The organism is Streptococcus sp. 1621, assembly GCF_013276615.1.
Lineage (GTDB): Bacteria > Bacillota > Bacilli > Lactobacillales > Streptococcaceae > Streptococcus.
The window spans coordinates 57,672-113,283 of the sequence record NZ_VMLJ01000028.1 but is presented as its reverse complement, the minus strand read 5'-3'; the positions used below and the strand labels follow the sequence as shown (position 1 = coordinate 113,283).

The window sequence follows — 55,612 nt, the reverse complement described above, 5'->3', positions numbered from 1 at the left end:
GCAAATTTGAACAGCAAAACGCTAAATTTTTATTTGAAAAAAGACAGTAAAAAATCACTTCCTGTGCTATACTGTAATTGAATTTTTTTAGTTTTAGCGTTAGAACTGTTTCCTCAGTCCTATCGCCTTTTCTTTTTGATAAGTCTGTTTGGTGGAGAGTAGTTTGTAAATGATTCTGAGAATCTTATGAGCACAAGCAATAATCGCCTTCATCTTGCTTCCTCTTTGGGAAATTCGATTGTAAAAAGAAGAAAAAGCTGGATCCTTAGAATGTGCTACAATTAATCCCGACATGGTCAGAGCCTGTTTGATATATCGATTTCCTTGCGTAATGTGTGAGGATTTTTTAATGCCAGCACTCTCATAAGATCCTGGGCATAGTCCAGCCCAGGATGCTAAGTGTGCATCGGATGGAAAGGCTGTAACAGTTAGTCCAATCTCAGCTAGAATAGTGGCAGCACAGTTTTCATTCACACCAGGAATGGTTTGAAGTATCCTATTTTCCTCAGGGAAACTCCTTTTCGATGTAGTGTTGAATCTCATCGGTCAATTTTTCAATGAGTTCCTGATACATCTGATATTCCTCTAAGCTCTGGTCTAAGAGGAAGCGATCTTCTAGTGACAACTTTCCTTCCATCGCTTCAACAAGTTCTTCTGGACTTGCTTTCACTCGCTTTTGGATACAAGGGATAACAGATTCTACAGTAATGCTTTCTCCGTTAATAAATAATTTTAAAAGTGATCGCCCTGTCTTAGAAAAAATATCAGAAAGATAACTTGTTAGCTTGATATTAGCCCGTTGTAAGAGATTGTGAATTTCATTTTTGACTTGAGTTTGACGCTGCTTGTAAGAACGCATGCGACGTGTCAGTAAACGAAGCTGTACTACTTCAGGAGCAGGGATATAGGAAGGTTCAATTAGTCCGCAACGGCCGAGTTGAGCAATCCATTCGGCATCTTTCATGTCTGTTTTTCGACCAGGCACATTCTTGATATGTTGAGGATTAGCAAGTACCAAGACGAGATTAGAATCTGAAAAGATATTAAAGAGAGGGAGCCAATATTGCCCAGTACTTTCAAAAAAGACATGTGTGACATGGTTTTCCACCAACCAATCTAAGGCATTGTGAAGAGCTACAGTAGTTGTCCCAAATTTCTTCTGAATTTTCTTTGGCTTATTAGTATCTAGTGGATCATCTAGAATACAACAAACAATGGATTTTTGGTGGACATCAATACCACAACACGTTTCAATCATGACTTCCATTATAAAAACCTCCTGTTAACTATTTGAACAATAGAACAAGAGGCTACTAGTAAGATATTTTTATGCTCAAGGCATATTCGAGTTATCTCATGACTCTTGTTCATCCAGTTTTTTTAACAGGCTAGGAAAAGCCCTATTAGACACCACGGATTTGTATTGTTTATCTTCATTATAAGCTAAACTTCTTTTTCTGTCATGAGTTAGCAGGCTCTGCCTGCTTAGAGTTTTTTTAGTCCTTATTTGTGATGGTCTTTCAATAGCGCCTCAAACTCAGCCACAGTCATACCCAACTGCTGACTGGCAACCTCAGATAGCAGCAGACCTTGGCGAACGAGATTTACTAGACCTACTTTTAATCCCTCTTCAATGCCTTCCGCTCTAGCTGTTTCCAAGGCATAGTCCTGCGCTAACAAGGCCTGTTCTTCTCGCATACGTAGTTGGCTAAACATCTTCCTGTCCTCCTCGGACCAGCTCTTGTAGTCTAGCAGTTGGTCTGCTTGGCTGATGGCTCGCTCGGGTTGCTGGGTAAAGGGCTTATTCCCGAAAAACTCCAACCATGGTTTACGAACCTTGTCTTTGCTGGTTTCTCTGTATTTTTTTAGTTCCAAGAATGCCATCTTGACTAGATGGTTTTCTTGTCCATTGTTTGTGATGGTTAAGACCTCACCTGTCGTGTCCTCTCGCATGCTGAAACTGTGGAAGGCCAAATCATCTGAAAAGTAATTGCTGTCCACGATTGCGATAGCGTATACTGGTGCGATATGTTTGTAACTCTGGTGGGTATCATCTTCTCGTTGGCGAATTTTTTCTAGGTTTTGATTAACCTGACTACATAGGTAAGCCCATAGGCGATTGATGAAAAAATTCTGATGATGAACCTGAATCTCAATAATAACTTGCGTACCATTATCCAACTCCGCCAAGACATCTATGCTAGTGTAGAAATCTTGGGCTGAATAAGGCAGGGAAGGTAGTACATGAATATTGCTCCCCTCCAAAATGGTTACATTTTTGGCAGGCAAGTCCAACATATCGCGGATAAACTGACAAGTGATTTCTGGGTTGCTAAAGATTTTCTTAGCAACCAAATCATTGGTCGGGCTAATGCCCGGATGTCTTAAAGTCATCCATTTCCTCCTTCTATTATACCATATTTTTAAATCTAATTTTGCTAGATTCGATGGTTCTATCTATTTATTCGAAAAGGAAATGAATTGTGAAGATATTTTATCTCGTTTCAACTAAAATATGAGCTTGATCAATCAGTTGTCCATCAACAGTCAGATTTAGATAGAAATCTAAAGTCTTATCGGCAGCAAAATACAGGGTTGGTAGGCACAAATCTTTTTTTCTTTCCCCTGCTTGGAATTGAAGGACTTGAATCTCATCCTGATAGGCGACACCATGCACACCTGTCCCCGGTTGAATCGAAATCTTAGCCTCTAAAGAGGAGCCACTTTCGCTACGTTCAATCCTAAAATGAAGAGCCTCTCCCTTTGTCACAGTTAAACTTTTTTCTGCAAATGCTAGTTCCTGAACAACTTCTTTTTTTGATAATCCAGGAGTTTTATAGAGGGAAATCTTGGTCAATACAGGTAAATCCTGTGACTCTGTAATCATCACGCGCACCTTCTGTGCCTCTACTAGTGGACCTCGCAAGAGGCGCTTATGACCAACTGTGAAGCCCCTGGCAAACTCTTGCCAGACGCCGTCCACCTCTACTTGCACATGAAAAGCAGCGATTCGTTGCCCTAACTTCAAATCTTCTCTTAACTCAATTACATCAAAAGTTTTAGGTGACCCTAACTCAAGTTCTAACTGGATTGGCAAGCCTACGTCGCTTGCCCAAGAGCTGGTCCTAAGGCCATCTGTCAAATGGTGACAGGCAAAGTCTGTGGAAAGAGCTGGACCAGATACCTCAGATCCCAGAGCCAAATCTTCTTTATAGAGCTCATTGCGATAGGCCGCAAATTCATAGAGACGTTCAATATCCTTTGCATCAAAGAGCCCATCTTGATTCGGCGGAATATTAAGCAAGAGTGGAGTTCCCCGACCCACCGAGTGAAAGTAGATTTCGACCAACTCCTCAAGTGACTTAGGATCCTGCTCTTCATGGTAAAACCAGCCCGGTCGAATGGAAACATCTGCCTCACCAATTGAAAAAATCGTGCCCGAGGGATCTCCGTGCTGAAGATAGTCCAGCTCTGCTTCTGTTCCTAGTTTATTAGGATTCACCTTTTGCCACAGGGGATCACCTGCATACCCTCGTTCATTGCCAATCCAGCGTATACTGGTATCTTCTGTTGAAAAAATTAAGCAATCTCCCTGCAGTTCACGAATGGTTTCAAACCATTTTTCAAATTCATAATTGACCTTTTGAGCGCCCTCTCCTCTAGCTCCATCCATCCAGACCTCAGCAAATTTTCCTGCATTACCATAAGCAGGATTTGATAAGATTTCCTGCAGCTGAGCCAGATAATAGGCATTATAGTCTGCTTCTCGGTCCACATGATAGAGGGGACTATGAGCATCCCACGGCGATAGGTAGACCCCCATATCCATATCAAACTCTGTGGCAGCTTGGGATACTTCAAGGAGCAAGTCCCCCTCTCCATTCCTCCAAGGGCTGGCCTTGACCGAATAATCTGTGTGAGCTGTCGGATAAAGGACAAAGCCATCATGGTGCTTGACCACCAAAATCAACTTTTTGAAGCCCGTTTCCTTGAGCACGCGAACCCACTCACGTGCGTCTAACCTTGTCGGGTTAAAGCGTGCAGGATTCTCCTGACCTGTCCCCCATTCCTGGTCATAAAAGGTATTGGGACCAAAATGGATAAAGGCTGCTAGTTCATCCTCTAAATAAGCTAGCTGGGTCGAACTAGGCAAGGGCCCATGCGGTTTTATTTCTCTTACCATACTACTTCCTATCTACATTTTTCTTAACTTTTTTGGCATGCACTTGCAATTCTGTTAACGCTAGTGGATTTACCAAGTTTTCAAATCGAAGACGAAGGGCATAGGTTTCTACCTTGTCAAATTCAAAACGAAGCTCTTCAGCCTTGTCGCTTGAAACTTTTCGGATAGCTGATACAGGTCGCCAATTCTCCTCTTGTTTGAGCAGGGAATCCTTATCCAAATGATTGGGAGTCCGAGGCAAGCTAGGCTCATTCCCTACATAATAATCAATAAAAGTAGGCTCCATCGCCACGTATTCTTGATTCTCAACATAATACAAGGTCACATTATCCACAAATCGCGGTTTTAAAATCCCTGCATCTCCAAAAAGAATGCCCACGCTAGCTTGATCTGACTTAGCAATCCAAGTATTGGCTGTCGATTTCTTCCGAGAAATGACCTTGTCATTGAGGTAAGAGACTGGGTGATTCAGCTCTGAGTGGGAAGCAAAGACCAGAGGCAGATTGGACCCTGTCCATTGATTGGAAATGACTTCCCCATCTACACTGGCATCTGTCACATGAATAGTGACTGTTGCCGGCCACTCACAGCCCGCTACTTGTCCTGTGAGCACACATTCTCCTACCTGATCATAGATTTGAGGATTGAGTTCATCCCAAGTCACCTTGGCCGTATCTCTTCTGCCATCTGATAAGACTAGTTTAACTCGGTCTGGTAAGTGTGGAGCTTCCTTGACAAGCGTCCAGACCCTTTCAGGCTCAATAGCACAAATCCCTTGAACACAAACCTGAGCAGAAGCCTTTAAATCCAAACCCTCTAGCTGACCAGATACCATAAATTCATGAAATTTTTCCAAATCTTCTTTAGGAATTTCCTCCCAGACAACCTTGACTCGTTTTGCATCGCCTGACTCATAGTCCACCAAGACCGAGGACGGAAGCTGTGGATAAGTCCCCTTAGCTGTATACAAGCGAAGTGGTCGTACAGAAACTGCCTGCCCTAGTGAGCTATTTTCTGAGACCTGCAAATGAGTTTGATAGGTCTTTCCTTGATAAATGGCGCGAATAGCCAAGTCCCCTGCAGACAAGCAATGAAGCACTCCCTGCTTGATAATGGCGTGGGCACTGCCACTCATCTCCCAAATCACTTCACTATTCCCCACCTTGTTCACAGGGTTATCCACAGTTTGTGGATAAAGTCCAATGGCTGGGGAATCCCCTTCTTGTAATTCTGCCTGCTTGTTCACTCGAATCTCAAACAAGCGCTTATTTTTCACTGGTTGGGTAGCCAAAGCCTCTCCCACTAAGAGATCAAAACTTGCTGGCTCTAGCCCTCTGGCACTGGCCTTTACTCTGACTAGACCTGCCTGCTCCAAGCTCTGAACTAAGAGGACACCTCTGCCATGAAAGGCTTTCCGCTTAAACCGACCATTTTTCTGAGCCTTGTAACGTTCATGACTGGCCTGCCTGCCATTATCCACACCTACAATGCGAGCAGGGCCTTCAATTTCAAAATGAAGCTGATTGGAAGCAGTCGGAACCCAATTTCCATTCTTGTCCAATACATCAAAATAGAGATAGAGGAGGTCTTGCCCATCTGGCTCCAGTTGTGATTTCTCGGCATGTAACCCAATCTTAGCAGGCTTACCTGCAGTCACCACCCTATCTTCTGCCACAAGCTGACCTTGACGGTCATAAGCTACAGCACGCAATTCTCCCGGTTGATAAGCCAAACGCCATTCAAGATAGAGTTGGCCAGAACCTTCTCCCTCTTGGTATTTTCTACCGCCTGAAGTCCATTTTTCCTGAAAAGTCTTTCTGCCTTGGGATTTCCCATTGAGAAATAGCTCTACTGAACCAGCATTTGAATAGACTCGAACAGGGATATCCCCATACTTATCCACAACTTGTTGATAACTCTTGTGGATTTCCCAATTCCAGTGAGGTAAGATATGAACCATAGGCTGCTGATCTAGGTCCACCCACTGACTTTGGTAAAGATAATAGTCATTTTTAGGAATCCCTGCCGTATCCACGATCCCAAAATAGGAACTCTTTACAGGCGTGTCATTTTGATTGTGCCAAGGAGTCGGCTCACCTATATAGTCCACTCCTGTCCAGATAAACTGACCCGCATAGTCTAGCCGATTTCTATCTGCTATCCAAGAAGCCGTCGCCGTCTTCCCCCAAGGAACCCGATCATTGCCATAGTCTGACTGTTCAAAATTCCGCACGTGGCGATTATCCCCAACCCATTCCTTAGCTGGGCGAAAATAGCTATCACGCGTTCGGGTAGCCGATGAGGTTTCAGACCCGTAAAGTCGCCACTTGGGATGTCTTTTACGAATCCTATCAATATTATCTTCCGAGTAATTCAAGCCTACCACATCCAGCAAATCAGCAATCTTTTCATGACCTCCAGAACCATCTCCAAAGCGGAACTGGTCCATTCCCATGGTCACAAAACGGCTATCATCAATCTCATTGACCCTTTCCAGCAAGCGTTTAATAGTTTTCAATGAATGGGCATCGCCATTTGCTTCGCTGACTTCATTTCCCAAGGACCACATAAAAATCGCTGGATTGTTCTTGCCACGCTCAATCATAGTGCGCAAGTCGTAATCTGACCAGAAATCGCCTGCTTTCGCTTCTGGATGAGTCGCTTCTTCCTCAAAAAAGCGACCATAGTCATATTCTTTCTTGCCTCCATACCAGGTATCAAATGCTTCTTCTTGAATAAGTAGCCCCATTTTAGCAGCCACATCTAGCAAGATACTACTAGCTGGATTATGGGTGATTCGAATCGCATTGACGCCCATTTCCTTCATCTGGCGCAATCGTCTCTCGGCAGCTGACCTGTTTTCCACAGCTCCCAGAGATCCATAGTCATGGTGCAGACAAACTCCATGAATCTTCAACCAGCGACCATTTAGAAAGAAGCCCTTATCCGCTTGCCAATCTATATAGCGGTAACCAAAGCTCTCCTCTTCTTCATCAACCAAAATGCCATTTTTATAAAGGCGAGTCTTCAACTGATAGAGATGAGGATGGTCAATATCCCAAAGCAAAGGTTGGAAAATTGATATGGCTTGTTGGAAAGAATATTTGTCCCCAGACTCAATCACTAGAGAGTCTGTCGCCTGCCAGTCTGACAGCTGTTGTCCATCATACCAGATACTCTGTTCTAAATATACCGACACAGACTGAGGCCCATCATTTGAAACTTTACTTTCAAGCTGAGTTTCCACCCATCCATCTCTTTGCTCCTTGAGCTTGGGACTTTCTATCTTAATCCCATATAAATCCAGATGCACCAAATCTCTAATCAATAATTTTACTTCTCGGTAAACACCACTGCCCGAATACCAACGACTGCTAGGTTGCTTATTTTCCACAAAAACCGCAAGCTGGTTGGCTGTCCCATCGTTTCTTAGATAAGAGGTGATATCATAAGAAAAGGGTGTATAGCCATTGGGATAATAGCCCAGCACTTGCCCGTTAATATAGACTTGGGCATTCATGTAAACCCCGTCAAACAACAAACGCACCGATACAAGACTGGCATCTTCTTCCAAGTAAAACTGCGTCCGGTACCAAGCCTGACCCCCATTTAACTGACCACCCTCATTTTGCGCTGGCGAATAATGGTCAAAATCATTGTAAATACTCCAGTCATGTGGCACTTGAATGGCCTGCCAATTTCCCCTCTGAAAATCCGGTGCCAAGGCCTCTTCCTTCCCCATCTCTTGGCTAAAAAACCAGTGATTTCGTAAAACTTCTTCTCTTCTCATACAAGCATTCCTCTTTAAACGACTCGATTTACTTGACTATAGCACAAAACAAAAGCGCTTTCAAGACTTCCTCTATCACTCCCTAAATACTCAGAAAAGATTCTATAATTTGTGGAAAAGTCTGAAAATCACTCCATATTCAAGCAAACTAATAAAGTCAAACCTTACAAGAGCGCAAAAAAACACCTCTCTGAATGTTCATTCCAGAGAGATGTCCCTTTTGTCTTAACTATTGTAAATCGATTGTCTAAAGTCATCTGAATCTTTGAGATAAGCTTTATAAATCGCTTTTTTCAGTTTTTGAACGGGTGTTTCGATAAATTTAAACTTTTTAGCCGTTGTGTTTCCTGCTTTTATCTGGGCTAGTTCAGCTAAAACAGCTTTATTCATAAGCTCTTGTAATTTTTCTTTACTATCAATCACTTCTTCTTTTCCGTTGTAATTTATAGTAATTGGTTTTAACTTACCTAATTTCTCAACACGCTCAGTTATTTGCTCTTTTTTGAAAGCTGCGTAAGATTTTCCTAAAATGTTATCGAAAATATATTTATCAGATAGCGGTTTGCCTTCTTCTTCAGCTTGGTTTTTGTATTGATTTGACACATAAGGAACAAATCCTTCATAATAGCCCAAAGCTCCCATAAGTTCAAAAGCTTGTTTTCTAAAGGTGATATCCCCACTCATACCAGAGTCATTTTGACTAACACCATAAATGGTATCAAACATATCCACTAAATAATACCCATTAGCTTTTACATCACCTGTTGCATAAAATCCATTTATGATATAACGATTAACTAAAATATTATTGTCAATCAGACTATTGATATCCGATAGATCTCTCGCTTCATCTAGTGTAATTTCTGAGATTTTTTCACTGTTATGCGTAGCTTTAACCGCTGGATTTTTATATGTTACTGTCGCTCTAGTTCCTGTCGACGCAATTGGTGTTATTTTTTTGAAATATTTAGTTTTATCTTCTGCTGTAAGTTGTTTTGTTGCTTCCGCTTCTAAATAATCTAAACTATATAACACATCAAAACTTCCATGCATATAAGATTTCAAATCTGCAGCTGTTTTGAATCTATCTGGTGTTTTGTTGTAAAAGCCATTTTTCTTACTTTCATCGTAAACGAAGTTTAAGTTGAAATATGTATCTGTCTCTGGTGTGTATGAATTCTCGAAGATTCCTCTAGCATAAAACTCTGCCGCTGTACCATCTCGACGACCATGATTATTAAACAGTACTGTTCTGTCTAATAAATGCGTCATTTCGTGAGAGTAAGTCGCTGAACCTCTATCATCCAGAACTCTATCTATGAAGTAACGGACACCCACTCCATTCGCTTCTGCACCTACATTTTGCGATGGTGAATATAGCCCTAATGGCGTCATAAAGTCCTTAACCCCTTTATCTGCTGTAGGACCTGACTCTTTAGACCATGTTGTCGCTATTCCAGCAAACTCATTAGGCGTATATTTTTTCATCGTATCTACAATCACTCTACTTGTAACTAATTTAGAACGATTTTCTTCTTTTGTTATTCTGTATAAAGTGTCAACATAATTAGCCTGTCTTGTCGCAGTTAATTCTATCAATTCTTTAACCTTATTAAGCTCTTCGGTATACTTAGCTTTATTTGTTTTCTTTAAAGAAGTATCCATATACGTTCCGATGTTTCCGTAGGTTACCGTCGCTATGTTAGTTATAGCATACACGCTTGGTTCTTTAATATTTACCAAACCTAATAATGTAGCTACATTTTGTTGTCTTCTACTTTCAATTTGAAGATTTTCAGCTCCATATTTCTCAGGAGGAGTAGTTAATTTTGTATATAAGTCTACTTTTTCATCAGTTTTTTCTTTCGAAGCTTTTTCAACTACGATAGCTTTAGTCGCTTTCTTCAACCACGTATCACCATCCATATTAGTGAATGTAGTTCTGTTGTAATCTAGGAAATCTAATAATGTTGGTTTATCTGTAATTTTACCAAAGTATTTCTCAAATGTTTTTGGACTATTGGTTAATCTTAATTCATCATAACTCATAGACCCAAGGTGTGTTAACCAATCTAAAGCAGTAACCTCTTTCTTACCAAATGAGCTTGGATTATAAGCTAGAATATCACGGATATTGGTATCTCCAAAATCAATATTATAAAAACGATTGATATAGGATAATCCTAGTAATATTTTCTCTTTATTAGCTTCAATATCACCTTTTACTTTTTCTCTATTTTGTTGATTGTCACCTAAAATACTCAAGGTATGCGCCGCAACTTTTTTCAAACTAGCTTCTAAATCGGTTTTAGTCGCATCGAGTATTTCTTTAATCGATAATTTTTCAAGATATTCTTTTCGTAGAATTTCTCTTACTTCATCATCCCTTATCTGCGGCTGCGTTTTTTTCAACTCACTGCGTTTTTTATAAAAATCGCGGTCTATTTCTAAAGCCGGCGGAGTTAGTTGTGCTTTAAAGTTTTCATCTGTTAAGAAGTCTACAGACTTCATTTCTCTACTAGCTTCCGTCACATCCACTGCATTTTCTAACTCGCTATTTTCTGGCAATAGATGTGGTTTGTCTTCTTTAGTACCAACCAAGATTACTTTTTGTCGCATAGCTTTAGTTGTTTCAGTCTTCTCTACTGGATTTGATAACTCTCCTGTCTCCGGATTAACTTCATAAGTTTTAGTGACGGTTGTTTCCCCTTGCTCACCTGCATCTTCAACTACTTCTTTTCCTTTCGGAAGTTCAGGAACGTCTTTTTTCACCTCTGTAATTTCTATAGGTGATACTATCTTTTCTACATTTCCAACTTTTACTATTTTGTCTTTAGCTGGAGTGTTTTCTGTTGTAGTTTCTTCTGAAATAGCTCCTGTTTCTTGATTTACTGTGTATTTTGTAGTTGATACTGTACGCCCTTTTTCACCCGGTGTTTCTACTTTTTCCTTATAACTTAGCGTCTCATCTGCTACATATCGTGTTTCAAACGGAGTATCCTTTATTTCAACCTTAGACTTAGTTCCTACTGCCGTTATTTTCGCCTGCATTGACTTAGCGACTTTTGTCGTTACAGTCGGCTCAGTTAAGTCTCCTGTTTGTTCATTTACTTTGTAAACTTTTATTGTTGTCGTTTCTTCGTCCTGACCCTGATTTCTGACTTCTTTGACACCTTTATCAAGTGACTCATCCGCAACAAACTGTTCACCTCTTTTGACTGTTGATCTTGTTTCTTCTACATTCCCAACCTTAACAACTCTATCTACTGGATGTTTTTCTATCTTTGTTGAAGTGTTTTCTACTATTTTCCCAGTACTTTCATCAAAACTGTAAGAAGTAGTTGTCACTTCCTTACCATTTTCGCCTACTACTTCTACTCGTTGCTCTTTGTAATTTAAGGCTGGTGAAGCTTTATATGTTGTTTTATATTCCAATACTTTTTCTTTAGTTACTGGACTTGGGACAGTTGGTTTCTTCTGAGAATCTGACTGATCTTGAGGAGCTAAGGGGTCAGGCTGAGCAGTTGGTCCTGGTTCGTTTCCTTGACTTGGGTTGACCTCTGGAGATGGAGGCGTTTGTTCTGGTTGTTTTTGGGGTTCTTGTGGGGCAGACTCACCAACATCTTTTACCCCCTCAACTGAATTCTCCAGCTGGTTCTCCTCACCCTTTTGTTCCGCAGGAGATTGATCTTCTTCGCGTCCTGATTCCACGACTGGGCTTGCTGGATCAGAATCTTTGGTCTCAGCAGTTTCTTTAGAGGGTTGCTTAGACTCAGTACCTTGTTGGGCAAGAGTTTGATTTTCCTCACCCCCTGATTCCACGGCTGGGGTTGCTGGATCTGGTTGCTTCGGCTCGGCTTCGGGTTTGTCAGGTGTTTGTTTCTCGCCTGGTGTTGCTTCTGTACCCGGCGTTTCTTCTGCTCCTGGTCTTGGTTGTCCTATTCCATCAGCTGGTTTTGTCTCTGTTTCATTCTCTACTATTGGAGTTTTTTCAGGTTGAACTGGTCTACCTTCCTCAGATTTTGGTGCAACTTCTTCCTTAGTCCCAACTGCAATCACCTTGTCCACCGGCTCTTTTGTAATTATATTTTCTATAACTTTACTAGATTTTTCCCCATTAACGATAGTGACTTCCGTATAGATGGTGCGTTCACCAACAACACCTTCTTGAACAACTTTAGTTTGCCCTTTAGCTAAGGTTGCATCTTCTTGTTCTATCGTTTGGAAAGCAACCTCCTCTGTAGTGACTAGCAATTCTGGTTTCTCTACTGTGGCATTTAACACACCTTCCTCAGGACTTGTTTTATAATCACTATTATCTTCTGCTTTCGGTTGTTCTACTTGGGGATTTCCTGCAACTTCTTCCTTAGTACCTATAGATCCAATTTCAGCAGGAGCTTGTTTGCTTGCAGGAGCTTCAACAATTTTCTCAACTGCGTAGGATGGTTGAGGAGATTGCACAAGATCTTCAGTCGAGCTAAAATGAGATGCAGTCTGTGGTACAATCTTCTTAGATTGAGGTTCTGAACTGTCCTCCTTTTGAGATAATGCTGGCGACTCTACTTTATCAACAGAAAGTTCCTTGCTACCACTATCTCTTACCAAATAATATCCCGTAAATTCATATCCTTGGACTGTTTCAGGACTTGGTAAAAACTGACCTTCTACTCTCTTAACAAGGGCTGGTTGCAATTCTACCAGATTTTCAAAAGCAGAGATGGATGCTCCCCATCCACCAACAGCAAAGACGCTCACAAGGAAGTAAGACGCTCCCTTTTTTCTCTTGATTAAAGTGAAAGAAAACAATAATAATCCTGCTCCCAAGATAAACATCCCATCATTAGAAAAAAGACCTGTTTCTGGTAATCTTGTAGCCAATTTTCGATAGACAAAATAGTATTCTTTTCCCTCTTTTACCTCAATCTTATTTTCTTCAAACCATTGCAACTCAGATTTCAGCTTTTCAGATAAATCCTGCTCATCCAAATAATGACTTGAAATTAGTTTTGAACTCATTTCTGTAGCCTGTACAGGCTGAGCACCCATACCAGCAAAAAATAAACTCGTTCCTAGCAAGACCGAGCAAGCTCCTATTGCATATTTCCTCAAAGAAAAACGCTGCTTTCTCTCGAATTGATATTCTTTCATCCCATCTCCCATCATTCATTATTACTGTATATTTAGTATATCAGAAATAGTCTGTATTCACAAATCTTTCTAGTTATTCTCTTATCATTCCTAATTAAAGTAGACAATATACAATAATTTTTAGTTAAATGTATATCAATGTTTTTTGTTTTTATTAACAAACGCAATACAAAAAGAGCCTGTTGCCAAGCTCTTTAGTCTATTATTTCTTCTCAGCGCGAAGGGCTGACAAGATTTGTGTACGGATATCATCCACACCATTTGGCGTATTTGGTAAAAAGATGGTTTGATTTCCTTTAGAGGCAAAGGTATTCAAGGTATCCAAATACTGGTTGGTCAAGAGGATGGACATGATTTGCTCTTCTGTCATGCCAACATTGGCTTCCTTGAGTTCAGTGATAGATTCTGCCAATCCATCCACAATGGCCTTACGTTGTTGGGCAATCCCCACACCATGAAGGCGGTCTTTTTCTGCTTCGGCTTCAGCTGCAGTGACGATTTTAATCTTGTCTGCTTCCGCCAATTCTTGCGCTGCGACCCGCTTACGTTGTGCCGCATTGATTTCATTCATGGATTGCTTAACTTCTGCATCTGGTTCGACCTTGGTAATCAAGGTTTTCACGATAATGTAGCCATAAGTTGTCATTTCTTCTGCTACTTGGTGTTGAACTTCAAGGGCAATCTCATCTTTTTTCTCAAACAATTCATCCAAGGTTAATTTTGGAACAGAAGAGCGAAGAGCGTCTTCGATATAAGATTTAATCTGAGATTCTGGACGCATAAGTTTATAGTAGGCATCTGTCACGCTCTGCTCATTGACACGGTACTGAGTCGCCACATTCATCATAACGAACACATTGTCCTTGGTCTTAGTCTCAACTACAATATCGCTTTGCAACAAGCGCAACTGAATCCGCGCTGCAATCGAGTCAATCCCAAAAGGCAAGCGAATGTGAATACCGCTATTGGCAACCTTTTGGTATTTCCCAAAGCGTTCAATAATCGCCACCGACTGCTGACGAACCACATAAACCGTACTCAGTGTGACTATCACCAATAGGAGCACACAAACAATCAGAAAAATCATGAAAAATATTGCCATAATGGAACCTCCACAAGTATTTTTCTAGTATTATAGCACATTTAAAGAAGGCTGTACCGTTTTTACTGCGATTTTTCCTGAAATGTCAATAATTAGAGATGAATTGTCCTATTGTCGTCTAATTTCTATCAATTTAAGTTACATATATTAGAAACCTTGCTCAGAATATTTCTAGCTCCGTTATTTATCCAAGTACTATCTGAACTTTTCAAGCTATGGCTAACTAAACAAAACAAATAACAGCTAACCCTTTAATAGGATAACAAAAACATCATTACAGTGAACCGCACTCCAATAGTTCAAGCATTAAGCAATGTTGATGATCTAAATTTATTGTGGTATACTATTTTTGTCATCGGTTACCGATTACGTTCCTATGGGTTCGTGAGAGGAGGTGAAACTAATGAGCCTTATCATAGAGCTCGCTCTTACTATTATAGCGGATGTTATAGCTGGAATTATCTTGTATTTCGTCTGCAGATGGCTAGATAGTAAGGAGTAGACCGACTGACTAGCCTATCAACACCCGTTAAATCGCTAAGATACGTCAAAAAAGCCCTTAACTACGGCAATAGTTAAGGGCTTTGGTGTTCTAATGAACCTTATCAATTAACTATATTCTAGCATATAATCTACAATAGTTCAAGCATTAAGTGAGGTTGATGATCTAAATTTAGTGTGGTATAATACTTTTGTCATCGGTTACCGATTACGTTCCTATGGGTTCGTGAGAGGAGGTGAAACTAATGAGCCTTATCATAGAGCTCGCTCTTACTATTATAGCGGATGTTATAGCTGGAATTATCTTGTATTTCGTCTGCAGATGGCTAGATAGTAAAGAGTAAACCGAGTGACTAGCCTATAAACACCCGTTAAATCGCTAAGATACGTCAAAAAAGCCCTTAACTATCGCACTAGTTAGGGGCTTTGGTGTTCTAATGAACCTTATCAATTAACTATATTCTAGCATATAATCTACAATAGTTCAAGCATTAAGTGACCTTGATGATCTAAATTTAGTGTGGTATACTATTTTGGTCATCGGTTACCGATTACGTTCCTATGGGGTCGTGAGAGGAGGTGAAACTAATGAGCCTTATGCCTGAGCTTGCTCTTACTATTATAGCGGATGTTATAGCAGGAATTATCTTGTATTTCGTCTGCAAATGGCTAGATGGTAAGAAGTAGACCGACTGACTAGCCTATCAACACCCGTTAAATCGCTAAGATACGTCAAAAAAGCCCTTAACTATGGCAGTAGTTAGGGGCTTTGGTGTTCTAATGAACCTTATACACTAACTACATTCTAGCATATAAGCCCAGATATTTCAAGAGTTTTATTTATTATTTAAAGTTCCTTAGTTCTGAAAGGTATTTGATTTTTCATCAATTCATTTAAAAATACTATACAAATTTCTTTACATTTTCCATAAGTGTGATATAATGGACTCAATAAGATAACTTGTGAAGGATAAACGCTGGGTCCCAGAATGGGGTAGACTGAAAGGTTGAGCATTCCTATGTGCCTGGGGTTATCTTTTTATTTTGATTTTTTAAGGCTCTCTACAAAGTTTAGAGGGTCTTTTTCTATTCCTGTAGAATATACCAAAACACCCCTTAACTATGGCAGTAGTTAGGGGGTAGTATTCTAATGAACCTTATCCGATAAAATCATTCTAACATATAAGCCCAGATATTTCAAGAGCTTTATTTATTGTTTAAAATTCTGAAAGGTCTATAATGAAGTTAGCCATCTAGTATCAAAAAACCGACTAGCTCCTATGAACTAATCGGTTTCTCATCAATGCGCCAACATTTCTTGGGCGATTTCTTGTCCAGATAGGTTATCTGGGTAATAGGTTGGCCAGTTATCCATTTCTTCAAAGAGGGCTTCTTGGCTTGTGCCTCCAAAGAAAATATGGAAATGTTCTGCCTTAACTGGGGCGATATTGTGGTCACTAAACTGAACATACTTGAACTGTCCAGCATCCGCATCCGTGGCTTCAAAGAGGAAGCGCACACCACGATTGCCTTTCTTATAAGTCAAGATTTTCTTGCCGACATACTTGTAAGTGTATTTCTTACTTTGTCCACCTTGAACAAATTCCATAGTATTATCAGTAATGTTGATCTTAGTGACATCTGTCTGATAGCCTTTTGTATAGTAAGCCTTGTATTCAGCCTGAGTCATCTTACCAGTCAACTTAGCCTTGTAGTCAAAGACTTGGTCAAACGTACCATCTTCAAGGAAAGGATAAACTGATTGCCAGTTACCTGCATAGTCACTCAAGGTGCGATCCTTGACAGCTGCATCCTCGAAGTAACCATTTTGAACTGTTTTGGTATCCTCTGCCTTTTCAGGCTCGATTGCTGGGCCTTCTTGGTCTGTTGTTTGTTTCAAAGCTTTGAGGTTTTTCTCCATGATAGAGATATAATTTTCTCCCGCCTTGGTGTCCTCTTCTGTCAGACTTTCTAAAGGATTGAGGACATCTGTTTTGACACCTGCTTCTTTTGAAAGTGTGTTAGCAAGAGCTTGTGAAGCATTTTCTTCAAAGTAGATATAGGCAATTTTATTTTTCTTGACGTACTCTGTCAACTCTGCCAAACGAGCAGCTGATGGTTCTGCATCTGGAGAAAGACCTGAGATTGCGACTTGTTTGAGTCCATAGTCCAAAGCAAGATAGTTAAAGGCAGCGTGCTGAGTCACAAAGCTCTTTTGTTTGGCTTGAGACAAGCCTTCTGCATAAGCCTTATCCAAGGCTTGCAATTTTTCGATATAGGCAGCTGCGTTCTTTTCAAAGGTCTCTTTTTTATCAGGATAATCTGCTGACAAGCTATCACGGATGTGCTCTACAAGTTTAATGGCACGGACTGGTGATAACCAAACATGGGGGTCAAACTCATGGTGATGGCCTTCTTCTCCATGGTCATGGTCTCCCTCTTCTTCCTCACCACCTGGCAAGAGCAACATATCGCCTGTCGCCTTGATGGTTTTCACTTTTTTCTTATCCAAAGTATCTAGCAATTTAGGAACCCATGTTTCCATATTTTCATTTTCATAAACGAAGGTATCTGCGTCTTGGATTTTGGCAACTGCCTTGGCAGAGGGTTCATATTCATGGGGTTCTGTCCCAGCACCGATGAGGAGTTCCACATTAGCAGTATCTCCTGCGACTTGCTTGGTAAATTCATAGACAGGGTAAAAGGTTGTCACGATATTGAGTTTGCCATCTGCCTGTTTTTGATGGGAACAAGCCACTAAAAACAAGGCACATAGACTGGCTAGTAATAAGCTAATTTTTTTCATCTTAGTCTCCTATTTGATAAAACGTCTTACTAAACTAATGAGCAAGAAAACAGTTACAAAAATAATGGTAATACTTGCACTGGCAGGTGTTTCTGCATAGTAGGAAATGTAAAGTCCTGCTACCATTCCCAAAAATCCAATAGCACTGGCAAGCAGCATAACCGATTTAAAGTTTTTCCCCAGACGCAGGGCAATACTAGCTGGCAAGACCATGATGGTCGATACCAAAAGAGCTCCTGCAGCAGGAATCATAAGGGCAATGGCCACCCCTGTTACCATGTTAAAAAGAATAGACATGGTACGAACTGGCAAGCCATCCACAAAGGCCGTATCCTCATCAAAGGTCAAGATATACATTGGACGAAGGAAGAGGAAGGTCAAAATCAAAACAACCGCCGCAATGACAAAGAGGGAAATAACCTGTTCTTCGCTGATAGTCACGATTGAACCAAAAAGATACTGGTCCAAACTCATAGAACTAGAGCTTTTTCCCTTGCTCATGACAATCAGAGAAACAGCCAGACCTGTTGACATGAGAATAGCTGTCCCGATTTCCATAAAGCTCTTGTAAACCGTACGGAGATACTCCAAAAAAACCGCCGCAATCAAGACAATAGCAATAGTTGAAATAGTCGGAGAAATCCCTAGTACCAGACCAAAGGCTACACCTGAAAGCGAGACGTGGCTAAGAGTATCACTCATCAAACTCTGACGGCGCAAGATGAGGAAGGTTCCAAGAACTGGCGAGAAAAGACTCATGGCAATAACCGCCAGAAAGGCACGTTGCATAAAGTCATAAGATAACAAACTAAGCATGGCCCACCTCCTGATCATTCTCATGAACGTTGAAACAACGCCATGGCGAGTCTTGGTTACGAACTAGATGAATATTGCGATCCGCATAGTCCTTAACTTCTTCAGGATCATGAGTAATCATCAAAACAGCCTTGCCATGATGATGGGCGCTGTGATGCATGAGTTCGTAAAATTCGTTTTTACTTCCTGCATCCATCCCCGTTGTCGGCTCATCTAGGATAAACACATCTGGATCAGAAGCAAACATACGCGCGATTACCGCTCGCTGCTTTTGTCCTCCAGATAGAGAACCCAAGCGTTTGTCTCTGTGTTCCCACATGCCAACTGAGTCCAGACTAGCCTTGATATGCTCCTCATCATGAGCATTCAAGCGACGGAACCAGCCTTTTCGCGGATAGCGACCTGATTTGACAAATTCATAAACCGTACTTGGAAAACCTGCATTAAAACTGGCAATCTGTTGAGGAAGGTAAGCTATTCTCAATTTCTTACCCTGCGTATTTGTCTTTGAAATGGTCACCTTGCCAATGCGTGGCTGAAGGATTCCAAGACTTGCCTTGATTAGTGTCGTCTTAGCTGCCCCATTTTCCCCTGTCAAGGTAACAAATTCCCCACTATCAACACTATAATTGATATGTTCAAGAACGGGCTCCTTATCATAATAGAAGGATAAATCCTCTACCGTAATATATCTCATTATTTGATTTCTCCTACTAAAGCAGTCAAAAACCGCTGGATCACTTTTTGTTCATTTGGAGTAAACTGAGTCGCCACTTCTTCATAGGTTAAAAGTGTATGCTCATGGTGATGATGGTGCTCCTCAGCAATTGGACGAGCCAAATCAGTCAACTGATAAAAAATCACACGCGCATCCTTAGGATCTTTAGACGTTTCCAACATTCCTTCCTTGACCAAAGATTTAATGGCCTTGGTAACTGCCGCCTGACTGACATTGAGACGACGAGCCAATTCTGAATTGGTTAAAGATTCCTCCGACAAAAGCATGAGAATGTGCTCCTGGGTATTGGTCAGGGCCACCTCACTAGTGCAATGACCTATTAGGATTTCATGTTGGTTTTCCGCCTGTAAAATCACCTCATTCAAAAAGCCATCGATATCCTTCGCTAGCTGTCTCATATCTGACTCCTTTCCTTTTAGACTTCTCTTTTTTAAGAGAAAAATACTATTCTTTGACATTTTATTTACCAGTTAATTATATCACAAGCAAAAAAAGAGTCAAGAAAAAACGTGAAAATAGGCTTCATTCTTGAACTCTTCTATATTATGATCTATTGAAAGTCCTTGATATCTCCATCGTATGTCGCCCAATCTTTGCTGAAAAAGCGCTCATTCAAGTGGTAAGTCGGAGCTGGTGTGGGATTGGATAGGAAAGGATCAACTGCCTTGTCAAAAGCCAACCAACCCAACCAACCAAGGTGAATGGTATCCTTCATAAAGAAAGGCTCCCCGCCGTCATTAGAAAAATCTGCTATATTGGTAAACCCTTGACTCTCTAACTGGTAGCGAATCTTCTGCACCGTTTGTTGGTACATATCCTCTCGTAGACCAGCATAATCCATCCATTTTTTGTTAACAGGTGGAATGATAAAAATCGGGTTTACCTTGGATTTAGAAAACTGTGTTAACACCAACTGCAAGTCATTATACTCTGGCGATTTGAGGTAGGTAAAGTTTTTCTGAGAATCCTTTAATTTCTTCAAATCCTTCTTGATCTGCGTATTATAGAAATAATTTTCCATTCCCAGATCATTATTAGAAGTATTCTTTTCAGCATCTGCTTTAACAATATCTCCTATGACTTGATAAGAAAACTGGTCTGGCAAGGTCTTTAAATACTTAACTACATGCTTATCATAATTGACATAGCCTCTAACTGAAAACTGACCAAAAAAGGAAGCTTGGCGTTCATTAAACCGAGCCAATAATTCAATCATTTCATTGTCTGCTGTCGACAATTCTTCTTTACTTGCCAACTTCTGAACCAAATCCTTCATAGCTACGTTGGGAAACTGCTGTAGTAAGCGAGTCGCCGCATATTGGCTAGCCTGATCTCCAGATTGATGTTCCAGAAAACTGGTCAACTGGTCTCCATTAAAATACTGCTGGAAGGCTGCTGGCTCATAGCCATTTTTACTGAACCACTGAGGTGAGATAACATACACAACTTGTTTATTCTCTAGCTGTGGCAACATCTGTTGCATTCCAAAATACTGGTTAAGCGATGCAGCTCCCCTCTGTCCTAAAAGATAAGGACGGTAGGAGCGATTGTATTTCTCAGCTAATACCGCAGGATGAGCACCGTCAAAACGAAGCCATTCACTAGAGCCAAAGAAGGGAACAAAACGCATATTTGGATCAGATAGTGCTCTGACTTTTTGACTTCGCTCCTTAAAACTATCGATAGTAGTAGCCACCGCTGAACGCTTTTCAGCTCCTAGATTATGACGCATCTCAGTAGGATAAAAGAAAATGAGCAGAAAAACCAACAAACCAGCTATCAAGACCGGTCCGAAGATCATCCATAAGCGTTTAAGCATTTTGTAGCTCCACAATACCAGCTATGATTTTATTAGCTGTATTCCAGTCGTCGCGACCAAACTCTGTTACAGGGACTCGAATGTCAAAACGGTTTTCAATCTCTACAATCAACTCAACCGTTCCCATACTATCCAAGACACCTGCATCAAAAAGATCTTCATCCATCATGTCAGAAACATCTTCCATAAACAACTCATCAATAATTTCGATAACTTCTGATTTGATATCCATATTTTATTTCCTTTTATTTTTTAAACCATAAATCATTCAAGAATCCAGAAAAGATTAAGAATGACAGCATGACGACATGGAAGGTGACAACCATGCCAAGCAACTGAATCCAGCGATTCTCAGGTAGAGCAGGCTTCCCTGCTTTTTTCCGCTCCTTATTGAGCGTTTTTTTCTTGCGAACCCAAGCGTCATTGATGACCAAGCCTAATCCATGAAAGAGTCCATAGGCGATATAGTACCAAGTCACTCCATGCCAAAATCCCATAATCAGCATATTTACAATGTAGGCCACACTTGAGGTTACATTGCGATTTTTAAAGACCTTCTTTCTGGTCAATACCATCACCATCCGCATAAAGACAAAGTCACGGAACCAGAAAGATAGACTCATGTGCCAACGATTCCAAAACTCCTTTAAATCCCTTGATAAAAAAGGTTTGTTAAAGTTGATAGGGCTACGAATTCCCATCAAATTTGAAATGGCTAAAGCAAACATAGAATAACCTGCAAAGTCAAAGAAGAGCTCCAGACCAAAGGTATACATAACTGCCAAGGCATAGAGGTTAAAGAAGCCACCTGACTGTAGGGCTAGATTCTTCAGAGGAGGGAGTAAGGTCTCTCCTAAAACATGAGCCAGGATAAACTTATACAAAAAGCCCCACATGATATAGCGAACAGATTCATCCAGCATATCCATCAACTCATCTCGCTCAGGAATGGTCTGATAATTTTCATTGAAACGTTTAAAGCGATCAATTGGACCACTTGAAAAGGTCGGCATGAAGAGAAGGAAACGGAGGAATTCCCAGAGGGTAAAATCCTTAATCACTCCATCTCTCAGCTCGATGATAATCCCAACCGAACGAAAGGTCAGATAAGAAATTCCCAAAAATCCAAGCAAAGACTGCGTTCCATTGATAGCCGGCTGCACCTTGACAAAGATAATCGGAAGTAGGGATAGAAAGCTAACTAGGTAGAAGACCCACTTGCCATCCTTGCTTTTTCGATAATGCTTGTAGAAAAGCAGGAGCAATATTTCCCAGCAAAGGTAAATACCCAAGGCAGCTAGTTGATTGGTCTTTCCACCCACCAACATGGTGACGATAAAGAAGAGACTAACCAGCACTTCATACCAGGCAAAGCGTTTCTTGAAAAAGAGACCGATAAAGATGGGCAAGGTTGCAGCAATCACATAGACAAAATACTGAGGATTGCCGTATGGCTCTAAATGAGGAAGCTGTTGAAAGAACTCCATCATCTCTTATTCACCTCGTTAATCAATCCTTTGATGTCAATTTTTCCATTTGGAGTCAGTGGCAAACTGTCTCGATAAAGGAATTTAGACGGCATCATGTAGGACATCATGATGTCTGTTAAATCTTCCTTGATAGCCTTGGTAATATCAATATCTCGCTCAAACTGCTCACGAACACCGTCTTTCAAGATGACATAAGCCAATAGATTTTGCACCTTGTGGTCCTTATTATAGCGCGGTACTGCGACAGCAGACTCGATAAAGCGAGACTTATTGAGGTTTTGAGAGACATCTTCTAACTCAATGCGGTAACCGTTAAACTTAATCTGGAAGTCCATGCGTCCGCCGTAGAGAAGCAAGCCTTCATCTGTCATAGTTCCCACATCGCCTGTATGATAGGCTGGCAGACCTTCAAACTCAAAGAAGGCTTCTGCTGTTTTTTCAGGATTGTTCATATAACCTTTTGAAACAGCTGGTCCAGAAACAATGATTTCTCCCTGTTCACCATTTGGCAATTTATTTCCTTCCTCGTCAATGATAAAGGTTGGAGAATCAGCCTTGGTATAGCCGATTGGTAGACGTTTGAGAGTCGCTAACATCTCGCCTGTCACAGCAACGGCTGACAGAGCCACTGTAGCTTCTGTTGGACCGTAGGCATTGATGATACGGGCATTTGGGAAACGCTCACGTAGTTTTTGAGCCGTTTTAACCGTCAATTCTTCACCATCAAAGTAGAAATGCGTGATGCCAGGCATTTTCTCACTATTGAAGTCTTCTGACAGCATGGCCATATCCGCAAAAGAAGGGGTTGATGTCCAGATAGCGATTGGCAATGAAAAGATGGTAGCAAAGAGTTGCTTAAAGTCCTGAGTAATAGCTGAAGGAAGAGCGAAGAGCGTACCACCCAGTGCCAAGGTCGGCGCCCAGTACATGACAGACAGGTCAAAAGAATAAGGTGGCTGAGCCAGCATTTGCGGACGACTTGGCGTCGCAAATTCCTTATCCGTAATCATCCAGTTGGTAAAGCTGAGGAGGTTATCATGGGAAATCTGCACTCCCTTTGGCTTACCAGTCGTACCAGAAGTAAAGATGATATAGTAATTATCATCGCCCTTGACTGGATGCGTGATTTCATAGTTATTCCCTTGAGCAAAGGCTTCTTGAACCTGAGCTAGATTCATCATCGGTGTAGAAACCTGCTCTAATGGAAAGTCTGAAATGGCAATAATCAAACTTGGCTCCGCTACTTCTAAAATAGCTGAAACTCGCTCCAAGGCCGAATGGCTATCAATTGGAATGTAGGCGTGACCTGACTTAGTCAAGGCTACAAAAGTTGCCAACATTTCATATTCTTGACCACCAAAAACGACCACAGGAGACTTCTCTGGCAAATTCAACTGGTCAATAACTGCAGCCAAACTATCCGAATCAGCCTTTAAATCGCCATAAGTGTGTTCCTGCCCCAAAACATTATAAACAGGATAGCTAGGCTGGGTCTGAGCAAAATGCTCAATGGTTTCAATCATATCTGCTATTGGTTTATTTGACACAATAGGGATTCTCCTTCAAGTTAAAATTCATTATAGATAAAGCTTCCTTGACCCTGACCAAGATAGCTAAAGAAGTAAAGCAGCCCTAGAAAGATAAGAAAATACAAGGCTGTCCGACCAAGAAAGAGGTACAATTCTTTTCTCTGTTTCATCAAGAAAAACCATTCATTTCTGTAATTTTTGCTAAATAAGATAGACTCTTACTATAGTATTTTTCTACTATTGTACCACTTTATAGACTAGTTTTTCAATTGTTTACCGTACATTTTCACTAGATTTCAGTTTATTTTAAGAATTATGCGGTTTTTCTATGTATATTTCAAATAGAGTGATCCTGGGCAAAAACTCCATTTCAGGAGACAATGAAGGGAATCTTTCCATAATAAAACGCACAATATCAAGTTTTTCAACACCTGATACTATGCGCTTTTCTAATTTTTCAAGACTTTTTAACCAGTCTCTTATTTAAAATAATCTCGTCTGATATAAATTAAAATAGCTTCTATCATCAGACAAATGGCTGATAGCCAAAAACTGATGCTAATACCAAAACTCTCAGTAATATAGCTCATTAGCAAAACAAACACTGAAAATGCTAGTGTCGAAATCACTTCAAGAACGGAATAGACATTAACCAAATGATTTTCCTCTACTGTTTCCTGAAGAAATACAGTTTCAGGAACTTCTTTTAGTTGCGATAACATACCAACTAAAGCTGACAATAATAAAAACATCTGTGCGTTTGGAAAATATAGAATAGTCAGTGTCACTATTGCCATAGCTACAAGAGGAAAAAGAATACTTTCCCATTTAGCAGCAAGGAACTTTTCAGATAGCCTAAAAGCAATTAAGCCACTAATTATAATACCAATAGAGTATGCTGTATTAGAATATCCCCAGTAACTTTCCGTTTTATTTAATAACTCAGTTACAAAAACAAGCATAATGGAAGAAACCCAAATCGTATTTGAAAAAATTTCCAATAAATTTGCTGATACAAAAAGTCTTAATCTAGGATCTCTAGTAACTAAATTCCAACCTTTGAACAAAATTTCAAGATTAGTTTCTGACTCTAACACCTCCACTTCAGCCTTAGGAAGAAATAACATCAGAAAGCTAGAAATGATATACAAGATTAAAATGATAAACGTGGTAGGTAAGAGACCAATTGTTGCAAATAAGAGTCCACCTAATCCCCAACCCACCAATTGAACAGCTTCACCACTCATTGATAAGGCTGAATTAGCCTTACCCAAATCGGTCGCATAGCGTGGCCACAATAGCATAGGAAACAGGTGCTGCAAAACCATCTAATATGGAAATTACAACAACAAACAGATAGGTCACCAAAGGCGCTACTGATTGCATTAGTATAAACATCCCTACCAGTATTGATAATAATATAGTCTTTCCAAATTGGGATAAAGATAAAACCCTATTTAGCGCTAACCTTTTAGTAACCAAAGGAACTAAAAGACTCGCAACAAAAGAGGATATCCCTATTAAAATGGGAACTAGTGATGTGGCAATTACTGATTTTGAAATAATGTATATGTTAGCAATGATTGTTACTCTAAAGAAAATATCTGCTAAATTTGCAAACAATTGAGAGACTAACAACTTGACAAATGAATTAGACATGTAGCTCTCCTATAACATAAAAATATTTAACTGATAAATGGTATAGTAGACTTTGTTTGATAACTATTTGACACAAGATTAGGTGGTCAGAAATTGAATTTTTAACATTCCAACTTAGCCATCGTTTTTAGGTTTCACATCTTTAAATCAGCTAAAACAATCCATAATATAGCATATATATTATATCTGGCAAGATGCCAAACAAGTCTATTTATTTTATTCTATATTTTCCCAAATCAATTACTTGATTATAAACCGTTTCTGAATCAATATGATGAGCAACTTCAATCAAAATGATAGGCAACTGCAAAAGTAACTGGCGCACTTGATATGCATTGTCCTTGTCTAAGGATGATGTAACCTCATCCGCCAACACAATGTCTTTTTGTCGAAGCAGACAGCGAACTAATTCAAGTCGTAAACGTTGTCCACCTGAAATGTTTTCTCCATTGTTTATCAGTTGATAATCCAAGATATTGGTGATTTCATTCGTTAAGCCAACTTGTTCTAGGCAACAGAGTAATTCTTTATCTGAAATCTCCTGTCCTAATGTTAAATTTTCTCGGATTGTCCCATGTCTGAAAAATGGATTCTGAGAGATATAAGCGACATTCCCTTGATAATGAGTAAATTCTCGACCTGATTTATCACGTACGATAATTCTACCACTATTCGGACTTATCTTTCCTGCTACCAACTGTAGGAGAGTTGACTTTCCGGTACCACTAGCTCCCTTTATTAAAACTTTACTTGGCTTAGTTAATCTAAGTGACAAATCATAAAAGAGCACTTGCTCTCCAACCTGTTTTGAAACGCCCTCCAAAACTAGCTCAGCTAAAGATTCGACTGTCAGATATGATGTTTCTAAACAAGATTCTTCCAATAATGAAAATATTTTTTCTTTCACTGTTTGCGATCGCTGTATATCAGATATGCTATACATAATTCTTTGAATAGGTCCGCTAAGATTCATTGTAGCTATATACATAGAGACCAAACTAGCTGTTGTTAACTCTATACCACTCTTTTGTAATAAAAGACCAAGTGCAAGAGGTAGTACCTGACTAAGGAATTCTAAAGGACCATTGAAAAAATAAACGACATTGCTAGTCCATTCATTTTTCCAACGAGCATTCTCGTAACACTCGTTGTTTTTTCTCATCTTAGCAAAGTTTTCTTTACTAGCGCCATAAAAATATATCGTATCTGCTCCCTTAAAAAAATCTCCTACAGATAGATGAAAAGCTTTTTGCATTTCCGAAAAATTTGCACCACTTTTCATTAAACGATTATTCATTACCCATTGAGGTAATGGTCGAAGAAAAGAGAACACGATAAAAACAAGACCAAGCCAAAAATTTTGCACCAAAATAAAAACAATCGTTGTACAAAGTATAAAAACTCTTCCAACTATCATATCCAGGGGTAAAAAGAAGCGATTATAGAGCAGTTCCATATCTTGTGTAACAATTGAAACTTTTTCATCATCTACAACATTTTCTTTCAAAAATAGTTTCTTGATAAGCTGATCTTTTAAACGAATTTGCAGATGACGCTGCAGATTATTACTGACAAAATTTGCTAGCAACATCGTGCTATAAAAAAACAGGTGTAAACACAGGCCATATAAAACAAAGTATGAAATTGTACCAATTGTAAGTTGCTCTTCACGAATATTCAATAGCTTATCCAATAACAATGGCTTTATTAGAGCCATTCCGCTATTCAAAAGCACTCCTATTAAAAAATAGATAAAAATATTAGTTTTAATGTATTTTAGAAATTTCATAAATAAGCCTATCTAAAAGAAAGCGAATAGATATAAAAGCCTCAGTCTAAAAGTTATAAACAAATTAACTCCAACTGAGACTATACAATAATTTAATTAACCTATATATGATGCTGTTTATTAAGAGTGATTATTTTTACTATTGAAAAATAATTCTCCTGTTTCACTTTTCTTTCTTAAAATATATGGAGATAGAACTTGCATATTAAATACCTCAAAATTCATAATTATGGTGACAACTTCGAAAAATCCTATCGCTCAAATACAATGAACTGATAAAACAACCGTAATTGAAATTTCTAAAGACAATTCTACCAAAATATTATTTCGAGATACTTCCTTTCCCATATCTGCACACTACCCTTTATCTGCTAAAATTTTTTCTAAATGTCCCTCATAATTCTTTGCCAAATGGTTACTTCCCGCTAATTTCATTGCTCCAATACACTTCCTCATTTCAATAATTGCTTTACAATCCGTCTCTTTTTTATAGCGATATAGATATTGGGCATACTGGAATACCAACCGTTCATAAATTTCAGTTTCAGTGAAAAAGCATTGGTTTAGTCGTTTTTCAAAATACAAAGCATCAAGAAATTTTCCTCTTTCAATACATGTGATATATCCGTTCAATAGCATAGATGAAATCAATCGTCTATTATTAGGAATTTCTTTATAAAAATCAGAACGTCTGGACATCTCTCTAGCCAAAACCATAAAGACATCGTGTTTTAGGACATCTAAAGTATTTGAAAAAATCAATAATTCATAGTATCCCCAGTATTCAACACTAAAGAGATAGTCAGTTAGATAAGATAAATCATCACCAGAATAATAAGCTTCTCCAGATAAATCTTGTAAACGAATTTTTAATAAAATAATGTTAAGCTTATGAAATTTCTCTTGTTTAGAATCTGACTCCATCTGAGAATAAAGTAGTTTTTTCAACCCATCAACATCATGATTTGATACAAAATGCCTAATCTTTGATAAGAGTTCATTCAGTTCATCACGATGAAAATCATGAACAGCATACATAAATTCATCAATAGGCATGTTAATTTCATCCAAAATAGCCATAAATTTTGAAATGGTTAAATCAGTCTCTCCCTTTTCAAAACGTGAGAGCTGTGATGTTGATATACCAGCTTTTTCGACATCTTTTAAGCGAAACCCTCTAGATTCTCGAAACTTTTTAAAAATTTCTCCAAATTTTTTCATAATATCTCTCCAACAAGCATATATGGGAACAGTTTTTGATTTTTAATATTTTAGCATAAAATAGAAGAAAATAAAAGTGAGGTATTTCACATGAAAAAGCAAAAACTATTGTCTTTATTCTTCCTACTTTTTGAAGGAATTATTATTATCGTTGTTGGCTAGTACTAAGAAATTAGTTACTAAAATACTTACATCTTCAATCGAAAAAAGAGACTGGAGAAAAAGTCTTAAAAATCAGAAAAACGCATAATATCAGGTATTGAAAACTTGATACTATGCGTTTTATTGTGAGAAGATTTACTTCATTTTTTCCTGAAATTGAGTTTTCGCCCAAGCTCTAGCAATAATAGTTATTTTCTAAACTAGAAAAGGGAAAATACAAGAACAGCCAATGCTGCACCGATAACAGGTCCCACAACAGGAATCCAAGCGTAAGACCAGTCTCCGTCTCCCTTGTTTGAAATTGGCAAGATGCTATGCATGATACGAGGTCCAAGGTCACGTGCAGGGTTCAAGGCATAACCTGTTGTCCCACCTAGTGATAGACCGATACCAACAATCAAAGTCCCCACTGCGAAGGTTCCGATTCCTGCTTGAAGGTCATAAAGTCCCAAAGCAAAGATTGTTAATACCAATACAAAAGTTCCTAGGATTTCACTAATCAAGTTTGATACAGTATCTTTGATAGCTGGTCCTGTGCTGAAAGTAGCCAAAATGTTTCCTGCATTTTCTTCTGCCTCATAATGCGGTTTGAATTGCAACCAAACCAAAATCTGACCGAGCATAGCTCCTGCGAACTGAGCTAGGATGTAAGGGAAAACGGAAGCCCAAGGCAAACCACCTTTCAAGGCCACACCGATGGTCACAGCTGGGTTTAAATGAGCTGGACTGAGCTTGCCAGATACAAAGACCGCAACGGCAACTGCAATCCCCCAACCCATAGTAATCACAATCCAACCTGAGCTGTTGCTCTTGGTTTTTGGAAGAACCACACCTGCAACAACACCATTTCCTAGAAGAATCAGGATTAAAGTCCCCAAAAATTCTCCAAATAATTCATTCATCATTTTTCTGTCTCCATTAAAAAGAAGGGGCGGGCGGCAAGGATTGCTGCCCTCCACCTCTTTTATTTTTTCTTAATTTTTTAATTCTGCTAAATCGTTGTTAGCGAGAGCCGCTTCGACATCCGCACGGTAAGCTGCTTTTTCCTCTTCTGTCCAGTCATAGAATCGTCCCATTTCATCCAAAACTGGCTCAACGATGCTATCCAAACTATCACGCATAAAGAGCATATGGTTGGTACGACGAAGAAGGAAGTCAACTGGGCTCATAGCCAACTCGTTGCGCATTGCATAGTGAAGTGATAAAGTATCTGCCAAGCTAAGTCCTGGCGCTTGTTCCAAACTATGAGCAAGAGCAAAGACTTTCGGTGCATTTGAACCATAGAGATTTGCTAGGTAATGGGCTTCCTTGCTATCCAAACCGCGTGACACTCCAAGTTGCGCAAAGGCTTCGATTTCTGAATCCACATTTGCTGGGTTCAATTCTCCACCTGAAACAGGGTATGTCTTAGAGTTGATGAGTTTAAAGCTACGGTCAAATTCTGCTTTGAGGATATCAACCACGCGCTCCATAGCCCCTTCAGCCATCTTACGGTAATCTGTGATTTTACCACCAGCAAGAGTCAAAAGACCATTATCATCACGGTCCAAGCTAGAACCACGAGAAACTGCAGATGGGTCCAAATGTTTCTCAGATGTGCTGCTTTCAAGCTTGCTGACAGCAGATTCAACATCTTCACGCGTTTTTTCTTTAGAGAGATAAGATTCAACAGTCGCAATCAAGTTGTTAAAGCTTTCATCACTGATGGTTCCGTTATTTCCTCCATTGTAGTCAGAAGCGCTATTGCCTGCGATCAATGGGCGAAGACCTGCCCAGCTACTTTCGATATCATCAATGGTAATGTTAGCTTCTGGGAAGCGGTTGTTGACAATACCAAGTAGATAATCTACATCTTCCTGAGTCACTTTTGGATGTTCCAAATCACCTGTGTAATCTGTATCCGTTGTACCAAAGTAAGTCTTGTTTTCACGTGGGAGAACAAAGACCATACGACCATCACCCAAACCTGTGTCAAAGTAAACTGGCTGTGAAACCTTGATCTTGCTTGAATCCACGACTAGGTGAACCCCCTTAGTTGGGCGCATTTGTGAGAATTGTGTTCCCTTATTAGACAAATTACGCACCTTGTCGCTCCAAGGACCTGTTGTGTTAATCACCAGACGCGCCTTGATTTCAAAGACTTGGTCTGTCAAGAGATCACGAGCTACAACACCTGTAATCTTGCCACTTTCGTCAAAGAGGAAACCTTCTGCCTTCACGTGGTTAGCAATGAGGGCACCGTCTTGGTTAGCACGTTTGATATTTTCAATCACGAGACGCGCATCGTTGTTACGGAAGTCAAGATAAACTCCACCTCCTACCAAGCCTTCTTTCTTCAAGTTTGGCTGGCGTTCCAAGACTTGATCCTTGCTCAAAACCTTGTTTGCAGCTGGCGTGTTGTTAACTCCTGCCAAGAGGTCGTACAAGTCCATGGCTACTTTAAGACGGAAGAGGCTGAAGGTTGCTCCATCTTCATCGTAAACTGGTAAGAGCATTGGGTCCGGTTTTGGAATGTGTGGGGCAATTTGTTGAACCACTGCACGTTCAGAAACTGTATCTGAGACCACTTCTACGTCAAATTGCTTAAGGTAACGAAGTCCTCCGTGAACCAATTTAGTTGAACGGCTAGATGTCCCTTCTGCGAAGTCCTGCATTTCAATCAAACCAGTCTCAAGACCACTGGCTGCCGCCTGCAAGGCTACACCAGCCCCTGTGATTCCTCCCCCAATAATCAAGAGGTCCAGGGTGCGTTCCTGCATTTTTTTAATTGATAATTCACGTGTTTTCTTTGAAAATTCCATATTTACACACTTTCTAACTGAGTCGCTTTATTCTGCCAGTATTAGTCGTCTACTTCCGCAAAGACTTGCGTTGCTTTCACAGCCTTCTTCCAGCCCTTGTAGAGTTGTTCCTTGCGCGATTCGTTCATCGATGGCTCAAAAAGTTCTCCTGTCTCGTTCAAGAGTTTCAACTCATCCAAGTCTTTCCAGTAACCTACTGACAAACCTGCTAGGAAGGCCGCACCTAGAGCTGTTGTTTCCAAGTTTTTGGCACGTGCGATATCGATTCCCAAAATGTCAGCTTGGAACTGCATGAGGAAGTTGTTCATAGCTGCACCACCATCCACCTTCAAGACTTGGATAGCTGTCTGAGCATCCACTTGCATGGTGTCGATGATGTCACGCACTTGATAAGCGATAGATTGAAGAGTTGCCTTGATAAAGTCTTCCTTACTTGTTCCACGAGTCAAACCAAAGACAGAGCCGCGAGCATTTTGGTTCCAGTATGGTGCTCCTAGTCCTGTAAAGGCTGGAACTACATAAACTTCATCATCATTGTGAGAATCACGAGCGTATTTTTCAGATTCTGGTGAGTTCTCTACCATGCGAAGACCGTCACGAAGCCACTGAATGGCACTTCCTGCGATGAAGATAGAACCTTCCAAGGCATAGTAAACCTTGCCATTGATACCGTAACCAATGGTTGTCAAGAGGTTGTTCTCAGACAACTGCATCTCTTCACCAGTATTCATGATGATGAAAGAACCTGTTCCATAAGTATTCTTGACCATACCAGGCTCAAAGGCCAACTGTCCAAAGAGGGCTGCCTGTTGGTCACCAGCCATACCTGAGATTGGGACTTCTCCACCGTAGAAATGGAATGGGGCTGTCTTACCGTAGATTTCAGAGTTAGAACGAACTTCCGGAAGCATAGCCTTAGGAATGTTGAGAATTTCCAAAATCTCATCATCCCATTTAAGTTCTTTAATGTTATAAAGCATGGTACGAGCTGCGTTTGAGTAGTCCGTCACGTGAGCCGCACCGTCAGTCAATTTCCAAACCAACCACGTATCGATGGTACCAAAGAGCAATTCCCCTTTTTCTGCTCGCTCTTGAGCGCCTTCTACATGGTCCAAAATCCAACGAACCTTGGTCGCTGAGAAGTAAGCATCGATAATCAAACCAGTTTTTTCATGGAATTTTTCCACATAACCTTGGCTTTTTAGTTGTTCAGCCAAAGGTGCTGTCTGGCGTGACTGCCAAACGATAGCATTGTAGATAGGAAGTCCTGTTTTCTTATCCCAGACGACAGTTGTTTCACGTTGGTTGGTAATCCCGATTGCTTCGATTTGATTTGGCTTGACACCGCTTTCGATGAAAGCACCCGCAATAACTGACTGGACTGAGTTCCAAATTTCATTGGCATTGTGCTCAACCCAACCTGCCTGAGGGAAAATCTGAGTAAACTCTTTTTGGCTAGAGCTGACCTTTTCTCCTTTTTTATTAAAAATGATGGCACGAGAACTTGTAGTTCCCTGGTCAATAGCCATAATGTATTTTTCTTGTGACATGTGCTGTCCTCCTCATAAAGATCTTGAGGTGTTTCCTCTTTACACTTACTAGTATACAAAATAAAGCGCTTTCTTGTTTATCAACTTTTTTTAATTTTTTAAAAAATGTGAGGAGATTGTGTGAATTTCACAAAAAAGGCCTGGGTTAACCAAGCCTTTTAGGTAAATAATAACTGACGAATCCCTGCCAAATCTTCCATATCCAAATCATTTTTTAAATAATAGACTGGTGTTTGTTCCTTCTTATGAATCGGGTTATTGGTAACCAGCAAATCATAATGCCGAGTTCGGTCATAGGCTTCAATGGTAATAAAACGATTGTATTCCAAATACCGTTTTAAAATAGCAGCCATCCTTGAAAAGACAAGAAAACCAGATGTCAAATCAAGACCAATCCGCATATGCTGGCCACCATTTTCAGCCATATATTCGATTAACTGGAGCCATTCCCAGAGAATCTTCTTATCTAAGTCTGTCCCCTGATGAAAAGCAGGTAGAGCATGAAAAATCTCCTCTGCCGTTCCCCTAAAATCATGTTCCATCAGCAAATAAGGATGACGATTCTCTAACTGGTACTTGTAGCGGTCCTGTAAAATATAGCCCTTATAGAGATAGACTTGAGCACAAAGCTGACTGAGTTCATAGGTAATATGATCCTCTGTATAATCACCCAGCAACTCCTCCTTCTTCATTTCTTGAATCAATTGCGTCAGTAAACCTACCAACTGCCCTCCAAAACCAAGGATATACTCCATAGTATGAAGAGGAAGAATGCGATGAGATAGGAGGAAAGAGAAGAAAATCATCATCTCCCCATCCTCAGTTCCTAGAGGAAGGTGTTGCCCAGCAAAAAAGGAAGGTGCCTTTCTCAGCAAACGAAGGTAGAAAATATTGTCAAAATACCCTCGCATTTTCTCTTCTATGACTTGAAACTGACAGGCATTGACCCGAAGACGTTGTTGACTGATGTGAGCCCAGAGAACCAAGTCCAATTTCTGCCCCGAAGACAAACTCGCACCGCAGATTTCTTCTAAACAAGCAATCTCCTGCTTTCTCTCTTGTTTCTGCATGTGACCTTCCCACTCCTGACTCGACCAAACCTTGCGGAAAAGACAGAAATAGAAATAGCGAATCTGATGCTCTGGGCCTCGCCACCGTCCATTTTGGATGGATAAGTCAAATTCTGACAAAATCTGATTTAGACTAGCTAAGTGGCGACCAAGCGTAGCCTCACTAATCATCAATTCTTGAGCCAGCTGATGGGCTAAAAACTGTTGGTGGTAGAGAAGATAAACAAGAATCTGGTATTTAACCGCATTCTCCAAAAACAAACTCCGAATATCTCTCCCCTTGGTAGCTGCACCAATCGACAAACGCAGATTTTCATCTTGTAAGTGGATTGTCAGCTCTAAATCACTGTCCAAAGCCTTGTCATTGAGCAGGGTGACATATTTGGTTAGGGTTGCTTTTGAAAATCCTGTTTCCTCCATTACAGCCTTGACGGTCGTCTGAGACTCTTGTAATAGAAAGGAAAGGATTGAAAATTGGCCAGATTCGGCCTTTTCCATCAAATCTCCTAAATACATTTGTTACCCCTTTCATTTTCTATCTTAAGCATAGCATAAATCTTACAAATGCTGAAATAATCTGTTTCTCTTTTTATTTTCATGCTGATTTCTTGGTCCATTATCCTGAAAATCAGTAAACACACGGCTCCCCCTTTGGGCATTTTTATGCTAAAATAGTAGCTATGGATAAAATTATTAAAACTATATCAGAAAGCGGAGCCTTTCGTGCTTTTGTCCTTGATAGCACAGAAACCGTCCGCACTGCTCAAGAAAAACACAAAACCCAAGCTAGCTCAACTGTAGCGCTTGGTCGAACTCTTATCGCTAGCCAGATTCTCGCAGCCAATGAAAAAGGAAATACCAAACTAACAGTTAAGGTACTGGGATCTAGCTCTCTAGGGGCTATTATCACCGTCGCTGATACCAAGGGGAACGTCAAAGGTTACGTTCAAAATCCTGGTGTTGACATCAAAAAGACTGCAACTGGTGAAGTCCTAGTCGGACCTTTTGTTGGAAATGGTCAATTTCTCGTTATCACAGACTACGGCATTGGAAATCCTTATACTTCCTTGACCCCACTCATCTCTGGAGAGATTGGAGAAGACCTTGCTTTCTACCTGACTGAAAGCCAACAAACCCCTTCAGCAGTCGGTCTCAATGTCCTTTTGGACGAGGAAGATGAGGTCAAGGTTGCAGGTGGTTTCCTAGTTCAAGTCTTGCCGGGAGCCAAGGAAGAAGAGATTGCTCGCTTTGAAAAACGCATCCAAGAAATGCCAGCTATCTCGACCCTTCTCGAAAGTGAAGACCATATCGAAGCCCTCCTCAAGGCTATCTACGGTGACGAGGCCTACAAGCGTCTTTCTGAAGAAGAAATTCGTTTCCAATGTGACTGTAGCCATGAACGCTTTATGAACGCTCTTGCTAGCCTTCCAAGCTCAGACTTACAGGAAATGAAAGAGGAAGACCACGGAGCAGAAATCACTTGTCAATTCTGCCAAACTACTTACAACTTTGATGAAAACGACCTGGAGGAACTCATTCGTGACAAATCTTAATACACCTTTTATGATTGGTAATGTTGAGATTCCCAATCGTACCGTTTTAGCACCCATGGCTGGCGTGACAAACTCAGCCTTTCGTACTATTGCAAAAGAGCTCGGAGCTGGACTCGTTGTCATGGAAATGGTCTCTGACAAGGGAATCCAATACAACAACGAAAAAACCCTGCACATGCTTCATATCGATGAAGGCGAAAACCCTGTTTCTATCCAACTTTTTGGTAGTGATGAAGACAGCCTAGCACGCGCAGCAGAATTCATCCAAGAAAACACCAAAACCGATATCGTCGATATCAACATGGGCTGCCCAGTTAATAAAATCGTGAAGAACGAAGCTGGCGCTATGTGGCTCAAGGATCCAGATAAGATTTACTCTATCATCAACAAGGTCCAATCTGTCCTTGATATTCCACTTACTGTCAAAATGCGTACCGGCTGGGCTGACCCATCTCTCGCAGTAGAAAATGCCCTCGCTGCTGAAGCAGCAGGTGTTTCTGCCCTTGCTATGCATGGCCGTACCCGTGAGCAAATGTATACAGGTCACGCAGACCTTGAGACTCTCCATAAAGTTGCTCAAGCTTTGACCAAGATTCCATTCATCGCCAACGGTGACATTCGTACGGTCCAAGAAGCCAAACAACGCATCGAAGAAGTCGGTGCTGACGCAGTCATGATTGGCCGAGCTGCTATGGGAAATCCTTACCTCTTCAACCAAATCAACCACTACTTTGAAACAGGAGAGATCCTCCCTGATTTGACCTTTGAAGACAAGATGAAAATCGCCTACGAACATTTGAAACGCTTAATTAACCTCAAAGGAGAAAACGTCGCAGTTCGTGAATTCCGCGGCCTCGCTCCTCACTACCTCCGTGGAACATCTGGTGCTGCCAAACTCCGTGGAGCCATTTCACAAGCTAGCACTCTAGCAGAGATTGAGGCTCTTTTGCAATTGGATAAAGCTTAATAGACCAAAACCCGTAACTCTCTTAAAGTTTACGGGTTTTTCTTGGATTTATATAAGCAATCAATGTCTATATGAAATTAGTCATTCTCCGTCTTTTTTCCTTTTAATAGATAAACACCTACTAGAGATATTAGACCTAAGAATTCCATAAGCAACGTTGACATTGTTCCAGTTGATGGGAGTGCTTGCTTATCTTTTTTATCTGAATTTGAACGATTTTCACTCATTTGATTTGCTTTATCAGCAAGAAGAACCATTTCCTTATCATCAGATTGAGTTTTTCCTTCCCTATTTTCCTCTGGCTCAGTAGCCATTTGTTTTTTAGGAAGTGTTTTAATCGCAAACAAGCTGAAATGACTCGTTTTGAAAACGACTTGCCCATTTTCAACTGTTGATGGGAGCAACTCCAACTCTCCATTTTCTTTCACATGGTAAACTTGAATCTCAGACTCAATATTACCAATTGCAAGACGAACTACTCTCTCTCCATTGACATGGGTTTCTTTTCCATCTTTTAAAAGGGAAATATCAAATATGCGCACTGCTCCTTGCCCTGTTTGACGGATAACATTATCAATCATTTCTTTTGTTGTTACCTCTTTAAGATTGACAGAGTCTGCTTCTGTAGCAGTTTCAAACATAACAGTAATCTTGGTATTTCCATTTTGAGTTGTAAATACCTTTTGAACAGTAGATGTCGGTTGAGATGAGAGAGTAGGAGAAAGACTGTTAGATCTTGTAGGAGATGAAGAATTTGTCTCGTTTCCTGATGGTTTACTTGGGGTAGATGGTTCTACTTCTTGCTCTTTTTCTGGAGATTTTGGTTTAGTGGAAGCACTAGAACTTCCTGAAGAGCTAGTGGAACCGGAGTGACTTCCTGTGGTTGAACCTGATGGGTTCTGCTCTTTTTCAGCAGGTTTGCTTGGAGCAGGTCGCTCTGGTTTTTCTGGAGATTTTGGTTTAGTGGAAGCACTAGAACTTCCTGAAGAGCTGGTGGAACCGGAGTGACTTCCTGCAGTGCTTCCTGATGGATTCTGCTCCTTTTCCGCAGGTTTGCTTGGAGTAGGTTCCTCTGGTTTTTCTGGAGATTTTGGTTTAGTGGAAGCACTAGAACTTCCTGAAGAGCTGGTGGAACCGGAGTGACTTCCTGCAGTGCTTCCTGACGGGGTCTGCTCTTTTTCAGCAGGTTTGCTTGGAGCAGGTTCTTCTGGTTTTTCTGGAGTTTCTGGTTTAGTGGAGGATCCTGAATTTGACGAAGAAGATAAGCCCTTTTTAAAGTTAGACAAAGCTTCATCTAGTTTTGATTGACTTTCTGTAACCAGATTCTGTAGTTGGGCTTTTTGGGTTGATTCATCTAATTTATGCAAATACGTTTTTTCAATATCTTTTAGCTTTTTAATTAGCTCTACAGTATTGATATGTTGCTCTTTTTCTAAATTTTTCTTGATATCATCCAATAAACCTGTTAGATGTTTAGTGACCGCTTCCTTTGCCTTATTTCGCTCTAAGCTGATTTCTCTATTTTGATGAGTAGCTATCAGTTCATCAATTGCCTGTTTAGATTTTTCTATCAGAGCTTTCAATTCTTCTTTACTCGAAGCACTCTCAAATTGCGTACTATATTCGGATAAAGTCTTTTGAGACGCCAACAAGAGGTCTCCAAACCAAAAAGCAGCTGGATTTAATTTTGTTAAACGACTTTTTCTATAATTATCCAAAGTTGTTTTAGCTGTTTCTTTAGCTTCTTTAAGATTTGTCTCCGTAGTTTTTTCAGTAGAAACTATATTTCCTCCTTGATTTTCTACTTTTGGTGGAGTTGGATTATTATGTTCTTTTCCAGAAGGTGAATCAGAATCTAATCCTTGATTCGCAGGCTTAGTCGTATCACCTCTACCATTAGAAGAATTAGAATTTCCTGATGGTTTACTTTGTTGATTTGATAAACTATTCTTAAAGTCCTCTACCAACTTATCTAGCTTATTTTTACCCTCTTGTTCTAACCTTTTTATAGCTTGGCTATCAATACCTTCATCAAATCTTCGTTTATATTCTTCTACAATATCCTTAGCTTCTTGAATAAGCTTGTCAAACTGAGGATCTTTTTCATCAACCAATTTTTCAAGTCCTATTAAAATCTGATCTAAATACTTAGGAAACTCAGTTTTAGCTTTTTCAACTACTTCATCATGTTCTTTATTACGTATTTCCAAACTTTCTTGATGAAAGTTATTCGCTATCTCATCTAGTACTGAATAGTCCATCTCCTGTTCAATCCGCTTTCTGTACTCAGCTTTTTTATCTTCAGGTAAAGCTGTCTCTCCCAACTCTTTTATCAACTGCTGTCTATATTCCTTCAACCTATCTTGCCCACTAGATGTAACCGTGGGGGTATTCCCACCACCAACCCCTTCTGCATGGACTACTCCTCCTAAGAACAGACTAGCAACCACTACACTAGCTACTCCAATACTAAATTTACGAATTGAATAACGTACTTTTCTTTCACTTTTTGATGCAAACATAATTATTTCCTCCAATATTTTTCTTAACACTACTATATCATTTCAATATGAACTGTATATGAATTGAATCTTGTATTTATCTCTTTATACTTCCATTTGGGATTATAACTTCATGTAATAACTTTTCCTCTTCAGCTATTCGTCGATACAAAATAACTGCATAAACTGGAAAAACTAAAACAAAAGTCATATAGGCATGACTCAGCAAGGTCAAGCCAATCAACTCAGGAAGGATATTTAAAAAGTAATTGGGATGTTTTACTGTCCTAAATAAGACATGATCCACAAACTTATGATTCGGTGCTAACATCAACTTGACTGTCCAAATATCCCCAAGCAGATGAATAACAAGTAGCAACATCAACATAGAAAATATCAGGAGCACCAAACCCACAACACTCATCATATTGAAAGACGGTCGATAGACTAGGGCTTCCATAAAACAAGCCAGATAAAAAACAATATGAACCAAGGTAAGACGTTTGGTATTTTTAATGCCAAATTCTCGCCCGCCATCCCTACGAAGCCGTTTTTCATTTTCAATTGATTTCTTTAGGAACAACAAGCGAATTAAAAATACACAGATAATGATTATTGCTATCATCACAATCCCCTTTCTTTACCACTACTGTAACATCTCTATGTTAACCCAATATGAATTGAAAAAGAAAAAGAACGAAAACTGATTCCGTTCTTTGATTTACTCTATCACTACCATTCAAACTATACTTCTTCAAATCATCCTCAAGTAAGAAAAGAGTCTTACTAAAGCTAACTATCTGGTAACAAGCAGATTTTAAATTCCATCCCTTGTTCATAAGGCAAGAAACTATAGGACATACGATGACTTTCTAAGATATTCTTAACAATATAAAGACCCAATCCTGATCCTGTTTCTCTGTCTGTTACAATTTGTGAATGGTAAAAAATATCAAATAAATGTTCTAACTCTTCCTGATTCAAAGGAGCACATGTATTCCTAATAGAAAGATAACCATCTTGCTCAGAAATAGTCACAATGCCAGATTGATCTGAGTACTTAATAGCATTACTGATAAGATTTGTCAAGACTTTATCCAAAGCCTTCAAGCTCATCCTTACTTTTGTATCAGTAGTCAACTGATTATCAATCACAAGATTTTTAGAAAATGCCAATTCCTGGTATCGAGACAAAACATCTGTCAAAACGGTATTTACCATTAAAATCTCACTGCACTCTGTCCATTCTTGAAATTTAGAAGATTCCAACACTTCCTCTAGCAAGAAACTCATCTGATCTATTTTATCAATACTCTTTTCAAGATACTTAGGATGATCCTTATAATCCCCCACATTGTATTGCATATTTTCTAAGATAATCCTGAGAGTAGCTAGAGGTGTCTTTAATTCATGCGATGCTCCACGGACAAAGGAAACCTTTTGATTTTGCAATTTTACAATTTGCTCATTGCGATTTTCCAACTCATGAATAACTTTCAACAAGTGCTCATACACATCATTAATCTGTTTTCCAACTTCACCAACTTCATCTTTTCTGCTTTCATCAAAACGAATATTGTCATCCAAATCTTGCATCTTACTAGTCACTTCTGAAATGTAAAAAAGAGGATTGAGCAAGCGTTTCGTATAAAAATAAGAAAAAACAAAGGAAAAAGCAATTGTAACCAAAAATGTATAGGGGAGATACAAAAGCAAAATATTCTTTGCTTCTTTGTAGATATCCACTCCCTGCACAAACTGCACCGTTACCTGTTTACCATCTGCTGTACTAACAGGCTTATCTAACATTACGATATAATTTGATAGCTCTCCATCTTTAATATCTAAGTCATGCACAAGAGGGAGCCGCTTATCTAAGATATCTCTTTTAAGGTGAGCAGATATAGTCAAGGACTTTGAATAAGACTGGAGTAAGCTTGGAATTTCATCAGCTGTCTTAGTCTTTAAATACTCCGTAAACACTCTTGCACTCTCATTAAACTTTTCCCCCTCCAATTGAATATAATAAAAAGGAAAGGTCAAATAAATAGCTATATGAATGACTAGACCAACACCACCTAGAATTGCAAAACTTCTTAAAAAAGACTTGGTTAATAATTTAGGATTTTTTATCATAAGCTAATCTTATACCCAACATTTTTCACAGTCACAATGCAATCTAAAGCTAATTTTTTGCGAAGAGTACGAATATAGACATCAACGACCCTATCACAAGGTAAATCAGCTACATCTTTTGAAATTTCTTCCAATATCTGCTCTCTACTTAAAACTTGATTTTTATGTTGAATCAAACACTTTAGTACCAATAATTCCTTTGGTTTGAGATCAATTTCTTCATTTTTATAATGTGCTTTGTAAGAGGTAAAATCCACTGTTGCATCCTGATATTGCCAAAGATCCTCTATGACGTAGTAACGTCTGATAAGCGCTTTAATACGCTTGGCAAGCAGTACCAAAGAAAAAGGCTTTGTCACATGATCATCAGCATAGAGATCAAATACCTGTGACTGAGTAGTTTCATCTCCTAGAGCACTCAAGACGATGACAGGAATATCGTGCTCTTGATTGATTTCTTTTAACACTTCAAAACCACTCTTCCTAGGCATCATTAAATCCAGTACCATGAGATGGATAGGGAGATCCTGAAATTTTTCCAAGGCCTCTTGTCCATCCTTAGCCATAATGACGTGATAACCCTCTTCTGTCAGAAATGCTGCAATTCCTTCTCTAATCATTTCCTCGTCATCTGCAACTAAAATGTTCATCTTTCTCCCTTTCTACTACCGGAACTTCACACATCTATTCCCTGTATGTTATTTGAAAATTTCCTACCAGCCTATCATCTATGATAATGGAATGGATTTCATTTATCCGCTACTTGTTGTCAACAACAACGTCAATACAAGAAAATCATTCATCTTGCAGCTTAGTTTGATTTTTCAAATACCAGCTAGAACGGATTTGACAGGCAAAAAAGAAACAGGTCTCTTTTGAAAGGATAAAAATTTCAGATAAGACTGCTCTTTTTCTACTACACACGCTCTAAGACAAATACGATGGAGGGTAATAAACATATGAATTTTGGGTTGAATAGTGAAAACCACGGATCCTTTAGAAGCTATAGGTTTTAGTTTCATACTCTTCGAAAATCTCTTCAAACCACGTCAGCTCTATCTGCAACCTCAAAACAGTGTTTTGAGCAACCTGCGGCTAGCTTCCTAATTTGCTCTTTGATTTTCATTAAGTATCACTCCACTATGAGTTATGGTCGCTGATACTTTTATTCTTTTATGCAATATCAAATTTTAACCGGCCTGCTTTAACACCAATCTTAAGTGTGCTACCTGCCTCTAATTCTCCCTTGAGAAGAAGTTCTGCCAACTTGTCCTCCACTTCTGTTTGCAGGATTCTGCGAAGTGGACGAGCTCCCATCTCTGGGTCATATCCTTGATTTGCCAACAATTTCAGTGCTGAAGCTTGTAATTTCAAATCAATGCCTTTTTCAGCCAAACTTGCCACTAAAGGTTTAACCATAATCTTCACCACTTCCTGCATATGGTCGCTAGACAGGCTATGGAAGACCACCTTTTCATCAATGCGGTTGATGAATTCCGGTCTATAAGCCTTTTTCAGCTCTTCGAACATGCGTTTCTCCATATTCTCCTGGTCAAAACGAATGTCCTTAGCCCCAAATCCGACAGTCTTGTCATCACGAAGGGCTGTCGCACCAAGGTTTGACGTCATGATAATAATGGTATTTGAAAAGTCAACCTTGCGGCCCTTGCTATCGGTCAAGACACCGTCATCCAAGACCTGCAAGAGAACATTAAAGATATCTGGGTGGGCCTTCTCTACCTCGTCAAAAAGGAGAACGGAATAGGGTTTGTTGCGAACCTTCTCGGTCAACTCCCCACCTTCTTCATAACCCACATAACCCGGAGGAGCTCCGTTGAGACGGCTGGCTGCGAATTTCTCCATATATTCACTCATATCAAATCGAATAAGGGCTGATTCGTCGTCAAAAAGAACTTCTGCCAAAGCCTTGGCTAATTCAGTTTTTCCGACACCCGTAGGCCCTAGGAACATAAAGGAGCCAATCGGACGCTTGTGACTGCGAATCCCTGACTGGTTGCGGCGAATGGCACGGCTAATGCTTGAAACAGCTTGATCTTGACCAATGACACGTTTGTGTAGTTCAGCTTCCAGATTCAGGTATTTCTTAGCATCAGTCTGAGTCAGTTTTTGGACTGGAATACCTGACAAGCGACTCAAGGTGGTCAAAATATCAGACTCTGTCACCAAGTCTTTGTAAACAAGCACTTCCTCTTCTTTTGCAATTAGCTGAGCTGCCTGTTTCCACTTACCATCCATCAAGGCCTTGTCAGCTGGACTCAAACCTGAATCGTCTGCTTTTACATGCTTTGCCTTATTTTGCACTGTTGCTGCTGCCTCATCCAAGAGATCGATAGCAGAGTCTGGCAAGTGACGACTAGTCAAGTAACGATGAGCCATCTTAACCGCTGTTTCAACCGCTTCATCTGTGATTTGCACACGGTGATGTTTCTCATAAGTCGCCTTCAAGCCTTGCAAAATGGTCATGCTGTCTGCTACACTTGGCTCTTCAATCGTTACTTTAGCGAAACGACGAGAAAGGGCCGCATCTTTTTCGATATGTTTTTGATATTCTTCCTGAGTAGTCGCACCAACAGTTCTCAAAGTTCCACGCGCCAAGGCTGGCTTCAAGATATTAGCCGCATCCAGGGTCGAATCAATCCCGCTCCCAGAACCCATGATGGTGTGGAGTTCGTCGATAAAGAGGATTACTTGCCCATCTTCTTCAATATCCTTGATGATATTGTTCATGCGCTCTTCAAAGTCACCACGGAAACGTGTCCCTGCAACGACATTCATCAAATCCAGCTCTAACACGCTCATCTTAGCCATTTCCACAGGCACATCCCCACTAGCAATACGCTGGGCAAGACCAAGCGCTAGAGCTGTCTTCCCGACACCAGCATCCCCAACCAAGACAGGATTATTCTTGGTCTTTCGACTCAAGATTTGAATCATACGCGAGATTTCCTTATCCCGACCGATGACTGGTTCTAACTTGCCAGAACGCGCTTGCTCTGTCAAATCATGCGTATAGTCCTCGAGACCACCACTCGGAGTCTGCGGCATGCCCATCATATTGGCCATAGAATTTTGCTTGTCAGCTACTGTACGATGGCGTTGGCGTAGAGCCTTGAGGTCTTCACGAGTCCAGCCTGCACGTTCTTCTAAATTTCGACGAAGGGCAGCAATCTTGACCTGATCTTTCTTGTCTTCATAAGAAAAACCAGCCCTCTCCAAGATACGAGTCGCCAAGGCATTGCCATCATGCAAAATCGCATAGAGGACGTGCTCTGTCCCTAGCACCTTAGCATGGACCACTGACGCTACATACTCTGCTTCATCAAAAAGGACCTGCAAGCGATGGGAGAACGGCAATTCCGTAAAGGTTTCATCCTGGCTATAGTCCGTTTCAGTCAGTTCCAAAGCGACCTCTTCTAAACGGTCCATCTCATATGGATAATCATTTAAAGTCGCCCCTGCCACACTATAACTGTGATTGGACATGGCAATCAACAAGTGCCAAGACTCTAGATAATGAGCTCCAAAATGGCCAGCAACCATGTAGGCACTTTCGATACATTCATTCAATGCTTTTGAATAGTTCATCTTACTTCCCTTTTCTATCTACCTCTTGTATGACCTGTCGTAGCATGTTTGCTCGAACAACTGGAGCTTCTTCTCCTAGAACACGATCCAAAGCTACTGATACTAGCAAATTCATCTCCTGCTTGGTCATCAATTCCTGCTCAACCAAAAGCTGTAGAATATCCTCATAAATTTCTTGACTGACCTGCTCACCAATTGAGTAAAGCAGCTCCCTGAGCATTTCATGATGACTAGAAAACTCAATCCGTCCTATACGAATATAGCCTCCGCCACCACGCTTACTTTCAACCAAGTAGCCTCTACTTTCGGTAAAGCGTGTCTTGATCACATAGTTAATCTGACTAGGGACAACCTGAAAGGTATCAGCCAACTGACTCCGTTGCAACTCCACAATACCAGATTGATCTAAAATCGCCTTGATGTAGGCCTCAATATGATCCGATGTATTTTTAAATCTCATTACAAACCCACCTCTCTCTTTAAACCTTGACTATCTTTGACTATTATACCGAAATTTTCTTATTTTTAAAAGAAAAAGGGCGTTGGTAAAGGATAATCTTCACCAACTCCCTATTTTTCTACTTATCTAAGCCTAATTCTGCCAAGATTTGACGTTTGTAGGCAATCTTTTGGACTTCCTTGTCCTCATCTTCAGACCAATCTAGTTTAATTTCTGAAACAATCTGCCCAGGGCGATTTTTCAAGATATAGATGCGGTCGCTGAGACTGAGGGCCTCCTCGATACTATGCGTGATAATCAGGGTCGTCAGCTGCAACTGCTTGTGAATCTCAAGGTACCAAGCGTGGAGTTCCATCTTGGTCATCTCATCCAAGGCGCTAAAGGCCTCATCTAAGAGAAAGAGCTTGTGCCCGAAAAGGTAGGTTCGGAGTAAGGCTACACGCTGGCGCATCCCACCACTAAGTTCATGAGGGTATTTATCTCTTACAGCTGTCAACTGGAAGGTCGCAAGAATTTCATCTGCGCGGGCAATGGCTTCCGCCTTATCCACCTTTTGAATCAAGAGGGGCAGAATAATATTACCAAGCACCGTCTTATGCTCCAAGAGCAAATCCTTTTGCAACATATAACTCACGCGCCCCTTGGGATTTTCTTCACCATCAAGGACAATTCTCCCTGACTGAACTTCTAAAATCCCAGCGATTAGGTTAAAGAGGGTGGTCTTCCCTACACCACTTGGACCTAGAATGGAAACCACTTCACCTGAAGTTACCTGTAGGTTGATATCCTCTAAAATCCTCTCCTGACCATAGGCATAACTGACGTGTTCTAGTCTTATTTCTGTCATTATTTCACAAATTCGTTGGTGAAGCCTTTGTCTGTCAAGTCTTCTTTGAGGATACCATTTTCTTTATCCCATTTGTAGAAGGCATTCCAGCGAGCTGCATCAAATTGACCCCATTTTTCCTTGTCGCTTGCGTATTCTTTTGACAAGTATTTTTGAGATTCGATGACAAAGTCACGTTTTTCTTTGAGCTCAGGAGCATTCTTGATGAGAATATCTGCAGCTTCTTCTGGATGCTCCATAGCGTATTGGTAGCCTTTTTTGATGGCTTGGATGACTTTACGAGCTTCTTCTTTATTATCTTTCAGATAGTCGTTGTTTGCGATGATAACTGGTGAGTAGTAGTCAAATTCTTTAACGTAGTCTTTCAAGTACATGAAATTAGCATCTACACCTTGAGATTTGGCAAGGATACCATCCCATCCATAGTAGATCCAAGCAGCATCAAAGACGCCATTGGCAATCGGTGTGATCGAGTTTGAGTCGTTGTTTGGTACTTTTTCGACCTTCTCAAAATCTCCGCCTTGTGATTCTACCAAGGTTTTCAACATAGCAAGTTCAGTTGGGTCATTCCAAGTTCCGTATTTCTTACCAACCAAGTCCTTTGGACTAGCTACATTATCAGATTTTCGAGAGATAATTCCAGATGTATTGTGTTCTACGATAGCTGCAACGGCAGTAATTCCTGCCCCTTTTTCCAATTTTTTAGCCATGTAGTCTTGGAAATAAACTGCAAATGGTGCCTTTCCGTTGATAACCAAGTCAGAAGAACTTTCTTCTGGTGGCAATTTCAAATCAACATCCACTCCAGCTTCTTTGAAATAACCTTTTTCCTTGGCAACATAAAGCCCTGTGTGGTTGGTATTTGGTGTCCAGTCTAGGATAAAGTCAACCTTCTTAAGTTCTGCTTCTTTGTTGTCCTTAGAAGCAGTTCCTTGACCACAGGCCACAAGCACAACAGCTACAAGAGCTGTTACAAGCGTTAAAAACACTTTCCATGTTTTCTTCATTTTGATTTCCTCTTTTCTTTTTCAGAAACATTCTTATTCTACGAACGTTTCCATTTAATAACATATTTTTCACTAATATCGACCAACTTCATACCCAGAAGACTGATAATCGATACCAGAATAATAATAGCAAACATGGTATCATACTGAAACAGTTTCTTGGACTGAATCATGTAGACACCTAGTCCTTCAAATCCTCCCAACCACTCAGATACCACGGTTGTGATAAAGGCATAGGAGACACTGACCCTCAGACCTGCATAAAAGTAAGGCAGACTGACTGGAATTTTAAAATGCCACAGGATTTGCCAAGGCTTGGCCCGCATCAGACTAAACAAGGTCAACATATCCTTGTCACAATGCCTAAAACCGTCCAAAATACTAACGATGATAGGAAAAGTTGTCGTCAAAATAATCAAGACAATCTTGGGCAGAATCCCATAACCTAGCCACAAGACCAAGATAGGAGCTATAGCAATGGTCGGAATGGTCTGAACGACCACCATCATAGGGTAAATCAAGTCATTGAGCCAAGTCAAACTGTCCATGAGCACAGCCATGAGACAGGCAATCAAGACTCCCAAAATTAGACCTAGCAAAGCCACTCTCAAGGTCGCCCAGCTATGGTACCAGAGAAATTCTCTATCACGAACAAAGGCCTGAAGAATTTCAAAAGGTGTCGGCAGGATAAACTTGGGGAGAAGTTTAAGAAAACCTGCTAACTGCCAGATTGACAAGACCCCCAGAAAGCCCAATAGACTAATGTGTCGTCTCAGTATACTTTTCAAGTTTCTCATCAATACTTAAAATCTCTCCTACATTTATTTTGACATTGGCAAAGACATTATCTGCCTCCTGCCCTGCCACTTCCAGCGCTTCTTTGAGAATGCGCATGAGCTCATCAAACTCCCCTTCCAAGACCGTTTCAAATGGTGTCACCACTATGGTCACTTCTTGAGCTTGTAGATAAGCAATGACTTGATCGATAACAGCAATCCGATCAATCCCCTGTGCTAGGGGTAAAACTTGCAAGGCGATGCTTGCTTTCATAAAAACCTCCTCTTCTCGTTTTCCTTTGACAAAAAGAAAAACCTTTACCATATATGGAAAAGGTCAAGAATAGACTAAGTATCGTTCCCTCCGCTGGCATTACCCAGATCAGGTGCGGTCGAAGTTTAACACTTCCTCTCAGACTGTACACAGACTCCCATATATTATATGTATATATGATAGCGCAAATTAAGAAAAATGTCAAGGAAACTGCTTACAGAAAAGAGCAGGAAACATTTCCTACTCCAATTTTCTATACTCGTTCTCCATCACTGTTTACTCTGTAGCCATCCACCGCCGTATTAACAGCTAAGACACCTGAAGAGTAAGAATAATACCACTTACCAGAAACTTGATACCAGCCTGTTTTCATTGCCCCTGAACTATCCAGATAATACCACGAGCCATTTTCCTTTAACCAGCCTGTCTGCATTTCACCAGATGATTTCAAATAATACCAGCTAGAACCATCTTTCAACCATCCCGTTGATTTAGACCCATTTGATTTAAAATGATACCAACTACCATTTATTTTCTTCCAACCGACAGTCGATCCATTATTTGAGCTATAATTAGAGCTATTCCCTGATTGGTTCTGATAATTTTGTGAAGAAGTCACTCCCTCTAGCTGGATATAACGACGACTTCCGTTATAAGCTGTATAACTCAACCACTTGTATCCATCTTTTTCGAGAATTTGATCATAATGAACCTTCTCCCCAGGATAATAGTAATCAATCGCAGTTGCGCTAGCTAGTGGCTGATTTTTGATAGCAGACTTAGACTTGAAATAATGTGTTCCTCCTGTTGAAACTGAGGTTTGACTATTCCCAACACTGCCACCAGCTAAATCTTTAAAATGAATAAATCCTGTCATCGTATTTGCTTTTATAATTCGTTTATTATAGGCTTCTGTATAACCATAGTTATATTCCTCGATCTCAATCTGATCTCCCATTACATTTGACACCCAGGCAACATGCCCATAAGTTCCTGCAGTAGACCAAGCAATAGAGCCAATCGCTGGTCTATTATCGACACGATAACCTTCACGACAAGCACGATAGCCCCATTCATTCGCATTTCCATAAGCCCTTGGAATCTCAAAACCATTGACATTACTCAAACGAAAGGCTGCAAAAGAAGTACACTGACGAGAATACATGCGCCACTGATCAATCTCCTGGCTCCCATTTTTATAATAAACAGGATAATCATCTCCACGCGCAATCGATCCATTTCCTCCAGAATAGGCATATACACTATCACTCGCTGCTAACATCAATCCTACTACTAAAAAAGGAACAACCTTTTTAGCTGATTTTCTGAAAGAAAACCTTGTCTCTGTTACTTTAAACGGTAAAATTTTCATTCTTCCTCCTTGAAAATAATATAAATCGAAGATTACCTTCACTTAAACTATTCGGAGAAAAAAGAAAAAGTGAGAAAATTTCTCACTTTAGTCCAGATAATGAATTAGATTTTTTTCTGTAAGGATATCTGAGTAAGTAAAGGATTCAACGTAAACATTAGCCTGTTTATCTCCTTCCACATTCCCAAATTCCACAATAAATAGGGATGGATAAACTTCAATTAACTTACCCAATCTATTTTTTTGACGCTTACGCCCATTTTCCAAGGTCATTTCAATTACATGACCCTCATGTGCCTTGATTTCCTCTTTGATTTTTTTCATCTTAGCTACATCTGTAAATGCATCTGTCATTTTATGCCTCCCTTTTTGAGATACTTGAAAATTTATTGTATTCTTTTTGGAAAATCAATTCCACTGTTCCACGAGCTCCACTACGGTTTTTCTCGATAATAACTTCCACCTTATTATTTGGGATACCGTCCTCTTCTTCACCACCACGCTCATAGTAATCGTCACGATAGAGAAAAGCTACGATATCAGCATCTTGCTCAATAGACCCAGATTCACGAATATCAGACAAGACTGGTCTTTTATCCTGACGTTGTTCTACACCACGAGAAAGCTGACTTAGAGCAATTACTGGAACTTTCAGTTCTTTTGCTAGGATTTTCAACTGACGTGAAATTTCTGAAACTTCTTGTTGGCGGTTTTCTCGCCCAGTTCCCGTGATAAGCTGCAAGTAATCTATCAAAATCAAACCAAGATTACCCGTTTCTTGAGCAAGTTTGCGTGAGCGAGAACGAATTTCCGTGATTCGAATCCCTGGCGTATCATCGATATAGATACTCGCGTTGGCTAGATTCCCTTGAGCAATGGTATACTTTTGCCATTCCTCATCAGTCAATTGCCCCGTACGGATAGAATGGGATTCCACCAAACCTTCTGCCGCCAACATACGATCCACTAGACTTTCCGCACCCATTTCCAGTGAAAAAATAGCAACCGTTTTGTCCAACTTGGTCCCAATATTCTGAGCAATATTCAAGGCAAAGGCTGTCTTACCAACCGCCGGACGAGCTGCTAAGATAATCAACTCCTCCTCATGAAGACCAGTCGTCATATGATCTAAATCACGATAGCCTGTCGCAATACCTGTAATATCAGTCGTTTGCTGCGAGCGAGCTTCCAGATTTCCAAAGTTGATATTCAACACATCTCGAATGTTCTTAAATCCACTTCGATTAGCATTTTCACTGACATCAATCAGGCCTTTTTCTGCCTGAGCAATGATTTCATCAGCTGGTTGCGAAGCCTCGTAAGCTTGATTGACAGACTCTGTCAACTTGGAGATTAATCGCCGTAGCATTGCTTTTTCTGCAACAATCTTAGCATAGTACTCCGCATTAGCAGAAGTTGGCACAGAATTGACAATCTCAACCAAGTAAGACAAGCCACCAATATTCTGTAAATCACCTTGATTATCAAGAATGGTACGAACCGTTGTTGCATCTATAGCATCGCCACGATCGGATAAATCAACCATAGCTTGGAAAATCAAACGATGGGCATACTTAAAAAAGTCCCGAGACTCAATATATTCTCGCACAAAAACAAGTTTACTCTCATCAATAAAGATAGCCCCCAAAACAGATTGCTCAGCTAAGATATCTTGAGGTTGTACTCGTAACTCTTCTACTTCTGCCATCAGACTTCCCTTCCTTTTACAATCTTGTCAAGAAGGTGTAAACTTATCCTTCTTTCACACGAAGATTGATTACACTTGTGATATCTTGATAGATTTTCACTGGCACATCAATCAAACCAACCGCTCGAATCGGAGCTTGTACTTGAATATGACGTTTATCAATCTTAATTCCAAATTGCTTTTGCAATTCTTCTGCAATCTTCTTATTGGTAATAGAACCAAAGGTACGACCATCTGGACCAACTTTTTCAACAAATTCTACAACCGTTTCTTCTGCTTCAAGTTGGGCTTTAATTGCTTTTGCTTCTGCAATCATCTCAGCGTGAGCTTTCTCTTCGGATTTTTGTTTACCACGAAGTTCACCTACAGCTTGAGCAGTCGCTTCTTTTGCTAGGTTCTTTTTGATAAGAAAGTTTTGCGCATACCCTGTTGGTACTTCCTTAATTTCGCCTTTTTTACCTTTTCCTTTAACATCTGCTAAAAAGATTACTTTCATTCTTCTTTCTCCTTTTCCTTTATTTCATTTAATACAATTTCTGTCAGTTTTTCACCTGCTTCCGACAAGGTTAAATCCTTAATTTGAGCTGCTGCCAAATTAAAGTGACCTCCACCGCCTAACTCTTCCATAATCCGTTGTACATTCAGTTTACTACGACTTCGAGCTGAGATAGAGATAAATCCTTGTGTATTTTTCGCAAGAACAAAACTCGCTTCAATACCTGACATAGCTAACATGGCATCTGCTGCCTTACTAATAACAACTGTATCATAGCATTTCGTGTCCTTAGCCTCTGCTATTAGTACATCTGAACCTAATTTACGCCCCTGTAAAATCAGTTCATTGACCTCACGATATTCTTCAAAATCTGTCGCAGCGATTTCTTGGATAGCAATACTATCACTTCCTCTCGTTCTGAGATAGCTAGCAACATCAAATGTCCGACTAGTCACTCGTGAGGTGAAATTTTTAGTATCCAGCATCATACCAGCCATCAAGACACTTGCTTGCATACGACTCAAACGATTTTTCTTAGAATTCTGGAACTGAATCAATTCCGTTACCAACTCACTGGCACTGCTTGCACCACTTTCGATATAAGTGATGACTGCATTATCTGGAAAATCCTGATCCCTTCTATGGTGGTCAATAACGATGGTCTGTGTAAACAAATCATAAAATTCTTTTGATAATGTTAAGGCTGTCTTTGAATGGTCTACAAGAATCAACAAAGAACGATTGGTCACCATCCCCATTGCATCCTTAACAGACAACAACTTCGTAACTCCTTCTTTTTCTAAGAATGAAACAGCACGTTCAATATCTGGAGACATTTGTTCTTCATCATAAAGAGCATAGCTATTTTCAATCACATTGCTGGCGAACAACTGCATACCTACAGCAGAGCCCAAGGCATCCATATCTAAATTTCTATGCCCAACTACAAACACTTGATCCACACTACGAATCTTATCAGATATGGCTGTCATCATTGATCGAGTACGGGTACGAGTGCGCTTGATGGACGCAGCCGACCCACCGCCAAAGTAGACTGGATTTTTCGTTTCATCATTCTCCTTGACAACCACCTGGTCGCCACCACGTACTTCAGCCAAGTTCAAGTTGAGCAAAGCAACTTTCCCTATTTCATCATGATTTCCATCGCCATAAGAAAATCCCATACTTAAGGTCAAGGGCAACTGTCTCTGTTTCGACTCTTCTCTGAAAGCATCAATAACAGAAAATTTATCATTCATCAAGCCCTCAAGCACCGTGTAGTCAGTAAATAGATAAAATCGATCCATACTTACCCGACGAGAAAACATCATGTATTTTTCTGAAAACTCTGATATAAAATTAGCTACAAAACTATTGATTTGACTAATATCTGACTCAGAAGTTGCATCCTCCAAATCATCATAATTATCCACAGATACAATTCCAATCACTGGTCGACTCGTTACTAACTCATCTGTTATGGCTTGCTCCCTGGATACATCTACAAAATACAAAACACCGGAAGAAGCATCCATATGAACAGCATAACGCTTCTCACCCAGTTTGGCATAAGTAGACGGATTTCCTACTGAAGCCTTGATAATCGTTTGAACAGCTTCCAAATCAAAATCGCCATCTTCCTTGGTCAAAATCAATTCAGCATAGGGATTAAACCACTCAACCTCTCCAGAAGATAAATTCAATTTCATAACACCTACAGGCATCTGTTCCAATAGAGATGTCAAACTTTCTTCCGCTTGGTGGTTTACATACTGTATCTGTTCTACATCACTCCTTGTATAATGCACTCTCAGTTTCTTAAATAAAAAAACATAGCCTCCTACAAAAAGAAACAAAATTAAAAGCGTCAACAGATTATTATTAACAAAAATAATGAAAGTGGATAAGACTCCAAACGCAATCAATCCTACTAGAATAGGAAAAATTGGACTTACATAAAATTTTTTCATTCCAAACCTCTTGGCACCCATTATACCATAATAACCCTCAAAAAGCGACTTTTAAAGAAGTTTATGGCTATTAGCATTAACAGTTTAGCTGTGAGTTTATACATTCAGTCTCTATTTCTTCTTGATTTGAACATAAAAAATAGAGGAAGAAGTAGTCATCCTCTATTTTCTTCATTAACGATAGTTTCTTTAACTAAAAGAGACTATTCTCCAACTTCTATCTGAAGACCTTTCAATCTTTCTTGAGCTTGGCTTACAATAGACTCTATAATAAACTTACAAGGTTTGATTTCTTTGACTAACCCCGCAATCTGACCACTCATCATTGAACCATTTTCTGTATCTCCTTCATAAACCGCTTTAGAAAGAGATCCGATAGTAATTTCCTCTAATTCCTCACGGTTAGTTCCTTTTTGCTCTAATTCAATATAATGATCAGTCATGGCATTTCGGATGCAACGAACTGGTGCCCCAGCAATCCGTCCAGTAACAGCAGTTGCCGTGTCATTTGCCTCCAAAACTGCTTCTTTGTACTCTGTAGCAATCGGACACTCATCTGAAGCTAGAAAAACAGTTCCCATCTGTACACCTGCTGCTCCTAAAGCAATGGCTGCAGCTAGCCCTCTACCATCCGCAATTCCTCCTGCTGCGATAACAGGAATCGTAACAGCATCTACAATTTGCGGGATAAGAGCCATAGTATTACTTTCTCCGATGTGACCACCTGCTTCTGAACCTTCTGCAATAACAGCATCAACTCCGAGTTCTTGCATTTTTTGAGCATGTTTCACACTAGCAATAACTGGAATAACCTTAATTCCAGCTTCCTTCAAATAAGGCATGACATGTTTTGGTGTTCCCGCCCCAGTTGTAACAACAGGTACTTTTTCTTCGATAATAACTGTAACAATATCTTTGATATTCTTCATCATCAACATAATATTGACACCAAAAGGCTTATCTGTCAACTTTCTTAACTCACGAATTTCTTCACGTAACTGTTCTCCAGTCATCCCACCGGAGGCAATAATTCCCAATCCCCCAGCTTCTGATACAGCTGCAGCTAATTGATAATGAGAAATTTGAGCCATAGCTCCTTGAAAAATTGGATATTTAATTTGTAAAAGTTTTGTAATAGACATGTGAATACTCCTTTATTTTCTGTTGCTTCTTGTTGGCGTATGGGTAGTCATCCCACCTGATCCAAGTCAACAAGAAAATGAAATCATTTGTCTCCTTATATACGACTATCCTAAAAAAATTGGTTTGCGATCTTGCCTATCTGTAAAAGGAATTATTGGAGGTCGAGAGCGTGGCACATAATCTACAAATTCTTTACCTTCTTTATCAAACTGGGCGACTGCTAAAAATTGATCATGATAAAAGAAAAATTTATAGTCATTTTCAAAAGCTTGACGGAGCCACTTCTCTTTTGCCAAGATTGATTTCATAGGGTAATCATCCACTGCAGGAACCCACAGAGAATTCCGATGAACATGTGTCAACATCAAATCTCCCATATGAATCATCGTATCCTTTCCTTGTTTCAATAGAATAATACTATGACCATTACTATGACCACTCGTACGAATCATTTGAATTTCTGGAATCACATTAATGTATTCTGAAAAAGTTGTTACTTGCTTTTCAATTGGTTCCCAGTTTTCTCTAAGATAAGTGCCTTTTGTCCGATTATTAGGATTTCGCATTTCATACCATTCGACATCGTTTACAATGATTTTTGCTTTGGGATACTTGGATACC

The 55,612-nt window shown here is 40.0% G+C and carries 40 protein-coding genes, 1 pseudogene and 1 riboswitch (1 of these 42 running past the window's edge); of the genes and pseudogenes, 2 read left to right on the top strand and 39 right to left on the bottom strand.

Going from position 1 to position 55,612, the window contains the following annotated elements:
• Positions 1-505 precede the first annotated feature (505 nt).
• The 22 genes and pseudogenes from HT697_RS06850 to HT697_RS06745 form a co-directional block, all read right to left on the bottom strand.
• Positions 506-1,267: an IS110 family transposase gene (locus HT697_RS06850; RefSeq protein ID WP_173218789.1), complete on the bottom strand. Its 762-nt coding sequence runs from the start codon at positions 1,265-1,267 to the stop codon at positions 506-508.
• 236 nt (positions 1,268-1,503) lie between these two features.
• On the bottom strand, positions 1,504-2,394 hold the full coding sequence (locus HT697_RS06845) for an Rpn family recombination-promoting nuclease/putative transposase (protein WP_138703865.1): 891 nt from the start codon (positions 2,392-2,394) through the stop codon (positions 1,504-1,506).
• A gap of 100 nt (positions 2,395-2,494) precedes the next feature.
• Positions 2,495-4,183 (bottom strand): alpha-L-fucosidase, encoded by a 1,689-nt coding sequence (locus HT697_RS06840; protein WP_138703866.1) that lies wholly within the window; start codon positions 4,181-4,183, stop codon positions 2,495-2,497.
• Between the two features lies 1 nt (position 4,184).
• A complete protein-coding gene (locus HT697_RS06835; protein WP_166736836.1) occupies positions 4,185-7,973 on the bottom strand; it encodes a sugar-binding domain-containing protein in 3,789 nt (1,262 codons plus the stop codon).
• Positions 7,974-8,198: 225 nt separating this feature from the next.
• A complete protein-coding gene (locus tag HT697_RS06830; protein ID WP_173262619.1) occupies positions 8,199-13,121 on the bottom strand; it encodes a ZmpA/ZmpB/ZmpC family metallo-endopeptidase in 4,923 nt (1,640 codons plus the stop codon).
• 202 nt (positions 13,122-13,323) lie between these two features.
• Positions 13,324-14,208, bottom strand: a complete 885-nt coding sequence (locus HT697_RS06825) for an SPFH domain-containing protein (protein ID WP_025168872.1) — start codon at positions 14,206-14,208, stop codon at positions 13,324-13,326.
• A gap of 1,816 nt (positions 14,209-16,024) precedes the next feature.
• Positions 16,025-17,530, bottom strand: coding sequence for a zinc ABC transporter substrate-binding lipoprotein AdcA (adcA, locus tag HT697_RS06820; RefSeq protein ID WP_109588237.1), 1,506 nt, complete (start codon positions 17,528-17,530; stop codon positions 16,025-16,027).
• A gap of 9 nt (positions 17,531-17,539) precedes the next feature.
• Positions 17,540-18,346 carry a metal ABC transporter permease gene (locus HT697_RS06815; protein WP_000950030.1) on the bottom strand — a complete coding sequence of 269 codons (807 nt, stop codon included), beginning with the start codon at positions 18,344-18,346 and terminating at the stop codon, positions 17,540-17,542.
• On the bottom strand, positions 18,339-19,043 hold the full coding sequence (locus HT697_RS06810) for a metal ABC transporter ATP-binding protein (RefSeq protein WP_001269496.1): 705 nt from the start codon (positions 19,041-19,043) through the stop codon (positions 18,339-18,341). Before HT697_RS06810 ends, HT697_RS06815 begins: the two co-directional genes overlap by 8 nt.
• Complete coding sequence (gene adcR / locus HT697_RS06805) at positions 19,043-19,483, bottom strand: zinc-dependent transcriptional regulator AdcR (protein WP_173218783.1); 441 nt, start codon at positions 19,481-19,483, stop codon at positions 19,043-19,045. The genes HT697_RS06810 and adcR overlap by 1 nt, the downstream gene beginning before the upstream one ends.
• Positions 19,484-19,635: 152 nt before the next feature.
• The gene (dltD, locus tag HT697_RS06800; RefSeq protein WP_173218781.1) at positions 19,636-20,904 is read right to left on the bottom strand and encodes a D-alanyl-lipoteichoic acid biosynthesis protein DltD; all 1,269 of its coding nucleotides are present in this window, start codon (positions 20,902-20,904) and stop codon (positions 19,636-19,638) included.
• Entirely contained in the window at positions 20,897-21,136 is a 240-nt protein-coding gene (dltC, locus tag HT697_RS06795) for a D-alanine--poly(phosphoribitol) ligase subunit DltC (RefSeq protein WP_000351967.1), read from the bottom strand. The genes dltD and dltC overlap by 8 nt, the downstream gene beginning before the upstream one ends.
• A gap of 13 nt (positions 21,137-21,149) precedes the next feature.
• Positions 21,150-22,394 carry a D-alanyl-lipoteichoic acid biosynthesis protein DltB gene (dltB, locus tag HT697_RS06790; RefSeq protein WP_050256793.1) on the bottom strand — a complete coding sequence of 415 codons (1,245 nt, stop codon included), beginning with the start codon at positions 22,392-22,394 and terminating at the stop codon, positions 21,150-21,152.
• Complete coding sequence (gene dltA / locus HT697_RS06785) at positions 22,391-23,941, bottom strand: D-alanine--poly(phosphoribitol) ligase subunit DltA (protein WP_173218779.1); 1,551 nt, start codon at positions 23,939-23,941, stop codon at positions 22,391-22,393. The genes dltB and dltA overlap by 4 nt, the downstream gene beginning before the upstream one ends.
• A 20-nt stretch (positions 23,942-23,961) precedes the next feature.
• Positions 23,962-24,093 carry a teichoic acid D-Ala incorporation-associated protein DltX gene (locus tag HT697_RS06780; protein WP_000813667.1) on the bottom strand — a complete coding sequence of 44 codons (132 nt, stop codon included), beginning with the start codon at positions 24,091-24,093 and terminating at the stop codon, positions 23,962-23,964.
• A 309-nt stretch (positions 24,094-24,402) separates the two neighbouring features.
• Positions 24,403-25,582, bottom strand: a pseudogene (locus HT697_RS06775) (ryptide export MFS transporter).
• 211 nt (positions 25,583-25,793) lie between these two features.
• A complete protein-coding gene (locus HT697_RS06770; RefSeq protein WP_173218778.1) occupies positions 25,794-27,371 on the bottom strand; it encodes an ABC transporter ATP-binding protein in 1,578 nt (525 codons plus the stop codon).
• Between the two features lie 357 nt (positions 27,372-27,728).
• Positions 27,729-28,592 carry an Rgg/GadR/MutR family transcriptional regulator gene (locus tag HT697_RS06765; protein WP_061438586.1) on the bottom strand — a complete coding sequence of 288 codons (864 nt, stop codon included), beginning with the start codon at positions 28,590-28,592 and terminating at the stop codon, positions 27,729-27,731.
• A gap of 362 nt (positions 28,593-28,954) precedes the next feature.
• Complete coding sequence (locus HT697_RS06760) at positions 28,955-29,659, bottom strand: MIP/aquaporin family protein (RefSeq protein ID WP_000980824.1); 705 nt, start codon at positions 29,657-29,659, stop codon at positions 28,955-28,957.
• Between the two features lie 69 nt (positions 29,660-29,728).
• Complete coding sequence (gene glpO, locus HT697_RS06755) at positions 29,729-31,555, bottom strand: type 1 glycerol-3-phosphate oxidase (protein WP_173262616.1); 1,827 nt, start codon at positions 31,553-31,555, stop codon at positions 29,729-29,731.
• A 41-nt stretch (positions 31,556-31,596) separates the two neighbouring features.
• On the bottom strand, positions 31,597-33,105 hold the full coding sequence (gene glpK, locus HT697_RS06750; RefSeq protein WP_049511829.1) for a glycerol kinase GlpK: 1,509 nt from the start codon (positions 33,103-33,105) through the stop codon (positions 31,597-31,599).
• Positions 33,106-33,263: 158 nt separating this feature from the next.
• On the bottom strand, positions 33,264-34,691 hold the full coding sequence (locus HT697_RS06745; protein ID WP_173262613.1) for a helix-turn-helix domain-containing protein: 1,428 nt from the start codon (positions 34,689-34,691) through the stop codon (positions 33,264-33,266).
• A gap of 164 nt (positions 34,692-34,855) precedes the next feature.
• On the opposite strand from HT697_RS06745, the gene hslO reads away from it, so the two are divergent.
• Both hslO and dusB read left to right on the top strand, forming a co-directional pair.
• A complete protein-coding gene (gene hslO, locus HT697_RS06740; RefSeq protein ID WP_112444698.1) occupies positions 34,856-35,728 on the top strand; it encodes an Hsp33 family molecular chaperone HslO in 873 nt (290 codons plus the stop codon).
• Complete coding sequence (gene dusB, locus HT697_RS06735) at positions 35,715-36,695, top strand: tRNA dihydrouridine synthase DusB (protein WP_000183308.1); 981 nt, start codon at positions 35,715-35,717, stop codon at positions 36,693-36,695. Before hslO ends, dusB begins: the two co-directional genes overlap by 14 nt.
• Before the next feature lie 77 nt (positions 36,696-36,772).
• On the opposite strand, the gene HT697_RS06730 is transcribed toward dusB, so the two are convergent.
• From HT697_RS06730 to HT697_RS06650, 17 genes are all read right to left on the bottom strand, one after another.
• Positions 36,773-39,217, bottom strand: a complete 2,445-nt coding sequence (locus tag HT697_RS06730; protein WP_112444696.1) for an RICH domain-containing protein — start codon at positions 39,215-39,217, stop codon at positions 36,773-36,775.
• Between the two features lie 76 nt (positions 39,218-39,293).
• Positions 39,294-39,821: an isoprenylcysteine carboxyl methyltransferase family protein gene (locus HT697_RS06725; protein ID WP_112444694.1), complete on the bottom strand. Its 528-nt coding sequence runs from the start codon at positions 39,819-39,821 to the stop codon at positions 39,294-39,296.
• 167 nt (positions 39,822-39,988) lie between these two features.
• Entirely contained in the window at positions 39,989-41,332 is a 1,344-nt protein-coding gene (locus HT697_RS06720) for a HAMP domain-containing sensor histidine kinase (RefSeq protein WP_112444692.1), read from the bottom strand.
• Positions 41,329-41,982: a two-component system response regulator RR06 gene (gene rr06, locus HT697_RS06715; protein ID WP_050112022.1), complete on the bottom strand. Its 654-nt coding sequence runs from the start codon at positions 41,980-41,982 to the stop codon at positions 41,329-41,331. Before rr06 ends, HT697_RS06720 begins: the two co-directional genes overlap by 4 nt.
• 523 nt (positions 41,983-42,505) lie before the next feature.
• Entirely contained in the window at positions 42,506-44,938 is a 2,433-nt protein-coding gene (locus HT697_RS06710) for an ATP-dependent Clp protease ATP-binding subunit (RefSeq protein WP_173218772.1), read from the bottom strand.
• Position 44,939: 1 nt separating this feature from the next.
• Positions 44,940-45,398, bottom strand: a complete 459-nt coding sequence (locus tag HT697_RS06705; protein WP_112444684.1) for a CtsR family transcriptional regulator — start codon at positions 45,396-45,398, stop codon at positions 44,940-44,942.
• A 118-nt stretch (positions 45,399-45,516) separates the two neighbouring features.
• Positions 45,517-46,245 (bottom strand): ABC transporter ATP-binding protein, encoded by a 729-nt coding sequence (locus HT697_RS06700; RefSeq protein WP_000136220.1) that lies wholly within the window; start codon positions 46,243-46,245, stop codon positions 45,517-45,519.
• The gene (locus HT697_RS06695) at positions 46,245-47,252 is read right to left on the bottom strand and encodes an ABC transporter substrate-binding protein (RefSeq protein WP_112444682.1); all 1,008 of its coding nucleotides are present in this window, start codon (positions 47,250-47,252) and stop codon (positions 46,245-46,247) included. The genes HT697_RS06700 and HT697_RS06695 overlap by 1 nt, the downstream gene beginning before the upstream one ends.
• A gap of 38 nt (positions 47,253-47,290) precedes the next feature.
• Positions 47,291-48,049 (bottom strand): ABC transporter permease, encoded by a 759-nt coding sequence (locus HT697_RS06690; protein WP_166736901.1) that lies wholly within the window; start codon positions 48,047-48,049, stop codon positions 47,291-47,293.
• Complete coding sequence (locus tag HT697_RS06685; protein ID WP_049513323.1) at positions 48,012-48,302, bottom strand: thiamine-binding protein; 291 nt, start codon at positions 48,300-48,302, stop codon at positions 48,012-48,014. Before HT697_RS06685 ends, HT697_RS06690 begins: the two co-directional genes overlap by 38 nt.
• Before the next feature lie 68 nt (positions 48,303-48,370).
• Positions 48,371-48,473: riboswitch (TPP riboswitch) on the bottom strand.
• Positions 48,474-48,555: 82 nt separating this feature from the next.
• Entirely contained in the window at positions 48,556-49,674 is a 1,119-nt protein-coding gene (gene cbpD / locus HT697_RS06680; protein WP_173262611.1) for a choline binding-anchored murein hydrolase CbpD, read from the bottom strand.
• Between the two features lie 87 nt (positions 49,675-49,761).
• Positions 49,762-50,028 (bottom strand): Veg family protein, encoded by a 267-nt coding sequence (locus tag HT697_RS06675; protein ID WP_000128619.1) that lies wholly within the window; start codon positions 50,026-50,028, stop codon positions 49,762-49,764.
• 1 nt (position 50,029) lies between these two features.
• The gene (dnaB, locus tag HT697_RS06670; RefSeq protein WP_112444677.1) at positions 50,030-51,382 is read right to left on the bottom strand and encodes a replicative DNA helicase; all 1,353 of its coding nucleotides are present in this window, start codon (positions 51,380-51,382) and stop codon (positions 50,030-50,032) included.
• A gap of 43 nt (positions 51,383-51,425) precedes the next feature.
• Positions 51,426-51,878 carry a 50S ribosomal protein L9 gene (gene rplI, locus HT697_RS06665; RefSeq protein ID WP_000864214.1) on the bottom strand — a complete coding sequence of 151 codons (453 nt, stop codon included), beginning with the start codon at positions 51,876-51,878 and terminating at the stop codon, positions 51,426-51,428.
• Positions 51,875-53,848, bottom strand: coding sequence for a DHH family phosphoesterase (locus HT697_RS06660; protein ID WP_173218770.1), 1,974 nt, complete (start codon positions 53,846-53,848; stop codon positions 51,875-51,877). The genes rplI and HT697_RS06660 overlap by 4 nt, the downstream gene beginning before the upstream one ends.
• Positions 53,849-54,051: 203 nt before the next feature.
• Positions 54,052-54,990, bottom strand: a complete 939-nt coding sequence (locus tag HT697_RS06655) for a DUF561 domain-containing protein (RefSeq protein WP_050242825.1) — start codon at positions 54,988-54,990, stop codon at positions 54,052-54,054.
• Between the two features lie 105 nt (positions 54,991-55,095).
• Positions 55,096-55,612: the 3' portion of an MBL fold metallo-hydrolase gene (locus HT697_RS06650; RefSeq protein WP_050242826.1), read on the bottom strand. The gene runs 401 nt beyond the window's last position; only the last 517 of its 918 coding nucleotides appear in the window; its start codon lies beyond the right edge, outside the window; it ends in the stop codon at positions 55,096-55,098.

Bases quoted from the DNA above. Each gene is read 5' to 3' on its own strand.
- HT697_RS06850 (WP_173218789.1), bottom strand. From the start codon at position 1,267: ATGGAAGTCATGATTGAAACGTGTTGTGGTATTGATGTCCACCAAAAA.
- HT697_RS06845 (WP_138703865.1), bottom strand. From the start codon at position 2,394: ATGACTTTAAGACATCCGGGCATTAGCCCGACCAATGATTTGGTTGCT.
- HT697_RS06840 (WP_138703866.1), bottom strand. From the start codon at position 4,183: ATGGTAAGAGAAATAAAACCGCATGGGCCCTTGCCTAGTTCGACCCAG.
- HT697_RS06835 (WP_166736836.1), bottom strand. From the start codon at position 7,973: ATGAGAAGAGAAGAAGTTTTACGAAATCACTGGTTTTTTAGCCAAGAG.
- HT697_RS06830 (WP_173262619.1), bottom strand. From the start codon at position 13,121: ATGAAAGAATATCAATTCGAGAGAAAGCAGCGTTTTTCTTTGAGGAAA.
- HT697_RS06825 (WP_025168872.1), bottom strand. From the start codon at position 14,208: ATGATTTTTCTGATTGTTTGTGTGCTCCTATTGGTGATAGTCACACTG.
- adcA (WP_109588237.1), bottom strand. From the start codon at position 17,530: ATGAAAAAAATTAGCTTATTACTAGCCAGTCTATGTGCCTTGTTTTTA.
- HT697_RS06815 (WP_000950030.1), bottom strand. From the start codon at position 18,346: ATGCTTAGTTTGTTATCTTATGACTTTATGCAACGTGCCTTTCTGGCG.
- HT697_RS06810 (WP_001269496.1), bottom strand. From the start codon at position 19,043: ATGAGATATATTACGGTAGAGGATTTATCCTTCTATTATGATAAGGAG.
- adcR (WP_173218783.1), bottom strand. From the start codon at position 19,483: ATGAGACAGCTAGCGAAGGATATCGATGGCTTTTTGAATGAGGTGATT.
- dltD (WP_173218781.1), bottom strand. From the start codon at position 20,904: ATGCTTAAACGCTTATGGATGATCTTCGGACCGGTCTTGATAGCTGGT.
- dltC (WP_000351967.1), bottom strand. From the start codon at position 21,136: ATGGATATCAAATCAGAAGTTATCGAAATTATTGATGAGTTGTTTATG.
- dltB (WP_050256793.1), bottom strand. From the start codon at position 22,394: ATGATGGAGTTCTTTCAACAGCTTCCTCATTTAGAGCCATACGGCAAT.
- HT697_RS06780 (WP_000813667.1), bottom strand. From the start codon at position 24,093: ATGAAACAGAGAAAAGAATTGTACCTCTTTCTTGGTCGGACAGCCTTG.
- HT697_RS06770 (WP_173218778.1), bottom strand. From the start codon at position 27,371: ATGAAATTTCTAAAATACATTAAAACTAATATTTTTATCTATTTTTTA.
- HT697_RS06765 (WP_061438586.1), bottom strand. From the start codon at position 28,592: ATGAAAAAATTTGGAGAAATTTTTAAAAAGTTTCGAGAATCTAGAGGG.
- HT697_RS06760 (WP_000980824.1), bottom strand. From the start codon at position 29,659: ATGATGAATGAATTATTTGGAGAATTTTTGGGGACTTTAATCCTGATT.
- glpO (WP_173262616.1), bottom strand. From the start codon at position 31,555: ATGGAATTTTCAAAGAAAACACGTGAATTATCAATTAAAAAAATGCAG.
- glpK (WP_049511829.1), bottom strand. From the start codon at position 33,105: ATGTCACAAGAAAAATACATTATGGCTATTGACCAGGGAACTACAAGT.
- HT697_RS06745 (WP_173262613.1), bottom strand. From the start codon at position 34,691: ATGTATTTAGGAGATTTGATGGAAAAGGCCGAATCTGGCCAATTTTCA.
- hslO (WP_112444698.1), top strand. From the start codon at position 34,856: ATGGATAAAATTATTAAAACTATATCAGAAAGCGGAGCCTTTCGTGCT.
- HT697_RS06730 (WP_112444696.1), bottom strand. From the start codon at position 39,217: ATGTTTGCATCAAAAAGTGAAAGAAAAGTACGTTATTCAATTCGTAAA.
- HT697_RS06725 (WP_112444694.1), bottom strand. From the start codon at position 39,821: ATGATAGCAATAATCATTATCTGTGTATTTTTAATTCGCTTGTTGTTC.
- HT697_RS06720 (WP_112444692.1), bottom strand. From the start codon at position 41,332: ATGATAAAAAATCCTAAATTATTAACCAAGTCTTTTTTAAGAAGTTTT.
- rr06 (WP_050112022.1), bottom strand. From the start codon at position 41,982: ATGAACATTTTAGTTGCAGATGACGAGGAAATGATTAGAGAAGGAATT.
- HT697_RS06710 (WP_173218772.1), bottom strand. From the start codon at position 44,938: ATGAACTATTCAAAAGCATTGAATGAATGTATCGAAAGTGCCTACATG.
- HT697_RS06705 (WP_112444684.1), bottom strand. From the start codon at position 45,398: ATGAGATTTAAAAATACATCGGATCATATTGAGGCCTACATCAAGGCG.
- HT697_RS06700 (WP_000136220.1), bottom strand. From the start codon at position 46,245: ATGACAGAAATAAGACTAGAACACGTCAGTTATGCCTATGGTCAGGAG.
- HT697_RS06695 (WP_112444682.1), bottom strand. From the start codon at position 47,252: ATGAAGAAAACATGGAAAGTGTTTTTAACGCTTGTAACAGCTCTTGTA.
- HT697_RS06690 (WP_166736901.1), bottom strand. From the start codon at position 48,049: ATGAGAAACTTGAAAAGTATACTGAGACGACACATTAGTCTATTGGGC.
- HT697_RS06685 (WP_049513323.1), bottom strand. From the start codon at position 48,302: ATGAAAGCAAGCATCGCCTTGCAAGTTTTACCCCTAGCACAGGGGATT.
- cbpD (WP_173262611.1), bottom strand. From the start codon at position 49,674: ATGAAAATTTTACCGTTTAAAGTAACAGAGACAAGGTTTTCTTTCAGA.
- HT697_RS06675 (WP_000128619.1), bottom strand. From the start codon at position 50,028: ATGACAGATGCATTTACAGATGTAGCTAAGATGAAAAAAATCAAAGAG.
- dnaB (WP_112444677.1), bottom strand. From the start codon at position 51,382: ATGGCAGAAGTAGAAGAGTTACGAGTACAACCTCAAGATATCTTAGCT.
- rplI (WP_000864214.1), bottom strand. From the start codon at position 51,878: ATGAAAGTAATCTTTTTAGCAGATGTTAAAGGAAAAGGTAAAAAAGGC.
- HT697_RS06660 (WP_173218770.1), bottom strand. From the start codon at position 53,848: ATGAAAAAATTTTATGTAAGTCCAATTTTTCCTATTCTAGTAGGATTG.
- HT697_RS06655 (WP_050242825.1), bottom strand. From the start codon at position 54,990: ATGTCTATTACAAAACTTTTACAAATTAAATATCCAATTTTTCAAGGA.